Annotated in this window: 52 protein-coding genes, 5 pseudogenes and 2 riboswitches (1 of these 59 running past the window's edge); of the genes and pseudogenes, 29 read left to right on the top strand and 28 right to left on the bottom strand. The window is 40.3% G+C overall.

Annotation, left to right across the window (positions count from 1 at the left end; translation table 11 throughout):
- The 11 genes from radC to PGU50_RS13400 form a co-directional block, all read left to right on the top strand.
- A protein-coding gene (radC, locus tag PGU50_RS13450) for a RadC family protein (protein WP_008370231.1) crosses the window boundary here: on the top strand, nt 1-350 show its final stretch. The gene continues 361 nt to the left of window position 1, outside the view; 350 of the gene's 711 nt are visible here — the last part of the coding sequence; its start codon lies off the left edge, out of view; the stop codon is at nt 348-350.
- Nucleotides 351-371: 21 nt separating this feature from the next.
- Complete coding sequence (locus PGU50_RS13445; RefSeq protein ID WP_118198279.1) at nt 372-1,394, top strand: rod shape-determining protein; 1,023 nt, start codon at nt 372-374, stop codon at nt 1,392-1,394.
- Nucleotides 1,395-2,282, top strand: a complete 888-nt coding sequence (gene mreC / locus PGU50_RS13440; RefSeq protein ID WP_117823648.1) for a rod shape-determining protein MreC — start codon at nt 1,395-1,397, stop codon at nt 2,280-2,282. It begins immediately after the preceding gene.
- Between the two features lie 2 nt (nt 2,283-2,284).
- A complete protein-coding gene (gene mreD / locus PGU50_RS13435) occupies nt 2,285-2,812 on the top strand; it encodes a rod shape-determining protein MreD (protein ID WP_173826051.1) in 528 nt (175 codons plus the stop codon).
- 61 nt (nt 2,813-2,873) lie between these two features.
- Nucleotides 2,874-5,714, top strand: a complete 2,841-nt coding sequence (locus tag PGU50_RS13430) for a penicillin-binding transpeptidase domain-containing protein (RefSeq protein ID WP_416810409.1) — start codon at nt 2,874-2,876, stop codon at nt 5,712-5,714.
- 19 nt (nt 5,715-5,733) lie between these two features.
- Nucleotides 5,734-6,378, top strand: coding sequence for a septum site-determining protein MinC (locus PGU50_RS13425; RefSeq protein ID WP_270247181.1), 645 nt, complete (start codon nt 5,734-5,736; stop codon nt 6,376-6,378).
- Nucleotides 6,379-6,391: 13 nt separating this feature from the next.
- The gene (minD, locus tag PGU50_RS13420; protein WP_008370246.1) at nt 6,392-7,183 is read left to right on the top strand and encodes a septum site-determining protein MinD; all 792 of its coding nucleotides are present in this window, start codon (nt 6,392-6,394) and stop codon (nt 7,181-7,183) included.
- An 11-nt stretch (nt 7,184-7,194) separates the two neighbouring features.
- Nucleotides 7,195-7,425, top strand: a complete 231-nt coding sequence (locus PGU50_RS13415; protein WP_022221008.1) for a cell division topological specificity factor MinE — start codon at nt 7,195-7,197, stop codon at nt 7,423-7,425.
- Nucleotides 7,422-8,546: an FtsW/RodA/SpoVE family cell cycle protein gene (locus PGU50_RS13410; RefSeq protein WP_270247180.1), complete on the top strand. Its 1,125-nt coding sequence runs from the start codon at nt 7,422-7,424 to the stop codon at nt 8,544-8,546. Before PGU50_RS13415 ends, PGU50_RS13410 begins: the two co-directional genes overlap by 4 nt.
- A 14-nt stretch (nt 8,547-8,560) precedes the next feature.
- Entirely contained in the window at nt 8,561-8,956 is a 396-nt protein-coding gene (locus PGU50_RS13405) for a methylglyoxal synthase (RefSeq protein WP_008370250.1), read from the top strand.
- On the top strand, nt 8,940-9,926 hold the full coding sequence (locus PGU50_RS13400) for a D-alanyl-D-alanine carboxypeptidase family protein (RefSeq protein WP_270247179.1): 987 nt from the start codon (nt 8,940-8,942) through the stop codon (nt 9,924-9,926). The genes PGU50_RS13405 and PGU50_RS13400 overlap by 17 nt, the downstream gene beginning before the upstream one ends.
- Nucleotides 9,927-10,048: 122 nt before the next feature.
- Here PGU50_RS13400 and PGU50_RS13395 read toward each other — a convergent pair whose 3' ends face one another.
- Entirely contained in the window at nt 10,049-10,255 is a 207-nt protein-coding gene (locus PGU50_RS13395) for a DUF378 domain-containing protein (protein ID WP_022221010.1), read from the bottom strand.
- Between the two features lie 79 nt (nt 10,256-10,334).
- On the opposite strand from PGU50_RS13395, the gene PGU50_RS13390 reads away from it, so the two are divergent.
- From PGU50_RS13390 to pepV, 10 genes are all read left to right on the top strand, one after another.
- Entirely contained in the window at nt 10,335-11,279 is a 945-nt protein-coding gene (locus PGU50_RS13390) for a TIGR01212 family radical SAM protein (RefSeq protein WP_270247178.1), read from the top strand.
- Nucleotides 11,280-11,296: 17 nt separating this feature from the next.
- On the top strand, nt 11,297-12,712 hold the full coding sequence (locus tag PGU50_RS13385; RefSeq protein WP_195502632.1) for an HlyD family efflux transporter periplasmic adaptor subunit: 1,416 nt from the start codon (nt 11,297-11,299) through the stop codon (nt 12,710-12,712).
- A gap of 17 nt (nt 12,713-12,729) precedes the next feature.
- Entirely contained in the window at nt 12,730-13,428 is a 699-nt protein-coding gene (locus PGU50_RS13380; RefSeq protein WP_008370261.1) for a YggS family pyridoxal phosphate-dependent enzyme, read from the top strand.
- A gap of 28 nt (nt 13,429-13,456) precedes the next feature.
- On the top strand, nt 13,457-14,002 hold the full coding sequence (locus PGU50_RS13375; RefSeq protein WP_008370263.1) for a cell division protein SepF: 546 nt from the start codon (nt 13,457-13,459) through the stop codon (nt 14,000-14,002).
- 17 nt (nt 14,003-14,019) lie between these two features.
- Complete coding sequence (locus tag PGU50_RS13370; protein WP_008370265.1) at nt 14,020-14,796, top strand: YlmH/Sll1252 family protein; 777 nt, start codon at nt 14,020-14,022, stop codon at nt 14,794-14,796.
- Between the two features lie 25 nt (nt 14,797-14,821).
- On the top strand, nt 14,822-15,349 hold the full coding sequence (gene lspA / locus PGU50_RS13365; protein WP_118198275.1) for a signal peptidase II: 528 nt from the start codon (nt 14,822-14,824) through the stop codon (nt 15,347-15,349).
- Complete coding sequence (locus PGU50_RS13360; protein ID WP_022221013.1) at nt 15,339-16,256, top strand: RluA family pseudouridine synthase; 918 nt, start codon at nt 15,339-15,341, stop codon at nt 16,254-16,256. The genes lspA and PGU50_RS13360 overlap by 11 nt, the downstream gene beginning before the upstream one ends.
- 83 nt (nt 16,257-16,339) lie before the next feature.
- Nucleotides 16,340-16,975: a cytidylate kinase-like family protein gene (locus tag PGU50_RS13355; protein WP_117558349.1), complete on the top strand. Its 636-nt coding sequence runs from the start codon at nt 16,340-16,342 to the stop codon at nt 16,973-16,975.
- A 143-nt stretch (nt 16,976-17,118) separates the two neighbouring features.
- The gene (dtd, locus tag PGU50_RS13350; RefSeq protein ID WP_055260960.1) at nt 17,119-17,568 is read left to right on the top strand and encodes a D-aminoacyl-tRNA deacylase; all 450 of its coding nucleotides are present in this window, start codon (nt 17,119-17,121) and stop codon (nt 17,566-17,568) included.
- Nucleotides 17,569-17,646: 78 nt separating this feature from the next.
- Nucleotides 17,647-19,014 (top strand): dipeptidase PepV, encoded by a 1,368-nt coding sequence (gene pepV / locus PGU50_RS13345; protein ID WP_195250632.1) that lies wholly within the window; start codon nt 17,647-17,649, stop codon nt 19,012-19,014.
- A 272-nt stretch (nt 19,015-19,286) separates the two neighbouring features.
- On the opposite strand, the gene lexA is transcribed toward pepV, so the two are convergent.
- Nucleotides 19,287-19,907, bottom strand: a complete 621-nt coding sequence (lexA, locus tag PGU50_RS13340; RefSeq protein ID WP_270247177.1) for a transcriptional repressor LexA — start codon at nt 19,905-19,907, stop codon at nt 19,287-19,289.
- Between the two features lie 235 nt (nt 19,908-20,142).
- Between lexA and PGU50_RS13335 the strand changes: the two genes are divergently transcribed.
- From PGU50_RS13335 to PGU50_RS13320, 4 genes and pseudogenes are all read left to right on the top strand, one after another.
- The gene (locus PGU50_RS13335; RefSeq protein WP_055157086.1) at nt 20,143-20,562 is read left to right on the top strand and encodes a LysM peptidoglycan-binding domain-containing protein; all 420 of its coding nucleotides are present in this window, start codon (nt 20,143-20,145) and stop codon (nt 20,560-20,562) included.
- 278 nt (nt 20,563-20,840) lie between these two features.
- Nucleotides 20,841-22,211, top strand: a pseudogene (locus tag PGU50_RS13330) (sodium-dependent transporter).
- A 27-nt stretch (nt 22,212-22,238) separates the two neighbouring features.
- Nucleotides 22,239-23,237, top strand: a pseudogene (locus PGU50_RS18190) (Gfo/Idh/MocA family protein); the annotation flags it as partial.
- Nucleotides 23,238-23,412: 175 nt separating this feature from the next.
- Complete coding sequence (locus tag PGU50_RS13320; RefSeq protein ID WP_055157081.1) at nt 23,413-24,489, top strand: tyrosine-type recombinase/integrase; 1,077 nt, start codon at nt 23,413-23,415, stop codon at nt 24,487-24,489.
- 21 nt (nt 24,490-24,510) lie between these two features.
- On the opposite strand, the gene PGU50_RS13315 is transcribed toward PGU50_RS13320, so the two are convergent.
- The gene (locus PGU50_RS13315; protein ID WP_270247175.1) at nt 24,511-25,215 is read right to left on the bottom strand and encodes a DNA alkylation repair protein; all 705 of its coding nucleotides are present in this window, start codon (nt 25,213-25,215) and stop codon (nt 24,511-24,513) included.
- An 80-nt stretch (nt 25,216-25,295) separates the two neighbouring features.
- Entirely contained in the window at nt 25,296-26,690 is a 1,395-nt protein-coding gene (locus PGU50_RS13310) for an MATE family efflux transporter (RefSeq protein ID WP_195502626.1), read from the bottom strand.
- Between the two features lie 143 nt (nt 26,691-26,833).
- Between PGU50_RS13310 and PGU50_RS13305 the strand changes: the two genes are divergently transcribed.
- Nucleotides 26,834-26,977 carry a hypothetical protein gene (locus PGU50_RS13305; protein WP_270247173.1) on the top strand — a complete coding sequence of 48 codons (144 nt, stop codon included), beginning with the start codon at nt 26,834-26,836 and terminating at the stop codon, nt 26,975-26,977.
- Nucleotides 26,978-26,983: 6 nt separating this feature from the next.
- Here PGU50_RS13305 and PGU50_RS13300 read toward each other — a convergent pair whose 3' ends face one another.
- Together PGU50_RS13300 and PGU50_RS13295 are read right to left on the bottom strand one after the other, a co-directional pair.
- Complete coding sequence (locus tag PGU50_RS13300) at nt 26,984-28,516, bottom strand: hypothetical protein (RefSeq protein WP_270247172.1); 1,533 nt, start codon at nt 28,514-28,516, stop codon at nt 26,984-26,986.
- Between the two features lie 114 nt (nt 28,517-28,630).
- Nucleotides 28,631-29,524: a NifB/NifX family molybdenum-iron cluster-binding protein gene (locus PGU50_RS13295; RefSeq protein ID WP_008370312.1), complete on the bottom strand. Its 894-nt coding sequence runs from the start codon at nt 29,522-29,524 to the stop codon at nt 28,631-28,633.
- 125 nt (nt 29,525-29,649) lie between these two features.
- Here PGU50_RS13295 and PGU50_RS13290 point away from each other — a divergent pair, with 125 nt between their 5' ends.
- Nucleotides 29,650-31,536, top strand: coding sequence for an ATP-binding response regulator (locus tag PGU50_RS13290; RefSeq protein WP_270247171.1), 1,887 nt, complete (start codon nt 29,650-29,652; stop codon nt 31,534-31,536).
- A gap of 64 nt (nt 31,537-31,600) precedes the next feature.
- On the opposite strand, the gene PGU50_RS13285 is transcribed toward PGU50_RS13290, so the two are convergent.
- The 5 genes and pseudogenes from PGU50_RS13285 to PGU50_RS13265 form a co-directional block, all read right to left on the bottom strand.
- Nucleotides 31,601-32,263 (bottom strand): vWA domain-containing protein, encoded by a 663-nt coding sequence (locus PGU50_RS13285; RefSeq protein WP_270247170.1) that lies wholly within the window; start codon nt 32,261-32,263, stop codon nt 31,601-31,603.
- A gap of 162 nt (nt 32,264-32,425) precedes the next feature.
- Entirely contained in the window at nt 32,426-33,436 is a 1,011-nt protein-coding gene (locus tag PGU50_RS13280; protein ID WP_270247169.1) for an O-acetyl-ADP-ribose deacetylase, read from the bottom strand.
- Between the two features lie 2 nt (nt 33,437-33,438).
- Nucleotides 33,439-34,299, bottom strand: a pseudogene (locus PGU50_RS13275) (NUDIX domain-containing protein); the annotation flags it as partial.
- Between the two features lie 68 nt (nt 34,300-34,367).
- The gene (locus tag PGU50_RS13270) at nt 34,368-35,924 is read right to left on the bottom strand and encodes a hypothetical protein (RefSeq protein WP_270247168.1); all 1,557 of its coding nucleotides are present in this window, start codon (nt 35,922-35,924) and stop codon (nt 34,368-34,370) included.
- A gap of 1 nt (nt 35,925) precedes the next feature.
- Entirely contained in the window at nt 35,926-36,945 is a 1,020-nt protein-coding gene (locus PGU50_RS13265) for a WYL domain-containing protein (RefSeq protein WP_270247167.1), read from the bottom strand.
- Nucleotides 36,946-37,132: 187 nt separating this feature from the next.
- Between PGU50_RS13265 and PGU50_RS13260 the strand changes: the two genes are divergently transcribed.
- Nucleotides 37,133-37,339: a hypothetical protein gene (locus tag PGU50_RS13260; protein WP_270247166.1), complete on the top strand. Its 207-nt coding sequence runs from the start codon at nt 37,133-37,135 to the stop codon at nt 37,337-37,339.
- Between the two features lie 50 nt (nt 37,340-37,389).
- On the opposite strand, the gene PGU50_RS13255 is transcribed toward PGU50_RS13260, so the two are convergent.
- Both PGU50_RS13255 and PGU50_RS13250 read right to left on the bottom strand, forming a co-directional pair.
- Nucleotides 37,390-37,617 carry a hypothetical protein gene (locus tag PGU50_RS13255; RefSeq protein ID WP_270247164.1) on the bottom strand — a complete coding sequence of 76 codons (228 nt, stop codon included), beginning with the start codon at nt 37,615-37,617 and terminating at the stop codon, nt 37,390-37,392.
- A gap of 82 nt (nt 37,618-37,699) precedes the next feature.
- Complete coding sequence (locus tag PGU50_RS13250) at nt 37,700-37,843, bottom strand: hypothetical protein (RefSeq protein ID WP_270247163.1); 144 nt, start codon at nt 37,841-37,843, stop codon at nt 37,700-37,702.
- A gap of 58 nt (nt 37,844-37,901) precedes the next feature.
- On the opposite strand from PGU50_RS13250, the gene PGU50_RS13245 reads away from it, so the two are divergent.
- Entirely contained in the window at nt 37,902-38,126 is a 225-nt protein-coding gene (locus PGU50_RS13245; protein ID WP_270247162.1) for a hypothetical protein, read from the top strand.
- 71 nt (nt 38,127-38,197) lie between these two features.
- Here PGU50_RS13245 and PGU50_RS13240 read toward each other — a convergent pair whose 3' ends face one another.
- The 15 genes and pseudogenes from PGU50_RS13240 to PGU50_RS13170 form a co-directional block, all read right to left on the bottom strand.
- Complete coding sequence (locus PGU50_RS13240; RefSeq protein ID WP_270247161.1) at nt 38,198-40,120, bottom strand: hybrid sensor histidine kinase/response regulator; 1,923 nt, start codon at nt 40,118-40,120, stop codon at nt 38,198-38,200.
- A 306-nt stretch (nt 40,121-40,426) separates the two neighbouring features.
- Nucleotides 40,427-43,632: pseudogene (locus PGU50_RS13235) on the bottom strand (response regulator).
- 233 nt (nt 43,633-43,865) lie between these two features.
- Nucleotides 43,866-43,956, bottom strand: a riboswitch (cyclic di-GMP riboswitch).
- A gap of 146 nt (nt 43,957-44,102) precedes the next feature.
- A complete protein-coding gene (locus tag PGU50_RS13230) occupies nt 44,103-46,961 on the bottom strand; it encodes a response regulator (protein WP_270247160.1) in 2,859 nt (952 codons plus the stop codon).
- 225 nt (nt 46,962-47,186) lie between these two features.
- Entirely contained in the window at nt 47,187-48,677 is a 1,491-nt protein-coding gene (locus PGU50_RS13225) for an HD-GYP domain-containing protein (RefSeq protein ID WP_118217832.1), read from the bottom strand.
- Between the two features lie 97 nt (nt 48,678-48,774).
- The gene (locus tag PGU50_RS13220; RefSeq protein ID WP_270247159.1) at nt 48,775-49,824 is read right to left on the bottom strand and encodes a GGDEF domain-containing protein; all 1,050 of its coding nucleotides are present in this window, start codon (nt 49,822-49,824) and stop codon (nt 48,775-48,777) included.
- Between the two features lie 72 nt (nt 49,825-49,896).
- On the bottom strand, nt 49,897-50,154 hold the full coding sequence (locus PGU50_RS13215; protein ID WP_270247158.1) for a hypothetical protein: 258 nt from the start codon (nt 50,152-50,154) through the stop codon (nt 49,897-49,899).
- A riboswitch (cyclic di-GMP riboswitch) is annotated at nt 50,136-50,211 on the bottom strand. It overlaps the preceding gene by 19 nt.
- 162 nt (nt 50,212-50,373) lie before the next feature.
- Nucleotides 50,374-51,138: a TIGR03915 family putative DNA repair protein gene (locus PGU50_RS13210; protein ID WP_270247157.1), complete on the bottom strand. Its 765-nt coding sequence runs from the start codon at nt 51,136-51,138 to the stop codon at nt 50,374-50,376.
- Nucleotides 51,139-51,191: 53 nt separating this feature from the next.
- A complete protein-coding gene (locus PGU50_RS13205; protein ID WP_270247187.1) occupies nt 51,192-52,712 on the bottom strand; it encodes a putative DNA modification/repair radical SAM protein in 1,521 nt (506 codons plus the stop codon).
- Between the two features lie 150 nt (nt 52,713-52,862).
- Entirely contained in the window at nt 52,863-53,000 is a 138-nt protein-coding gene (locus tag PGU50_RS13200) for an HAD hydrolase-like protein (RefSeq protein ID WP_270247156.1), read from the bottom strand.
- 4 nt (nt 53,001-53,004) lie between these two features.
- Entirely contained in the window at nt 53,005-53,745 is a 741-nt protein-coding gene (locus PGU50_RS13195; RefSeq protein ID WP_270247155.1) for a glycerophosphodiester phosphodiesterase, read from the bottom strand.
- An 86-nt stretch (nt 53,746-53,831) separates the two neighbouring features.
- Nucleotides 53,832-53,966, bottom strand: a pseudogene (locus PGU50_RS18185) (extracellular solute-binding protein); the annotation flags it as partial.
- Nucleotides 53,967-54,006: 40 nt separating this feature from the next.
- Nucleotides 54,007-55,419 carry a glycoside-pentoside-hexuronide (GPH):cation symporter gene (locus PGU50_RS13185; protein ID WP_270247154.1) on the bottom strand — a complete coding sequence of 471 codons (1,413 nt, stop codon included), beginning with the start codon at nt 55,417-55,419 and terminating at the stop codon, nt 54,007-54,009.
- A 16-nt stretch (nt 55,420-55,435) separates the two neighbouring features.
- A complete protein-coding gene (locus PGU50_RS13180; protein WP_270247153.1) occupies nt 55,436-56,002 on the bottom strand; it encodes a TetR/AcrR family transcriptional regulator in 567 nt (188 codons plus the stop codon).
- A 437-nt stretch (nt 56,003-56,439) separates the two neighbouring features.
- Complete coding sequence (locus PGU50_RS13175) at nt 56,440-56,955, bottom strand: hypothetical protein (RefSeq protein ID WP_195502597.1); 516 nt, start codon at nt 56,953-56,955, stop codon at nt 56,440-56,442.
- 212 nt (nt 56,956-57,167) lie between these two features.
- Nucleotides 57,168-57,509 carry a helix-turn-helix domain-containing protein gene (locus PGU50_RS13170; protein ID WP_270247152.1) on the bottom strand — a complete coding sequence of 114 codons (342 nt, stop codon included), beginning with the start codon at nt 57,507-57,509 and terminating at the stop codon, nt 57,168-57,170.
- Nucleotides 57,510-57,671: the final 162 nt, after the last annotated feature.

The raw sequence follows: 57,671 nt of genomic DNA, 5'->3' as shown, positions 1-57,671 counted from the left end.
ATTATATGGAAGATATGCGCTATTACAGGCAGGAGCATTTGAAACTGCTGATGCTGAATACGCGTTCCAGACTGATCGGAGAAAGCGAAATTTCGAGAGGGACAGTAAACATGTCCGTAATTTCCCCGAGAGAGCTTTTTATAGAGGCATTGCAAAAGAACGCAGTCTATATTATATTGTTGCACAATCATCCAAGTGGTGATCCGATGCCGAGCAGGGAAGATATTCTTGTGACACAGCGCATCCGGGAGGGCGGAAGCCTTCTTGGAATTGAACTTCTGGATCATATCATTATTGGTGATAACTGCTATGTATCACTCGCAGAGCAGAAGCTGCTTAAGGAAAAGTAGTATGGAAAGGAACTTTAGATTATGGCGCGAAATATTTACGGTCTTGATCTCGGAACTTATGAGATCAAGGTGTATGATAAAAAGCAGGACAGTACGTGGAAAGAGAAGAATGTAATTGCTATTGTGGACGGAAAAGAGATCTTGGCTGTCGGCGATGAAGCATATGCGATGTTCGAGAGAACACCGGGAAATATTGAAGTGGTGTTTCCGATGAAAGAAGGTGTAATCAGCAGATTTACGGATATGCAGTATCTTCTTCAGAATCTGCTGAAGAAAGAGCGCCGTTTTACAAGAGGATCAGAATATCTGATCGCAGTACCTACGGATGTCACAGAAGTTGAAAAACGGGCGTTTTTTGATCTGGTTGTTCATTCAACGGCGAAAGCAAAAGAAGTGAGTATTGTAGAACGCGGTGTTGCGCAGTGTATCGGAATGGGAATTGATGTCCGGAAGACAAAAGGGATGCTGATCGTTGATTTTGGTGCGGCTACAACCGAATTATCTGTAGTAGGTTCAGGTGGCATGGTACTTAATAAAATGCTTAAGATTGGTGGTATGACATTTGATGTGGCAGTTCAGAATATGGTCCGCCGGAATTATGATTTTCTGATCGGAAGACAGACAGCCGAGGCTCTCAGAAAACGTTTTGGAGTGCTTGGCGGAAACGGAAAAGCTTCCATGGTGGTTGCCGGACGTAATCTGGTTGTTGGTGTACCAAGATACCAGGAAATCCCAAGCAGTGCGGTACGGGCTGCGATGAAAGAATCTCTGGAAACCTGTACTTCGCAGATTGGTCAGTTGATTGAACGGACCCCACCGGAGGTAGCCCGTTCAATCAAAAAGAATGGAATCTGTCTGACGGGTGGTGTTTCCAGGCTACCGGGGCTTGACCGGTACATAGAAGCTGTGACTGGATATCCGGTGCATGTGGCTGCTAAGCCGGATCTGTGTGCAGTAGAAGGGCTGCGACGGATGATCAATTCAAAAGAACTTAAAAAAATTTCGTACTCAATGTTGGATGAAAATTATAGGTGGATAAGATAGATGAAAAGAAAGAATCAATTTTCGACATCAAATAAATACTGGTTGCTGATCCTTGCTATCATATGTATTGTATTGATGGGACTTTCCGGATTTGCAGAGTCCGGGAAAGGACCGCTTTCCTGGGCAGCAGGTTACACGATCGTGCCGATGCAGAAAGGAATCAACCGTGTCGGGATGTGGATCGGCGATGTTTCAGAGAATTTTGCAACACTTCAGGAAATAAAAAAAGAAAACAAAGAACTGAAATCCCGCCTGGAAGAGATGACGACTGAGAATAACCGGTTGCAGCAGAATTCAGCAACGCTGGAAAGATATAAAGAACTATATAAGATGGATCAGAATACAGCGGATTATCCGAAAGTTGCTGCAAATGTAATCGCCAGCGAGAATAGCAACTGGTTTTCGAAATTTACGATTGATAAGGGAAGCAATGATGGGATCAGGAAAGATATGAATGTCCTATCTGGAACCGGACTGGTTGGAATCGTCACAGAAGTCGGACCGAACTGGGCAACAGTAAGTTCGATTATCGATGATAAAAATGTAAGTGCCATGATCCTGACAACCTTTGACAAATGTATTGTAAGCGGAGATCTGCAGACGGTGCAGGACGGACTTTTAAAATTTGAACAGCTTGCCAATAATGAAAATGAAGTGGCGGTTGGAGAACAGGTTGTAACATCGAATATCAGCAGCAAATATCTGCAGGGACTTCTGGTTGGATATATTTCAGAGGTAAATGTAGATTCCAATAACCTGACAAGATCCGGATATATCATTCCTGCTACGGATTTTAAGGAATTACAGGAAGTTCTTGTTATTACAACAACAAAGCAGGATCTGATCGATGGAAAAGGTGAAAGTGGAAGCGATAACGGAGGCGAATAGACATGAAAAAGATTAAAAGGATCCTGATCTGTGCTGTGTTGATCACTGTCTGTTTTCTTCTGGAGACAACGGTGTTTCAAAAGCTGGCGTTTGCCTCGATTATTCCGAATCTCCTGATTATCGTGACGTCCTCATTTGGATTTATGAGGGGACAAAAAGAAGGGATGATCATCGGCTTTTTCTGTGGACTTTTAAAAGATATACTAGGTGGAAATCTGCTTGGATTTTATGCGCTGATCTATATGCTGATCGGATATGGCAACGGATTTTTCCAGAGAGTATTTTATGACGAAGACATTAAACTCCCGTTGGCACTTATTGCCGGCAGTGAGTTTCTATATGGTATGGTGATTTATGTCCTTTTATTCATGTTAAAAAGTGATTTCCATTTTTTGAATTATCTGAGACATGTGATCATGCCGGAACTGGTTTACACGATTCTGGTTACACTGGTTCTGTATCAGATCATTCTGCATATTAACCGAAGACTTGAAGAAGAAGAAAAAAGGAGTGCTAGCAGATTTGTTTGATTTATTGGATCGTCTGAAAAGATGGTTTATCGACTTGGTAAAATCTAGAGTGTTTGTGCTGATGCTTGTGTTTATTGTGCTTTCTGCAATTTTGATACAGCGTGTGTTTGCTTTACAGATCGTAAACGGACAGGCATATCTGGATGACTATAAGCTTCAGATCCAGAAAACAAAAGAGGTACAGGGAACCAGAGGTCGTATCCTGGACCGGAACGGAGTGGTTCTGGCAGATAACAAGCTCGCATATTCCGTCACGATTGAAGACAACGGTGACTATGATACGGTTAAAGAGAAAAATAAAATCATCAATGCAACAATTGAGAAAGTGATCAGTATTGTTGAATCGAATGGAGATTCTATTGTCAATGATTTCAAAATTATTCTCAATGATAATGGAGAATATGCTTATTCCATGACAAGCGAGGTGCAGCGTCTGCGGTTCCTTGCGGATGTGTTTGGAAAAGCAACCATTGATAAGCTCAGTAACAAGCAGAAGGCATACAGTGCGGCAGATCTGATGCATTATCTCTGTACAGATGAGACCTACGGTTATGGGCTGGACGAACAGAAACTGTCCAAAGAAGAAATCCTGAAGCTGGTAACAATCCGGTATTCCATGGGACTGAATCGCTATCAGAAGTATGTGGCTACAACGATTGCAAGTGATGTCAGTGAAAGTACAACAGCTGCTATTATGGAAAACCTGGATACTCTTCAGGGAGTTAATATTGAAGAGGATTCAATCCGTTATTACCCGGACAGCAAATATTTTGCGTCTATTCTTGGTTATACGGGCGTAATTTCACAAGATGAATATGATGCGTTGGATGAAAAGGAGTCGGACTCGTATTCTCTTACGGATGTGGTTGGAAAAGCAGGGTTGGAGCAGACACTGGATAAAACACTTCAAGGTGAAAAAGGTGAAATCAAACTTTATGTTAACAGTGTGGGAAAGGTCATTGAGTCCAAGCAGGGGAAAAAGGCAAAAGCAGGAAATGATGTCTATCTTTCTATTGATGCCAATCTGCAAAAGGCAGCTTATGATCTCCTGGAAGAAAAGCTTGCCGGAATCATCCTTTCCAATCTGACTACGTCTCTGACCTATGACCGTACACAGGCAGAAGAGGGAAGTGATGTGAAGATACCGATTGGTGATGTTTACAATGCATTTATTTCCAATGAGGTTCTGAATGTGGGACATTTTGAGGCTGCGGATGCCGGGGAGACTGAGAAAAGTGTGTATGCGTCATTTTCCTCCAAAAAGGAGGCAGTGCTTGCAGATGTGATGGCACAGCTGAGTGATTCAGGTGCGCCGGCATATAAAGACTGTGATGAGGATATGCAGGCATATCTCAGTTATATTATCAGTACTGTACTTACCCAGAATGCAGCAATCATTCAGAAAGATTCGATTGATACCAATGATTCTACATATATTGCGTGGGAAAATGATGAGAGCATCAGTCTCTATACTTATCTGAATTATGCGATCTCCAAGAACTGGATCGATACATCAAAACTGACTGATTATATGAACAGTGACAGTGAGTATTCGGATCAGAATGAAGTATATCAGGGGATTCTGGCGTATATCAGTGCAAATCTTCCTAAGGATTCCGGATTTGACAAACTGATCTACAAGTATATGATACGCAATGAAGAAATCACAGGAAGCCAGATTGGTATGATGCTTTATGAGCAGGGAATTCTGAATTATGATGCAGATGTTTATAATAAGCTTGCGGATGGTACAATGACCGCCTATGATTTCATGTATTCCAAGATTGAAGATCTGGAAATCACACCGGGACAGCTTGGACTGGAACCATCTACCGGATCGGTCGTAGTAACTGACACGAAGACCGGACAGCTTCTTGCCTGTGTATCCTACCCGGGATATGATAATAACCGGCTTGCAAATACCATGGATTCAGGCTATTATACAAAGCTTTTAAATGATCAGTCAGCACCGTTATATAATAATGCGACGCAGGAGAAGACGGCACCGGGATCTACTTACAAACCACTGGTTGCTGTTGCCGGACTGACAGAAGATGTCATTGATACCAGTACGTATATCAGCTGCGGCGGACTCTATGAAAAAATTTCACCGAGTCCACGATGCTGGATTTATCCGGGGTCGCATGGAAGTCTGAATGTGACGAGTGCGATCCAGCATTCCTGCAATATGTTCTTCTATGAAGTTGGATACCGTCTGGGACTTACAAACCAGATGCTCAGTAATGCAAAGAGCAGCGAGTCGGGATATTCTTCTGACCAGGGATGTGAGACGCTTCTGAAATATGCGACTATGTTTGGACTGAACCAGACAACAGGAATCGAAATTCCGGAATCGTCACCTCAGGTATCTGATCAGGACTCTGTACGTTCTGCAATCGGTCAGGGTACTAATAACTATACGACAACTCAGCTTGCAAGATATGTTACAGCAATTGCAAACAGAGGAACTGTTTATAATCTTTCCCTTCTGGATCATGTGGAAAATAAGGATGGTAAGGTAACAAAAACTTACGAACCGGATGTGCTGAACCAGATAGAGGGTGTTTCCGGAAATACATGGGATGCTGTTCAGTCGGGAATGCGGGCAGTTGTTACCAGCAACAGTACATATTCTTCGCTGGGAAATATTACAATGTCAGGTAAAACCGGTACGGCACAGCAGAGTACTACACATCCGGATCACGGTCTGTTTGTTGGCTATGCGCCAAGTGACGATCCGGAAGTCGCATTTGCGATCCGTATCAAAAATGGTTATGAATCTTTATATCCGTCAGAGATTGGAAGAGACCTGATGCGCTATTATTATGGAGAGACAAGCCGTGATGAGCTGATCACAGGGCATGCATCGGCAGCAGGTTCATCATCGACACATGGAGACTAGATTGAGGGGGATCACAGGTATGAAACAGAAAGTCATCATTAAAAGTAATAAATACGGTCTGATTGTTCATATGGATCCTGATGCAGAGTATACAGAGATTCTGAAGGAATTGAGAGAAAAATTTACCGAATCTGCCCGCTTTTTCAAAGATGCGACCATGGCGGTTACGTTTGAAGGGCGGATTCTTACAAAACCACAGGAAGAAGAGGTCATTGGTCTGATCACTGATGTCGCTCATATCCATATTGTCTGTATTTTTGATACTAATGAAAATACAGAAAGATTATACAAAAAAGTAGTAGAAGACTCTCTTAACAGTTTAACCAGAAAAGAAGGTCAGTTCTACAAAGGTACACTCAGACAAAGGCAGGTACTGGAGACAGAGCAGAGTATTATTATACTTGGCAATGTAGAGTTTGGTGCAACCGTAGTATCCAAGGGCAATATTGTTGTGCTGGGTGCGGTAAGGGGAACGGTACATGCCGGGGCAACAGGAGATCGGAATGCGTTTATTACGGCGTTGTCGATGAGACCGCATGTGATGAAGATTGCAGATATTGTATCAACACATACATATCTTCAGGACGAAACCGTAAGACCAAGTATCGCCCGTCTTGACGGCAAGCGCATTTATATCGATCCACTGGAGAATTTAGAGTGGTAGGAGGATCTGAAAAATGGGTGAAATTATTGTAGTGACATCGGGAAAAGGCGGTGTCGGAAAAACAACAACGACAGCAAATATAGGTGCCGGACTTTCAAGGCTCGGGAAAAAGGTACTGGTGATCGATACGGATCTGGGTCTTCGGAATCTGGATGTTGTCATGGGACTTGAAAACCGGATCGTATATAATCTGGTCGACGTGATCGAAGGTGGCTGCCGTTTGAAGCAGGCGATGATTAGTGATAAGCGTCATGAAAATCTGTATCTGCTGCCATCGGCACAGACAAAGGATAAGTCAGCGATCACACCGGAGCAGATGATCAAGCTTACAAATGAGCTTCGAGATGAATTTGATTACGTTTTACTGGATTGTCCGGCAGGAATTGAGCAGGGATTCCAGAATGCGATTGCCGGAGCTGACAGAGCATTTGTTGTGACAACGCCAGAAGTATCCTCCATTCGTGATGCTGACCGCATCATTGGGCTGCTGGAGCAGAATCACATGAAAAAACTGAATCTTATTATTAACCGTATCAGGATGGATATGGTGAAAAGAGGAGAGATGATGTCAGTAGAAGATGTGACAGAGATTCTTCCTATCGATCTGATCGGAGCAATTCCGGATGATGAACAGGTCGTGATCGGAACGAACCAGGGAGAGGCGGTTGTAGATATGGATTCGCTGGCAGGAAAAGCATATACCAATATCTGCCGGCGTATAACCGGTGAAGAAGTGCCATTTCTCGATCTGGATAAACAGGAAAGTTTGTTTTACAAACTTTCCCATATGTTTAAAAGAAATTAGGAGGATGTATCATGCATGTATTTGAAAGAGGTATGCACCACTCATCTGTCCGCATTGCAAAAGAACGTTTGAAAAGCCTTCTTGTTTCGGACCGGGTGCAGTGTCAGCCAGATACTTATGAACTTTTGTGCGGAGAATTATACCACACAATCGGAAAATACATGAAGATAACCGAAGATAATTTTAAAGTGGAAATAACACGTTCACAGATTAGAATCAACTTGACAGGAGAAAAATCGTGAGATTACCAAAAAAGACAAAACCTTATCATTTAAAAGATGTAAAATTCGGTCTGGTCATTTCTGTTATTGCTATATCGATTATCGGAGTTATGGTAATCGGAAGTGCAAAGCAGGCAGTACAGGGAAGACAGATCATAGGACTTGTCGCCGGAGTGATCCTGATGATCATTCTTTCGATGATAGACTATGTATGGCTTCTGAACTTTTACTGGATTTTATACGGGATCAATATCATTGCTCTGGTATGTGTAAAGCTGTTTGGAACCAATGTAAATGGTGCACAGCGGTGGATCGATATCGGAGTGACGAATTTTCAGCCATCAGAGCTCAGCAAAATACTGGTTGTCGTATTCTTTGCAAAATTTCTGATGAATCATGAGGATGATCTGAACAGTGCTGCAACCATCCTGAAAGCAGTAGGACTGATTGCACCAACACTGATCCTGATCGTTCTTCAGCCAGACCTTTCAACAACCTTATCCATAGCGCTTGTCTTTTGTGCTATGATGTATCTGGCGGGACTGAGTTATCGATTTATCGGAACCCTGATTGCGATTCTGGTTCCGGTTACGATTATTTTTATCAGTATTGTTGTACAGCCAAATCAGCCATTTCTGCACGATTATCAGCAAAAGCGTATTCTGGCATGGCTGGAACCGCAGAAATATGCAAGTGATGAAGCTTACCAGCAGAATAATGCAATTATGGCGATTGGTTCCGGACAGCTTACCGGTAAAGGACTGAATAATAATACAACCACATCCGTGAAGAATGGAAATTTTATTTCTGAGCCACAGACAGACTTTATTTTTGCAATTGTAGGTGAAGAATTAGGTTTTGTGGGTTGCTGTATCGTGATTGGTCTGTTATTATTGATTGTAGTACAATGCATATTGATAGGACTCAGGGCACAAGATCTGGCGGGGCGGATTATTTGCTGCGGTGTAGCCGCGCAGATAGGATTTCAGTCGTTTATCAATATCGGCGTGGCAACAGGGATCTTCCCAAATACAGGAATTCCCCTTCCGTTTGTTAGTTACGGACTGACTTCGCTTATCAGCTTGTATATGGGAATTGGCATTGTATTAAATATAGGGCTTCAGCCTAAAAAATATCAGTAAAAGGAGCTGAGAAAATGAATATCGGACTTATTGCGCATGACTCTAAGAAAACACTGATGCAGAATTTCTGTATTGCATATCGTGGGATTTTGAGTAAGCATGAGTTGTATGCGACCGGTACAACCGGCCGGCTGATCGAAGAAGTTACTAATCTTTCTATTCACAAATATCTTGCGGGACCGCTGGGCGGCAAACAACAGCTCGGTGCGCAGATTGCACAGAATGGAATTGATGCTCTGATCTTTCTTCGGGATCCACAGAATCCAAAGCCACATGAACCGGATGTAAATGATGTCATTCGTCTTTGTGACATGCACAACATCCCGATGGCTACCAATCTTGCAACGGCAGAAATCATTATACTTGCATTAGACAGAGGAGACTTGGATTGGCGTGAGATGTATAAGTAGAGCAAAAAGTGTCGCACTGGTATGTGTGGCATCGATAAGTCTGTTTACAGGTGGTTGCATCGGAGGAAAAGGAGCAACACCTGTGACAGCATATGAACTTAAAAATTATAATCAGGATTTATACCAGGGAAAGCTTTATGCAGAGGAGCTGTGTGTAGCACAAAATGATGTGGCGTTAGAGGGATATACAGAAGATACTGAATTGCACAGTGCTGCATTATTTGATCTTACAGGAGAACGTGTATTATATTCTTATAAAGCGCATGAACGACTGTATCCTGCCAGTACAACCAAGATCATGACGGCACTTCTCGCTATTGAGAATGCAAATTTGGATGACCAGGTGACGATCAGTGGAAACGCAGATGCATCCAGTTTTTCGGCGGATGCACAGGTGTGCGGCCTTGTGAAAGGAGAAGTCTGGACACTCAGGGATCTTTTGGGAGCTCTTCTTTTGTATTCTGGAAATGATGCAGCAACAGCAATCGCGGAATATGTAGGTGGATCAGAAGAAGCGTTTGTTAATATGATGAACCGCAGAGCCCAGGAATTGATGGCGAACGGGACTCATTTTATGAATCCGCACGGACTGCATGATGACAATCATTATACAACAGCGTATGACCTTTATCTGATATTTAATGAGTGCATAAAGCATGAAGATTTTGTAAATATCATACAGAGTGAAGCATATACCGCATATTATACAGATGTGGACGGTAACAGCCAGGAGGCGTTGTTTACACCGACCAATCTCTATGCGCAGGGAGAGGTGGATGTGCCGGAGAATGTTACGATCGTAGGCGGGAAGACCGGGACAACGGATGAAGCAGGATATTGTCTGATTCTGATGGAAAAAGATTCCAGTGACAATCCATACATATCGATTGTTATGGGAGCCTCAGAAAAACCGGTTCTGTATGAGGATATGACATCATTGATCGAGGCAATCCCGTCTGGTCAGCAGTAAATGTGGTGTGTGAATCTTATCGTATACACAAAAAGGGGCATCTCTTGTCTGGGAGCCCCTTTCTTTTTTTCAAGCATGTAGAAAATACACCGAGATGGTATCAGGTACATTACCTGGGCGTATTAAGATTCAGACATGGATCCGATTCTACCAAAAAGACTGATCAGGTAGAGTCCACACAGTCCGACGATCGTGTAGACGATACGTGAGAGCCATGACATGTTTCCAAAAAGCCAGGCAATAAGATCCAGACGGAATATACCGATCAGAAGCCAGTTCACAGCACCGATGATCACGACGGTGAGTGCTGTATTATCAAACCATTTCATGTAAATATCCTCCTTATACGATTCTATACGGTTAGTATGTGTTAAAATATTGTAATTATTCATAAATGAGAGGAAAAATATGTTATATTATAAATATTCGGATTACCTGAAAAACAAATATGGTGAAAAAGTATACAAGCTTCCGGTGAACCTTCCGGTCACATGTCCAAACCGTCTTGATGGAGATGGATGTGCATTCTGTGCCGGTGCAGGAACCGGATTTGAGGCAATGGCGGCTACAGTTTCTGTCACAGATCAGTTGACACGGACCAGACAGATGATCACGAGAAAATACCATGCCAACAAATATATTGCATATTTTCAGAATTATACCAATACCTTTCTTCCTCCGGACAGATTTCGCAGTTATCTGATGGAGGCTACTAGGATTCCGGGTGTCGTGGAGATATCTGTTTCCACAAGACCGGATTGTGTTTCGGCTGAGTATCTTGATATTATGAGAGATATCCGCGCGATGACCGGAATTCAGATGAATGTAGAACTTGGATTACAGACAGCAAATTATCATACACTGCAGATGATCGACAGGGGACATGGCCTTGCAGAATTTATCGATGCAGTACTGCGGATTAAAAGATATACTGGTATTTCAATCTGTACCCATGTGATTCTTAATCTTCCGGGAGATACGGCAGCGGATGCAAAAGAGACTGCAAGAATCCTCACTGCGCTTGGTGTGGATATTGTGAAACTGCATTCGCTTTATATTGCCAGAAATACACGGTTGTGCGATTGGTATGAAAATGGTAAAATAACGGTATGTTCAAAGGAAGAATATTTTGAAAGAGTGATTACGTTTCTTGAACAGATTCCGGAAACCGTGGCAGTAGAACGAATGTTTTCAAGAATTCCTGAGAAAGATGCGGTGTTCTGTAACTGGGGATGCAGCTGGTGGAGGCTGAGGGACGAACTGCTGCAGAAGATGGAAGAGGAAGGCAGGTATCAGGGCAGGTGCTGTGATTATCTGAATGGTGCGGCACTGTGTCTGTTAAAATCCGAATAGATTTGGAGGCTTGATTTTTGGCTGGGAAAAAGAAGAATACGGAGGTCGTCAGCCTCCAGAAATATAAACGAAAAGGACATTTAAATATTGGTACGATTCTGTTTGGAATTATTTTTTTGTATCTTGTTTTTACCGTTCTGATCTATTTTACAAAAGACAGAGTGAGTGTATATGAGGTACGGGAAGGAAGCATTTTAAAAGACAGGAATCTTACCGGAATGGTTCTCAGAAAAGAAACGGTGGTGAATGCTGAAAAAAGCGGATATGTCAATTATTTTGTAGACGATGCACAGAAGGTTGCACTTGGAACCAATATTTACACCATTACGTCTTCCAAGCTCGAGACACAGACGGATCAGGACAGCAATGAAGAAGTTTCCCTGAATGCAGATGAATGGAACAGTATTCTGCTGAAGGCACAGGGATTTAATGAATCCTATTCACCGGAGGAGTTTAAGACGGCATCAAATCTGAAAAGTGAAGTAACAGCGATCTTACAGAACAATACGACACAGAGCAGGGTTGCACAGCTGAATTCTATTCTGCAGTCCGGAAATGTAGATGCATTTCAAAGCCCGGATGACGGAATCGTGGAGCTTTCGGTAGATGGCTATGAAAATCTGACGACAGATAATATCACGGATGAGATGTTTGATAAGGCAAATTACAGTGTCACAGAGCTTTCAGGCAACCAGAAGATTGATGCAGGGCAGCCGGTATATCGCCTGGTCACAGATGAAGAGTGGACGGTAACGGTACGCCTGACCTCTGATCTGGCACAAACCTTCCAGAAAAAAATGAACGGGGAAGATTCCCTTTCTGTTGAGGTCAGATTCCTGAAGGATAATAAGGACCTGTGGGGAACTATGCGACTTACGGAAAAGAAAAATGATATTTATGCCAATATTACTTTTAAGGATTCCATGATCCGGTATGCAGATGAACGGTTCGTGAATATTGAACTGATCCTGGAAGACGAGTCCGGGCTTAAGATTCCGAAAACCTCGGTAACGGAGAAAGACTGTTATGCTGTTCCGATAGATTATATCACGAGCGGCGGGGCTTCTCAGAACGAAGGTGTCTACAGGCAGACGACCAAAAAAGGAAAGACGACAACGGAATTTATTCCGGTGACGATCATTAACGAGGATACGGAATCGGGTATTGCATATCTGGATACAGAGAATCTGAAAAAAGGAGATACTCTTTTGTTGCCGGAATCTTCCGATACGATGGATCTTTTGAAAACCGAAAGCATCAAAGGAGTTTATAATGTCAATAAAGGCTATGCTGTATTCAAGCAGGTTCAGATCCTGAGTGAGAGTGATGAATACTATATTATTGCAGAAGGAAACAGCTACAGTCTATCCAATTATGATCATATTGCCCTGAACGGAGATTCTGTTCGGGATAATCAGATAGTAAGTCAATAAGAAATGGAGTGAAAGAAATGATCACAGAAAACTTAAAAGATGTGGAAGCACGTGTATGCGCTGCATGCGAACGCTCCGGCAGAAAACGGGAGGATGTAACACTGATTGCTGTCAGCAAGACCAAACCGGTAGAAATGCTGGAAGAAGCGTATGCTTACGGTTGCCGTTATTTTGGTGAAAATAAAGTGCAGGAACTGGATGAAAAATATGACATAATGCCAAAGGATATTCACTGGCAGATGATTGGTCATCTGCAGCGCAACAAAGTAAAATATATCATCGATAAGGCAGAGCTGATCCATTCTGTTGATTCTATTCGTCTTGCGGAAACAATTGATAAAGAAGCAGCGAAAAAAGGTATTGTTGTAAATGTGCTTCTCGAAGTAAACATGGCAAAAGAAGATACAAAATTCGGTCTGATGCCAGAGGAAGTTATGGATTTTATTCATGAAATTGTCAGATTTCAACACATAAAAGTACAAGGATTGATGACAATTGCTCCGTTTGTAGAAAACCCGGAAGAAAATCGTATACATTTTGCAAACTTACGAAAATTATCTGTTGACATTGCAAAGGAAAAAGTTGATAATGTTAACATGAGTATTCTTTCAATGGGGATGACCAATGATTTTGAAGTTGCTATAGAAGAGGGAGCCACCATGGTTCGGATAGGGACAGCAATTTTTGGCGAGCGAAATTATGCTCATCAGATTTAGATACCACAGATAGGAGTGTATAAGAAAAATGGGAGTATTAGATAAGTTTTTAGACGTTATGAAATTAAACGGCGACGATGATGAGTATGATGATGATTTCTACGATGAAGATGACGATTTTGAAGATGAGTCATATGAAGAAGAGAAGCCAAAAAAGAATATTTTTGGAAAGAAAGATAAACCGGCTGCTTACGAAGAAGAAGAGGAAGATTATCAGCTTAAAAAATCAGGTCGTTCAAATAAAGTCACCCCGATGCGCCAGCCTTCTACACGCAGAAATGCTCCTGCAATGGAAGTTTGTGTAATCAAACCAAACGCAATGGATGATACACGTGAGATTACAGAGACTCTTCTCGCGGGAAGAACTGTTATTTTGAATCTGGAAGGTATGGATCTTGAGATCGCGCAGAGAATTATTGATTTCACATCAGGATCTGCTTTTGCAATTGATGGTAATCTTCAGAAAATTTCAAGTTATATTTTTCTGGTAACACCGGCAAATGTTGATATTTCCGGCGATATGCAGGATCTTCTGAATACTTCGTTCGATGTGCCGATCCAGAACCGTTACTAGAAGAAAGAAGACAGGGTATGGAAAAAGAAGAGACTTTACTTCGTAAACGTCTGATTGAGCTGTCTAACAATGCTTATCAGAGAGGAATCATTATGTATTCCGATTTCCTGAACCTGAATGAACTGAATATATTACATACTACGCCGAAGGATTCTTTCCCTGTTCCATACAGGACCTTTGGCGGGTATGATCCGTCAGAGCGTCAGATGGCAGCATTTCTACCTGATGCTTTTTATATGTATATGGATGAGGAAAGTATCCGCAGTACATATCCGATCCGCATTCTGAAGATCAGTCCGCTACAGCCGAAATTTGCTGAGGAATTATCACACAGAGATTATCTGGGCGCACTTCTGAACCTTGGGATCACACGGGCAAAGACGGGAGATATTCTGATTCACGATAAGGAAGCTTATGTTTTTGTACATCAGGAACTGACGGAGTTTCTTGTAAAAGAACTGACCAGGGTACGTCATACAACCGTTCGTGCCGTAGAAGTAGAAAATGCAGATTTTAAATGGGAGCCAAAGTACGAAGAGATTAAGGGGACTGTTGCGTCAGTACGCCTGGATTCCCTTCTTTCACTGGCTTTTTCTTCGTCCAGAAGTAAACTTACTGCATTGATTGAGGCTGGGCGTGTATATGTAAACGGAAAGCTGATTACCAGTAATGGATATCATGTAAAGGACAATGATATCATTTCCGTAAGACAGATGGGACGTTTTCAGTACGAAGGAGTTCTTTCCGAGACAAAAAAGGGACGTTATTATGTTACAATCCGAAAGTATATCTAATGGCATTAGCAGTAAAGGAGAGCATATGAAGAACAGACCAGGGTTAAAACAATATATTTTTGCAGCACTTGGAATCGTAATCCTGGTGCTTCTGGATCAGTATACAAAGCTTCTGGCAATTGCACATTTGAAGGATCAGTCTGCATTTGTGTTGTGGAATAATGTTTTTGAATTGCATTATCTTGAAAACAGAGGAGCTGCATTTGGGATTTTTCAGAACCAGCGATGGTTCTTTGTCATCATGACCGTTGTGATCCTTGTTATTGTGAGCTGGTTTTATGGCAGAACTCCGGTAGAAAAAAGATATCTGCCACTCAGAATCTGTATGATCGTTCTGACAGCTGGAGCAATCGGGAATTTTATTGACCGTCTGACCAGAGGATATGTGGTTGACTTTTTTTATTTTTCACTGATTGATTTTCCGATTTTCAATGTGGCGGATATTTATGTGACTGTGACGTTTATCGTTCTGGTTCTGCTGATCTTTTTTTATTATAAGGACGAAGATTTTTCTATTTATTCGCGCAGACAGGAGCAGAAACATGCAGATTAAAGAATTTCAGAGTGAAGAAAATGCAGGGGAGAGAATCGACAAATTTCTCACAGAGAAAGTGCCGGAGCTTTCCCGTTCTTATATTCAAAAACTGATAAAAGAAAAAAATGTAAAGGTAAATTCCACAGTAATCAAATCTAACTATAAGGTTGCAAAAGGAGATCAAATTCAGATTACGATACCGGATTTGACGGAACCGGATATCCTGCCGGAAAATATACCATTGGATATTCTCTATGAGGATGATGATATCCTGGTGGTTAATAAGCCGAAAGGTATGGTAGTGCACCCGGCAGCAGGTCATTATACCGGAACTCTGGTCAATGCGATCATGTATCATTGCAAAGACCGGCTTTCAGGAATCAACGGTGTAATGCGTCCGGGAATCGTACACCGGATCGATATGGATACTACCGGTTCTCTTCTGGTATGTAAAAATGATACCGCACACCAGATCCTTGCAGAGCAGTTAAAAGAGCACAGCATTAAGCGGATTTATCATGCGATTGTACACGGTAATATCAAAGAGGATTCCGGTACTGTGAATGCGCCGATCGGACGCCATCCGATTGACCGGAAGAAAATGAGTATCAATGAAAAAAATGGCAGAAATGCAGTGACACACTACCGGGTCCTGGAGCGGTTTGGCGATTATACTTATATTGCCTGTGAGCTTGAAACCGGTCGCACACATCAGATCCGTGTGCATATGGCAAGTATCCATCATCCGTTGCTTGGAGATTGTGTATATGGTCCGGCAAAATGTCCGTGGACACTACAGGGGCAGACACTTCATGCGAAAATTCTTGGAATTATCCATCCGAGAACCGGAAAATATATGGAATTTGATGCCCCACTTCCGGAATATTTTGAAAATTTATTGAAAAAACTACGCAAAATGTCATGAAAATCTATACATTTATTATGAATTGTTATATAATATGTATAGGATAATCATGGAATAATGACCTGCAAAGGAGCGTGACGTTTATGAGTAAAACACATACAATTATAACAATAGGTCGTCAGTTTGGAAGCGGAGGACGCGAAATTGGAAAACGTCTGGCAGATGAACTGGGAATTGAGTTTTATGATAAAGAATTGTTGTCACGGGCAGCAAAGGACAGTAAGATATGCAAAGAGCTTTTTGAGACACATGATGAAAAACCGACGAACAGTTTTCTCTATTCATTGGTAATGGATACATATTCTATGGGATTTGCATCCGGTTCTGTCAATGAAATGCCACTAAATCACAAGATTTTCCTTGCGCAGTTTGATGCGATCAAAAAGATTGCGGAGGAAGGACCGTGTGTACTGGTAGGAAGATGTGCGGATTATGCACTGGAAGAGCGGGATGATGTACTAAGTGTATTCATTCATGCAGATCTGGAAGACAGGATTAAAAATGTAGCAAAGCTGAATGAACTGACAGATAACAAAGCAAAAGATCTGATACATAAGACAGATAAACGCAGGGCAAGCTATTACAATTATTATACCAACAAAAAATGGGGCGATGCCGAAAGTTATGATATTTGTATAAACAGTTCCAAGTTTGGTGTTGACGGATGTGTGAAAGCTATCAAAGATTTTCTTGAATTAAAGGCAAGCTTGGAAGAGTAAGAACAGAGATTATAATGTTATAAGACGGGGGAAATAAAAATCCCCCGTTTTTTAGACCTGTAGCAAAATACTTATGTTCTGATAATTTCGGAACACAGGCATTATAGTGTCAAATAAAGAGAAGAAAGAGGAGACAAGAAAACATGAAATTTGTAATTCAGAGAGTAACACATGCCGAGGTTGCGGTAGAAGGAGAAGTGATCGGAAAGATTGGAAAAGGATTTATGGTGCTGATCGGAGTGGCACAGGATGATACCAGAGTGATTGCAGACAAAATGGTAAAGAAGTTGACAGGACTTCGCATTTTTGAAGATGAGAACGGAAAGACCAATCTTGCCCTGAAGGATGTGGATGGAGAACTTCTTCTGATTTCCCAGTTTACCTTATATGCAAACTGTAAAAAAGGATTCCGCCCAAGTTTTATTGAGGCAGGTGCACCGGATATGGCAAATGAACTGTATGAATATATTATTGAAGAATGTAAGAAAGTGATCCCGGTTGTGGAAAGAGGAAACTTTGGCGCGGATATGAAGGTATCTCTTTTAAATGACGGTCCATTTACGATCGTGCTGGATTCGGAGCAGATTTGTTAAATTATTATTTGGTTTCTAAAGATGTATCGTGTATAATAGAATACAGATGGAATACACAAGAAAGTGGGGAATGTAATAATGAGTTATGAAGCATTAAACAGCAGGATTATGGAGATGAAGGATGAAATTCTTGCTGGAATCCAACAGAACATGAGAATTGAAAGCGTGCGTGGTGAGGCACAGCCAGACGCACCATATGGTCCGGGACCGAAGGCTGCTCTGGAAGATGCCCTTGAACTTGGCCGCAAGCTTGGCTTCAAGGTTGGGCAGGCAGACAATCGTATAGGCTGGGTAGAATATGGAGAAGGAAAAGAGATGGTAGGCGTTCTTGGTCATGTAGACGTTGTACCGGCTGGCGATACCGGTTGGACTTATCCTGCCTATGGTGCCGAGATCCATGATGGAATTCTTTGGGGAAGAGGATGTCTGGATGATAAGGGACCGATCATTGGATCAATTTACGCATTGAAGGCGATCCGTGACCTGAATCTTCCAATTGACCGTAGAATCCGTGTTATTTTTGGATCTGATGAGGAATGTGGCTCTTCATGTGCAGCGTATTACGTAGAGAACGGATATGAGATGCCGACGATCGGATTTACTCCGGATGCAGATTTTCCGGTTATTTTCTGTGAAAAAGGAACGACCGGCATCAAAGGCGGTTCTAAGGTTTATGACAAAGGTCATATCGAAGTGGAATATTTTGGTGGTGGAATTGCTGACAATGTCGTGATTCCAACTTGTAAACTGATCGTAAAAGGAGACATTAAGGTAGCAGAGACAGAAGGAATCACTGTGACGCATGAAAACGGAAAAACAATCGTTGAAGCGGTGGGAAGAAGTGCACATGGAAGTACCCCGCATCTTGGTGTAAATGCAGCAATTCTTCTTTTGAATGCAGTGAAAGAGAATGAATTTGGTGGAGAATTCCAGCAACTGATGGAATTTCTTCTGAACGAGATCGGAGCGGAGACAAATGGAGAATCACTGGGAGTACATTATGTGGATGAAGAAACTGGTGAGACAACCGTAAACCTTGGTATTGTTTATTATGATGGAGAAGAGACCTATTTTACATTAGATGTCCGTTATCCAAAAAATGCAGATCCGAAAGTTGTTGATGATACACTGATCAATCATATCAACAGTTACACATTCGATGTGCTCCGGAAAAATAACCACAAAATTCTCTATGTACCAAAAGACTCTGAACTGGTGACAAAGCTCGTTCATGTATATGAAGAAGAGACTGGCGAGCACTTGGAACCACTTGCAATCGGTGGTGGAACTTACGCAAAGAAATTCCAGAACATGGTTGCATTCGGACCGGTATTTCCAGGTGAAGCAGACGTGATCCATCAGCCAGATGAACATGTGGAAGTAGAAAAGCTTCTCCGTGCACTGCAGATTACGGCAGCAGCGATGTACGAACTTGCAAAAAAATAGTAGAAAACAGTACGGACTGAATCATCTGGATATGTCATATATAGATACGAGCATCGAAGGGTGAGTTGTTCAATGGAAACAAAAGCCGGATAAGATGACAGGTTGAGAATATCTGTACATCTTATCCGGCTTTTTTGATGCATTTGAAAAAATATTTATGATAGTAAGAAAAAAGGGATATGGAGAAGAACATATATAAAAAACAGGTGATTACTTGCAAAAAGCACTTCTATCTGAGATGCTTCTGCAAGTAATCACCTGTTTTTTAAAAATTAACGGAAGAAGCGCATAACAGCAACAACTTTCCCTAAAATCGTAACATCTTCAAGGATAAATGGTTCCATTGCATCATTCTCCGGCTGAAGACGAATCACACCTTCTTCTCGGTAAAACGTCTTTACCGTTGCACCGTCATCAATCAGAGCAACAACCATGTCACCGTTCTCTGCAGTTGCCTGCTTTTCCACAATGACATAATCTCCATCCAGTATACCGGCATTTATCATACTTTCACCCTGAACTTTCAGCATAAAGAGTTCTTTATTTGATGAAATATATTCAGTAGGAACAGGATAGTAATCTTCAATATTCTCCTGTGCAAGAACCGGTTCTCCTGCAGCTACATGGCCTACGATCGGAATCTGAACCATCTCACGTCTTGTGAGATTAAATGAATCATCCAGAATCTCGATTGCACGTGGTTTGGTTGGGTCACGTCGTATGTATCCGTTCTTCTCAAGAGTCTCAAGATGAGAGTGTACAGAAGAAGTTGACTTCAGATTCACAGCATCACAGATCTCACGTACAGCCGGTGGAAAACCACGTTGCAGGATCTGGGACTTAATATATTCAAGTATCTCTTCCTGTTTCTTGCTAATATTACCTTTACTCATAAAAGACCTCCTAAATCTGTATCTATATCAATTTGAAGTATTATCTGAACTATTAAAATTATCATATCATACAGAAGAAAAAATAGCAAACAAATGTTTAGAAAATACGTTCGATTTGCATATTGACAAACGTATGTTCTTGCTGTATATTGATAATAGAACAGTTGTTCGGGAACATATTTTCTGGTATATAGGAGAACTGAAAAGATTACAGAAGAAAAGGGAGGAATTTATCATGCGATCAGAGAAAAGAAAAGATATGTATGCGGATCGATATCATGCAGGAGCAAAAGGACAGAAGCACTGTCATTATGCAAAGCACCGTAAGACGAATTCTATCAGACGGTTTGTGACAGGGATTGCGGCTCTGGTGATGGTTATGTCACTGAGTTTTGGATTTGGAAGCTTTTTCTCCAGTGCTCACGATAGCAAAGCTGAAGAACCTTCCGGAGAGAGATATTATAAAAGTGTCCAGCTTGAAAAAGGGGATTCACTCTGGAGCATTGCGCAAAGATACAGACGAACAGAAGATTCCATATATGAATATATGGATGAGCTGGCAGAAGCAAATCATTTAAGTTTAAAAGACAGGAATAATCTCCAGGAAGGAGACTATCTGGTTGTTTCGTATTATGGAGATGATTCTGTTTATTAAAGACCATCTGTGCTGTCAGGTAGCAGCGAATAATCTGCCTGACAGCACATTATATACACTCTATTTTTTATAAAAGTCTAAAAGACTAAGACATTCTTAAGGTCTCTAACCAAGATCCCATCGCTCACCCCGTCTTAGTCTTTTCGGACTTTTTAATTTTATACTAAGAAATTTTATATTTTTAAGGCTATACTTGATTTTACTAGTGACTTTAAAGGATTATCATGATAAAATCAAACAGGTGTATTTAATTTTAGAATAAAAGAGGAGATTTTGTTATGGATAATCATAAAAAAAGGAGTACATTTTCCGGTAAATTAGGATATGTACTGTCAGCAGCAGGAGCTTCTGTAGGTCTTGGAAATATCTGGAGGTTTCCTTATCTTGCGGCAAAATATGGCGGAGGAATTTTTCTGCTTATCTATATTCTGTTAGCTCTTACTTTCGGTTATACGATGATAATTGCTGAATCAGCAATTGGCCGTATGACAAGAAAAAGTCCGGTAGGTGCGTTCAAATCTTTCGGAAAGTCAAAATGGATTTCTTTTGGTGGATGGATTAATGCGATTATTCCGGTTCTGATTGTACCATATTATTCTGTAATTGGAGGATAGGTTATCAAGTACCTTTTGGAATATGTAAAAGGGAACAGCAGTAGTCTGGCTCAAGATGGATATTTTTCAGAGTTTATTTCAAATGGATTTTCTACAGAAATCTGTTTTATCATATTCTGTCTGATTACATTGATTATTATTTATGCAGGTGTTCGGAATGGAATTGAGCGTGTTTCAAAGTTTATGATGCCGATTTTGATCGTGCTTTCGCTGATCATTACCATTTACTCAGTAACACGACCAGGTGCAATGGAAGGCGTGAAGTATTTTCTGGTGCCAAATCTAAAGAATTTCTCATGGATGTCTGTGGTAGCTGCTATGGGACAGATGTTTTATTCCCTATCGATCGCTATGGGAATTTTGGTCACATTTGGTTCTTATATGAAGAAAGATATTTCGATTGAAGATTCTACAAGAAATGTAGAAGTATTTGATACAGCGATTGCAATTATGGCAGGACTTATGATCATCCCAGCCGTATTTGCGTTTTCAGGTGGAAATCCGGATACGTTACAGGCAGGGCCGGCACTGATGTTTATTACAATACCAAAGGTGTTTGAGAATATGGGATTGGGAACAGCAATTGGAATTCTGTTCTTTCTGCTTGTTCTTTTTGCTGCGCTGACAAGCTCAATCGCATTGACAGAGAGTGCAGTATCTACATTTGAAGATGAAATCGGCTGGAGTCGTAAAAAGTCTACTGTGCTTGTTGGTGTGATCATGATAGTATTAGGAAGTTTATCTTCACTTGGATATGGACCACTTGCATTTGTGAAAATTATTGGTATGCAGTTCCTGGATTTCTTTGATTTCCTGACTAATTCGGTAATGATGCCGATCGCGGCACTGATGACAAGTCTTTTGGTAGCTAGAGTTGTTGGGGTAAAGAAGATAGAAGAAGAGATTATTCATGGAGAAAGTGCATTCCGCAGAAAGAAGATTTTTGCTGTTATGATTAAATATCTGTGTCCAATCTTTGTTCTGATTATTTTGATCAGTTCTGTGGCGAATGCATTTGGATGGATTTCCATGTAGAATAATATGTGAAAAAAGGAGTGTAAAGAAATGGAACAGATGAAAGTTGGAATTATCGGTGCTGGGCGAATTGCAGCAAATATGGCGAAAACACTGGACGGTATGGACGATGCGGCTGCATATGCCATTGCTGCAAGAAATCTTGACAGAGCGCAGAAATTTGCCAAAGAATGGGGATTTGAAAAGGCATATGGCTCATACGAAGAACTGGTAAGTGATCCGGAAGTAGAGTTGATTTATATCGCGACACCACATCCGTTTCATATAGAACATGCCAAACTTTGTATCAATCATGGAAAACCGGTACTTTGTGAAAAACCATTTACTGTAAATGCTGTTGGAGCAAAAGAAGTATTTGCTCTCGCAAAGGAAAAAGAAGTCTTTATTACGGAGGCAATTTGGACAAGATACCTTCCATCCCGTAAAATAATCGATGATATTATTGCAAGTGGTGAAATCGGAGAAATAAAGGGGATTTCAGCAAATCTCGGATATGATATGCATACAAAAGAACGTCTGATCGATCCGAAGCTTGCCGGTGGAGCGCTATTAGATGTAGGTATTTACCCACTGAATTTTGCAAGCATGGTTTTAGGCGATGATGTTGAAGAAACGCTTTCTTCCTGCGTAAAATTTGACAGTGGAGTGGATGCACAGAATTCCATTATTTTGAAATACAAAAATGGATCGATGGCTTCTATACAAAGCAGTGCACTTACCGGTACAGAACAATATGGTATGATATATGGGACCAAGGGGTATCTGATTGCGGAAAATATTAATGATATTACGGCGGTAAAAGTATATACACCGGATCGGGAATTTGTAAGGGAAATTACAATGCCAGAACAGATCACTGGGTTTGAATATGAAGTACGCGCTTCTATGAAGGCTATCCGTGAAGGAAAACTTGAATGTACGGAAATGCCGCATGAAGAAAGTATTCGCATCATGGAACAGATGGATGGACTTAGAAAAGACTGGGGGGTTGAATATCCATTTGAAAAAGGAAACAGACCGTGCTAGTAATTATAATCAGCTGTCCCTGGCAAAAAGTTGTCTTGGGACAGCAGTATTTTGAATAACAAATCTATACGACAAATACCGATTTTTCCAAAAGATATAGACAAATCTTCCGAAACCATGCTATAATCATACCTATATCGGGGAAATTTATGGAATTTAGGAGGTTCTTAGGATCATGCCATCTGATACAAAAACATACCAGGAAGAAACTTATATTGATAATACTATTCGTCTTCGTGGTGTTTTAAACACCATGCCTGACTTTGCACGTGATTATTTTCGTGCCATTGAACCAACCACATCACCAAAGACACGAATATCGTATGCATATGACATCCGTTTGTTCTTTCAGTTTTTAATTGAAGAAAATCCTGTTTATAAACATCACTCAATTAAGGACTTTCAGGTACAGGATCTGGAAGCTATTCAGCCGGTTGATATTGAGGAATATCTGGAATATCTGAAGGTCTATGATACTACAGATGTTCATACCAAAGAAACCAAACAGGTCACAAACTCTGAACGCGGCTTATTCCGCAAAATGTCTGCATTACGCAGCTTTTATAATTATTTCTTTAAAAGACAGATAATTCAGAAAAATCCGACCTTATTTGTAGATATGCCGAAGTTACATGACAAGGCGATCATACGTTTGGATACCGATGAGGTTGCAAAGCTTTTGGATTATGTGGAATCCTGTGGTTCCAAATTAACCGGTCAGGCACTCTCCTATTATAATAAGACGAAAGAACGTGATATTGCGATCATTACTCTTCTACTTGGAACAGGTATTCGAGTATCGGAGTTAGTTGGACTGGACCTGTCAGATGTGGATTTCAACAATAATGGGGTCATGGTGACACGAAAAGGTGGAAGCCAGATGGTTGTTTATTTTGGTGAAGAGGTGGAAAAAGCACTTCGCAATTATCTGGAGACATACCGTAAAGCGGTAACGCCCCTTGCTGGCTATGAAAATGCTCTGTTTTTATCAACCCAAAGACGCCGGATCGGTGTGCAGGCGGTTGAAAATATGGTTAAAAAGTATGCCAGTCAGATTACAAATAAAAGAATCACGCCACATAAGCTCAGAAGTACCTATGGTACTGCCCTTTATAAGGAAACGGGGGATATTTACCTGGTAGCGGATGTTCTGGGGCACAAAGATGTCAATACAACGAAAAAGCACTACGCTGCAATCGATGAAGACAGACGACGTAGTGCTGCAAATGTGGTAAAATTGCGGGAACCGTAAATTGTCAAAGCTCGGTAAAACTTATTGTTTCTTTACTCTTAATGTCCTTAAATAGATCTTCTGTTCCGGCGTGATCCGGTAGCTTTCAATTGCTTTCTGAATCGTCTTATTATGTGTCCAGGTGTCCAGCCTTTTCTCTTCCAGATAAGGAATGATCTGGTCATACTGCTTTGCAAGAGCGGTAGCAAAATACCAGGCACGCATCATGTTTACATAATATTCGTCCGATTTAACTTCGGCTACCTTTTTGGGATATTCCGGTTTAAACTGTTCATCCAGATAATACCGCATCAGCATTCCAATTCCAAAACGGACGATATACGGGTGATCCGATGCTATCCAGCGGCAGACTTCCTGGATAAATATGTCCAGATGTTTTTTTACTGTCCGGAGCGCGATCATATCACAGGTCGCCCAGTTATCTATATACGGGAGAAAACGGTCCAGTGCGGCAATACAGGATGGGTACGCTTTAATCTGTTCAATCAGTAGTCCATGAAGGTTGTTTTCTTCATAATATTTATGTGGAAGCACTTCAAGAAATGCAGAAACATTGTCTGTTTTACCGAACTTTTTTGCGTATGCGCGCAAAGAAGGAGTCCGCACACCGATGACGGTTTCCTTATTGACTGTCGGCATCAGTTTTGCCTGAAAATCCCGATAAGCAAGATCCTGTATTGCAAAGAGATCTGCTTGTACATTTTCTATTACTTCTCTACTGCTCATTTGTCATTTCCTCCTGAAATATTGTAGATTTATAATTCGGTATAACGAAATTTGCTACAGCTTGACAGCGGTTTAAGCATTTATAAGATCGTGCCTGTCTCATAGAGCGCATTCTTCCGCTCCATACGCTTTAATTCTGGCAATACGGTAAGTAACATGGTGATGAAGCATAATCCTCCACCAATGACGTTAGAAACCGGCTCAGCGAGAAATACGCCATCTGTTCCCATATGCAGGGCATACGGCATCAGATATGTCAGAGGCACGACGATAAATACCTTCCGAAGTAGTGAGAAAAAGATTGCATGCTTCTTCTTATTCAGGGATTTAAAGACCGTCTGGCCAATGTATTGCATATCCATGCAGATAAACGCTGCAAAATACTGCTTCAGGGCAGGAACTGCATCTTTCATCAATGTAGCATCCGAACTGAAAATTCCGATCAGGGTTTTCGGCGCGATGATGATGATACTCCACATCACAGCTGTGTATCCGAGAATCATAAGTGCCATCATGGCACCGGCTTTTCTTACACGGCATGGGCGTCTTGCACCATAATTGTAACTCAGGATTGGCGAAGTCCCTTCGTTGATTGCATAAATCGGAGTTTCTACAAGCTGTCTGACACTGGATACGATGGTCATAACAGAAATGTAGATATCTCCGCCTGTGACGGAAAGTACATTGTTGCAGACAATCGTTACCAGACTGTTTGTCAACTGCATGATAAATCCGGCAGTTCCCAGGCTTACAATGTTTTTTGCATAAGCTGTACAGCTGGCAAGTTCCTCTTTTTTGAGGAGCCTCACTTTCAGTTCTGCTTTCTTTGTAAGAAAGAAAAATACAAATGCAGCAGAAAGTGTCTGAGAAATGACCGTTGCAATTGCGGCACCGCGCACGCCAAGTCCGAACACAAAAATAAACAACGGGTCAAGCAGCAGGTTCGTTACTGCCCCTATGGTAACTGAAAGCATGCCGATGGTTGAATATCCCTGTGCATTGATAAACGGGTTCATACCGGTTGCAATCATAGAAGGCAGAGTTCCAATTAGGTAAAGCATCAGGTACGGATATGCATAGATCAGAGCGTCTTTTGAGGCCCCAAACAGTACCAGGATCGGGCGGGCAAATAAAAAGCCAATTACCATGAGTACAATGGCACAGATACAGACCATGGAAAAAGAAATATTCATAATTTTTTTCGCTTCCTGTGGCTCATTTTTGCCGCGCTCAATCGAAAATAATGGTGCACCGCCGCTTCCGAATAGATTGCTGAATGCGGTAATGATGACAATTACCGGGAAACAAAGACCGACTGCACCAAGTGCTGCAGTTCCGATGTGCGGGATACGTGCAATATAAATCCGGTCTACAATGTTATAAAGTAAACTTAAAATCTGGGCAACCAGCATCGGGAGCGATGCTCCAAGGATATTACTGGTTATCGTTCCATTTTCAAAATCGACTCGTTTCATTTGTAAATTCATTCCTTTTTATTTTTCTTGCTTTTTAATTCTAACATGATGTAATATATATGTAAATTATTGTTTTTATATGATAATTCAATAAAAATCATATGGATAATATATTTTCATTTTTAAATAATCAGGAGATGAAGATGCTGGAGGAAGAATTACAGGTATCACTCTTTTTGCGAGGCACAAAGAAAATTGCGCTTACAGATGCCGGAAAGACGCTTTATGAGCAGACCGGTAATCTTCGGATGCTTTTATCATTTGATAAGTATTTTTTAATAGGATAAATAGAATTACCAGCTTGATTTCTGCTCATCTATAACTTCCAAAGTCTCCGGATTTACCAGATAGAAATCAACCAGTTCTGTCTCATATCCACCATCCGGATATACCTTTTCCAGAACCAATTCTTCGAAAGTATTATTATTTTCATCTGTCTTAGAACCGTTATCATACAGACAGTAATTGACATTTACTGTTGTGCCATCCTTCTCTTCTGTTGTCTCAGAGAGGATCGCGTAATTTTCGCCCTTTGCATTTGCCGTGTAAGTGAAATTCATATCCGGAAGGGGATTCTGTTGCTGGATATATTGATACACAGCACGCATTTCGTCCTGAAGCGGTGAAGCCTTCTGGGATTCCTGTGCCGGAGAATTTTCGGTAGAATCAGTGGTACTACTATCTTGTGTTTCAGAATCATTCGGGTCGGAATCTGGTACAGAGGATTCTGTTAAAGTATCTGTATTCGGTAAAAACAAACCCGTTTTTTGCATATAAATCAGGTTATCAGTTCGGTATTGTGTAGCGATGCCATAATCAGGCTGTACGGAAAGATAAATATAATGCTGATCTTGACCGGTTACGGTTTCCGTTCCTTCTACGCCAAAGCTCACAATTAAAAAGCTGTAACCAATCAGAGAAAGTAAGAAAAGAGTCAGTGCGGCATAAGAAACGGCAATTATTCGTCTGGCTGCTTTCCTATTAAGAAGGCTTTTTTGCTTTTTATACAGACAGATCATGCCCCAGATCAGCAGGCAGGACAAGGTGACGGAAACGAAGATGACGGATATTTCAGCAAAATAATAGCGGATTGCATATCCTGCGCTTTTATTGATACCATACCATGCACCGTAGAAAAAGGTACTGTATGCCAGAACGATTGTAATCAGACAAGTACGCAGGATATGCTCTTTTCTTGTCGGAGTAAATTTTTTTAATGCAGAAATAAGTCTGTCCATTTCTTCTGCTTCAATCCAGGTGGTAAGTTCTGCTTCAGATGGATATTCACCGTTTGTGTCAGGAATTCCTGTATAACGGGTTAAAAACTGATTTTTTGTATCAGTATCTCCCACTTCTGCTGCCAGTAAGATCTGCATATAATACAACTGTTTTAACTGGACCGGTGTGCATTTTTCAACAGAAATCTGTGTAATTGTCTGTGTAGCATGATCGTATTTCCCAAGCTGGATTTCAAGGCTTGCAATCAGGAGCAGCATGCGGTTATTCGTAGCAAGATCGCGGACAGATTGTATATGATACATATAAAGCGCATACTCATAATGTTCGTCCAGTGGCATTCTACTCGATATCTTTCTGCTCCATCCGGCTTCTACAAACTGAAGTCCGAAAGCAAGTTCGATAACGGCAAGAAGCTGGCAAAGGAAAGCCGTAAGTCCCCAGACATTGGTAGTGAGTTTCTGATAGGTCAGAAAAAAGATTGCAGCGGCAGCCAGGATGACGATCAACCATCTCAGCATGAACACGCGGCGGGCTTTCTTTTTTACGGTTGGATTCCATGGATATGTTTTTAATTCTGAATCTAGCACGGGCAAATCTCCTTTCCGTTGTCTAATTATCGATTTCCAAAAATATAATCTTAGTATTTAAGCGCCTCCTTTATGACGAAATAAAAGGGGCGCTTAAATCACTTTTCATATTTACTATTTTACTTCTACCAGTTCGATCTGGAAGTTCAGTTCTTTTCCAGCCATCTCATGGTTGGCATCAAATGTGATGTTGGTTTCTGTCTTTTCGGTTACGGTTACCGGGAATGGCTGTCCGTACTGGTTGGTCAGATATGCACGTGCACCGACTTCCAGATCTTCTGATCCAGGAAGTTGTGCGATTTCCAGCGTGAAAATGGCGCGTGGATCCGGCATGCCGTAAGCTTCTTCAGGCATCAGATGGATGTTGATGGTCTGTCCTACTTCCATTGTTGCAACGGCTTTATCGTAACCATGGATCATCTGTCCGGCTCCGCATACAAATTCCAATGGCTCTCCGCGGTCATAGGAAGAATCAAACTGGGTACCATCATCAAAGGTACCTCTGTAATGGGTACGGCAGGTCTTTCCGACATTCGGACCTTCAAAATCCGGCACATGTGCGCCACCACATCCGCTGCATCCACTGCAGTGTCCGCCACAGGAATGTTCTTCTTCAGCAGAAGCTTCTTCTGTTGCTGTTTCTTCATGCTGTCCACAGCAGGAATGACCTTCTTCGTGGTGATGGTCACAATTTGTACCTGCAGATTCCAGTTCTCCTGCAAGATAGGCATTCACTGCCGCATCTACTTCTCCTGCTGCACCGGATATAACTTTGATACCGGCTTCTTTCAGCGCTTCTTGTGCACCTTCTCCGATACCGCCACAGATCAGAACATTTGCACTCTGCTCAGAAAGGAATCCTGCAAGCGCACTGTGTCCGGCGCCACCAGCATGAACAATCTGCATGGAAGTGATCTTTCCGTCTTCTACCTCATACATTTTAAAAGTTTCTGTCTTTCCGAAGTGCTGGAAAATAGATCCGCCTTCGTATGTTACTGCTATTTTCATTTGTAAAATCCTCCTTGAGATACCTTTACTCAATAGTATAACATATGGATTGCGAAACGCATAGAAAAAGTATACAATAATGAAAGAAATAATGAGACAAAACGAAAGAAAAAAGGGACTGGAAAATGAGTAGTATTTATTTGAGCAACACAATATTTATGATGATAATACTGACGATCATCTTTTTAAGGATCCGGTATTATATTACATGGAGCCCGAGTAAAAAATATACGATGATCTTTATTGGCATGGTAGAGCTTTATGTGTTAATGGATGCATTGTTTATGAAAGAACTCTTAGGTAAGTCAGGAAACTTTTTGCAGTTTAAGCTGGTTGTGTTTTTCTTTTATCTGGTTTATGTAATCATGCCATATGTGTGGCATTTGTTTATGCAGAGTTATATGGGGATTAACCGTTCAAAGAAGCAAAGATTTGCGGAAATGATTCCGTTCATTCTCCTGATTCTGATGGTGCTTCTTTCAGTTCCGACGGGAATTGTCTGGAGATTTTCACGGAACCGGACCTATATACGCGGTACATTTTTCGGAGTGTTTGCCGTACTCAATCTGTTTTATTACGTTTATACATTTGCACAGACATTCTTCATTTTATTCATGAACAATACAAAGGGTGTCAGATATCTCATAAAATCGGCACTGTTTTCAGCAGTTCCACTGATCGGAATTCTGGTAAATACCTATATCATTCCACTTTATGGGGCGTATCCGTTCCAACCGTACTGCCTGGTAATCGGAGCACTGCTCTCCTACCTGTTCATGGTGGAGCACCAGCAAAATCAGATGGAGTTTGAACACCGGAAAAGACTGTCCAATGCATTGGAACTGGAAAAAGAATCGACACGGAAAGCGAAAGTAGCCGGTGAGGTAAAGAATGCTTTCCTTGCAAATATGTCCCATGATATCCGTACCCCGATGAATGCGATCATTGGATTTTCTGATATTATTGCAGAACATCCGGATGATGAAGAAATTGTAAAAAATGCAATTTCCAAAATTCAGGCATCTGGTGAGATTCTTCTGAAGATCATCAATGATGTGTTGGATCTGTCTAAAATCGAAAGTGGAAAGGCAGAAATTGTGGAGATGGTAACTGACCTGAAGCAAATGGAAGAAAATCTGAAAATGATGCTCGAATACAGCATCCAAAAGGGAATGATTGATTTCAAAGTTGAGGATCAAATAGAAAATCCACTGGTATGGTGTGATGCGACAAAACTGCAGCAGGTTCTGGTAAATGTACTGAATAATGCAGTTAAATTTACCCCAGCGGGAGGAACGATCACATTTAGCTGCGTCCAGAGAATGATCGCACCTGGATTTGCCGAATACAAATTCACGATAAAGGATACCGGAATCGGTATGACTGAAGAATTTCAGAAACATGCGTTTGAGGCATTTGAAAGAGAGCGAACTTCTACCGAGAGCAAGACTGAAGGAACAGGGCTTGGACTTGCGATTGTGAAGAAACTGGTAGATCTGATGCATGGTGATGTGATAATCCAAAGTAATTCCGGTCAGGGAACCAAAATACAGATTTCACTTCCCCTTCGGATTGCAACGGAAAATCAGCTTCATCAATCAGATAAAGCAAAGGAATACAAAATAGGTCTTGACGGAATGCATGTACTTTTGGTGGAAGATAATGAATTAAATGCAGAAATTGCCATGGAAGTTTTGAAAAATAAAGGGATTCTTGTGAACTGGGTTCCGGATGGATGCGCCTGTGTGGAAGAAATTCAAGATAAGGAAGCAGGCACATATCAGTTTATCCTGATGGATGTACAGATGCCACGGATGAATGGATACGAAGCGACACAGAAAATCCGTCAGCTTGCAGATGTGAAGAAGGCACAGATTCCAATCATTGCCATGACTGCAAATGCATTTGAGGAAGACCGGAAACATGCGCTGGATGCCGGGATGGATGGGTTTATTATGAAACCGTTCCGGGTGGATGAGATGATGAAGGTGATCGGGGAAGTGATGGAATAAATGAATGTGGAAAGAGCAGGGAAAGAACTTTGGAAAGTTCATCCCCTGCTCTTTGTGTGTTTCATCAATCTACGCGGCTATGTTGTCCACGTTTTTGATAATCTTTATCAATTCGCTTCTTCCAACTAGAATCAAGCGCTGCATTGCACCTAACAGCAGAAATTGCGTCATTTAACACCTCGTAATTCAATGTAGTTCCTTCGCAGTCACATTGATAATTGGCAGCTTTATCTGCGTTAATTCCAAAATGATTGGCTGTTTCAATCGCATCAATATTTGCGCCAAGAAAGAGAAATTCCCATCCATATTTTTCTTTTTGTCGTTCGATCATCTGCTTTACTTTATCAATGCGATAAATGTGGCTTGCATTTTCCATACCATCTGTCATGATGATAAAAATGGTATTCTCTGGTACATCTTCCGTGCGCGCATATTTGTGGACATTTCCAATGTGATGGATAGCACCGCCGATCGCATCCAGGAGAGCCGTACAGCCGTACACAGAATAATCGTCTTCTGTCATAGAGGGAATCTTCTGCACCTCTACTCTGTCATAAAGGACTTTACTGTTATTGTTAAAAAGCACGGTAGAAATCAGCGCCTGCCCTGCCTCTCTTTTTTGCTTTTCAATCATAGAATTGAAGCCGCCTATGGTGTCCTTTTCCAGTCCGCTCATGGATCCGCTGCGATCTAAAATAAATACAACTTCTGTCAGATTTTTTCTCATACTAAATTTCCTCCTAAGTAATGGCTTATTTTGTTTGTAACTATAGGATACTGCCATTTTTTGGGGAAATGGTCGCATGAAAAGCGACACTTTTTTATGGATCAGAAAATTTCTACAGAATCATATCAGGCGAACAACGCTGTGTGCAAAATTATTTTCTTCTTAGCCTCCAATCAGGCTTTGGTCAAAGGCAAATAGTGCTTCATTGATTTCGTAAATATTATAATTTTGCTTTAAGATAAAATATTCAACGATTACGTCAAATTTGCTGGAATGAGACAGGGCAAATCCTGCTTTCATCAGCATATCCTGAATTTCCGGAAGCGGAAGCTCGAGTGCCAGCGCAAATGCAAGAACGGTCGGTTTGGATGGTTTGTAGTACTTGTCATTTTTAATCTTGGAAAATAATTTCCGGTCAATATTGGCTTTCTTATAACACTGAGAATCGGTCATTCCACTTTCATCAATCTTCCGAAGCAGCATTTCAGAAAAGCTTTCATCCATTTGCTGCAAGGCATCTTCCAAAGTTGCAGCCTTACTTATCGGTACATTTGATGGATCTGGTAAAGATATGCTTTCACAGAGATCCATTTCCCGGAACTGCTTCTGGCGCCTCATTGCTTCGGATGTTTTGTTAATGTGTGTTTCTACATAATGATCATCGATATAAGATGCAATATCAGAAAACAGTTTGCTGCTGATCCGATAAGCTGCTTTATCAAAAATGACGATGTATACCGTCATATCATTTTCCATAAGAAATGCGCTGATCGCGTCGATTGCAACCTTCAGCGCCTGAGCTTTCGGATAGCCGTAAATTCCGGAAGAAATCAGTGGAAATGCTATGGTTTCACAATGTTTTTCTTTTGCAAGTGCTAAGGAATTTTCATAGCAGGAAGTAAGCAGCTCCCGCTCATGAAACTGTCCGCCTCTCCATATAGGACCTACTGCGTGAATGACATAATTGCAAGGCAGATCATAGGCGTTTGTAATCTTTGCATCTCCGGTCTGACAGCCGCCTAATGTGCGGCATTCCTCTAAAAGCTTGGGCCCTGCTGCACGGTGAATGCAGCCATCCACTCCACCGCCGCCGAGCAGGGAGGAATTTGCGGCATTGACGATGGCGTCTACGGACATTTTGGTGATATCATTTCTGACGATTTGTAATGGCATAATTAAGCATGCTCCTCTAAATATTTTTCAATTTTTCCAATCAGCGCCTGATCTGCCGGAAGCCAGTCTACGCTGTAAAGAGTCTCTTTGGTGAGCCATTTGGCAGCTTCATGCTCTTTTAGGATCAGATCGCCGGATTTTACATTACAGATAAAACAATCCATTGATAGGTGGAATTTTGGATAGTCATATTCTACGGTGTCAAGTAGCTGAATGACTTCGATTTCCGTATCTAATTCCTCTTTAATTTCCCTTATGATGGCATGTTCTGGCGTTTCGTCTGGTTCGATCTTTCCACCGGGGAATTCCCAGCCGTCAGAAAATATATCAACAGAAATGATATAGTCTAATGCATTTTTGATGTCATCTCCCGTAAGGCGTTCAATTGCGTCTTCACGCACTGATTCTGAGTCGCTTCCGCTGAGAACAATTGTCCGCCACCCCTTTTCGTTGAATTTGACGGATAATTCTTTTGCTTCATCAATTCGGCTACAGAAAATAAGTCCTTTGACACGCTCTCCACTGTATCCGGAAAACTCAGCCTGCTTCATAACATTTAAGACTCTGGTATCTGAAGTTAAATACCGGAAATTCTCCATCTTCTCTTCCGATGATTTTCCACAGTCATTGATAATTTCCAGATCTTTAATTCCAAAATAGTGAAAAGGACAGAGTAAATCTTCTTCCATTGCATTTTGCAAACGGATTTCATAAGCAATCTGATGATTGAAAATCTCATAAATATTTCTTCCTTCCAGATTGTCATCTCGTTTGTCCGGTGTGGCAGTCATTCCAAGCCAGAGACGAGGGATAAAATAGTCCATGATGCGTTTGTAACTGGCAGCAGAACTGTGGTGAGCTTCGCCAGAGTATGTCAACATAGGTCTAAAGGGTTTTTCGGACATTTTTCCGGATGGCATATTCTATAACTCTATGCCCACCTTGATTCTATAATTTTCTTCAGATATGTTATCACCTCATTGCAAGTTTCCTCGTTGATTTCTGCGCTTTTTTTAAGACAAAGCTTTGCATGAACAAGATTTCTTTTATCTCTAATTTTATGAGCCTCTTCTGCTTCCTCCATCCATTCAGGCTTCTTAATATCCCTTATCTCATCTATATAATCAGCTAGATCTGCTCTAGTCTTATCCATATAAATGTAACAGCCGTTTTTATCTGTCTCATAGCACTTATTGATTTTGTCATATTTCCTTTTGCGCAGTGTTTCTTCGAAATAATTAATTCCTCTAATTTCTGAAAGCCAGTCAATCAATAATGCTTCCATAATTGATCCTGCAAGTATCAGTGTAGATTTATATGCCCTATTACTAAAACATATATTCAACTCATTAACATCCTCTTCTATTTGTTTTTTAACCAAAGTTTCACTGTTCAGTTTTATCTTTTCCATCAGCTCTACCGCAAGCGCCTGTTCGAGTGTTTCTACATCACTTTCTTCCTCAGGTATAACGTAGAATCTTTTGTCAGGAGCAGAAATTTTATGAAATTCCTCCTTATAAAACTGTTCCTCTTTCTCTGGCACAATAACGGGGAATTCTTCTAATGAACCTCCAAGGCTTGTAGATGAATAATCTTCTAATGGCACTCTATATGTATTTGTTATTCTCCTTGCCGTTCGACTATTAAGATATAAATATAGATATTCAGGACATACACTTCTTGCACGAATGACCTTAGTTCCCATTGGTGCATAAAGATCAAAGTCGCTTTCTTTATCCACCAAAAAAAATTGATGACCTAATTCAACAATATCTCCCTTATGCAGTTTTTGCGTAGATATAAAATGATCGATGCACTGCAATTCTGGTATATATGGATATGTAGGAGCTTTGTTTGGATCCAATGATTTTACTCTGGTAACATCATTACCTCCATTAACTGCCGTAGCCCAAACCACATCAGCAAGTTCTTTTAAGGGTACAATTTGAGCAGTTCTAAGTAATTCTCTAATCTCATTATTACTCTTACGATAAAATCTGGGATAAGGTTTAGAATTATCAAACTCTGAATATTTGATCAAGTTAAACTCATAGCTATGTTTTTCACCCGCTGGCATTTCATCGTTCTTTATCCATTTTTCAATCAACGCTATATATCTTTTATATCCATCCGTATATTTATCCGGTATACGAAGTGATCCATTGAAACTCTCATTATCCCTGTATGGATGCGCAAAATCATAAATCACAGCGGTCTTTACGAATTCAGGTTTTCTTTTTGAAATATGCCAATACATATACGGTTCGTTGAACGACCCCAAATAGCAATTGGACAATTCAAACAACTCAAGCATATGATATTTCTGGAACAGCCTTCCGATACTCCACCTGTCTATTACATCCTGATTTGGGACTAAGAGATAATATTCGTCTTTGTCCTCGTCAATATATTTATCGAATGTCTTGCCCAAATGAGACCAGGCGATATATTTTGATCCATCTGAAATCATTTTAAAAATATCCATCATTTTATTCTTCCTCATAATTCTTCAAAGTCTCTGAATGAAATTTCATCATTCTTTCTTTAAGTGATTCTGGATATATAATCTTTGCGGCTTTCCCCTCAAATCTCTTGAAATATAAAAACAATTGGTCCATTGAACATCTGAAATAATAGTAATTACAGCCTTCATGCTCCTCAATCCGTTCGTACTGTGGCCTTCCATAGTAGATACGATTGAAGGACTTCACCCCAGCTGCCGTTAGCTTGACGCAGGCTTCTTCATCACTGTTTATCATGTACTGTGGTCCATAATGAAGCATAAGTTTCATATGTTGCTTTACGGAATTATCAATTGCCCCCATGCTTTTACCATAATTTATTTTGTCTATTCTGTTTAGTCTATAAGTTCGCGCCTCCTGTACTCCCTTATCTTGATTGTATTCAGCACATAACAAATAATTAAACATTTCCTCCGGACCAGTCACAACTTTATAAGGAATAACCTCATGTATGTTTTTTTCATTCCATATTGTTCTAAACGTAATACTCCGTCTCGCACTACAAGCCATTTGTAGTGACTCATAGTTATCTTTGAAAATGATCTGTTCCCTTTTGCTGAACGGATTTTCACAGTAGCTCATAAACATTCTGCAAAAGTACTGTGATATATAATCTGATCCCTCAAGGTCCAGGAGAATCTGTTGAATCAAAGCCTCTGTATCCTTTGTTGGTTTCAAAGATAGCTTTGCAGGATTTTTTCCTTTCCGTAAAGGAACCGTTGGGAGAACAACATTTTTAAGGATACTATCGGCAATACGTTCCTTATCTCTGATACTCACCTTGTCAGTATCTATAGCTGATAATATTGCATCATAGGCAGCCTTTGCCTCTGTCACATAGTCGTTATAATAACCAATAATAAGCATTCCTAAAAATCTGTTCTTATTGATGGTTCTTCCATCTTTCTTATACACCTCGAACATCGTAGCATCACTTTCTATCATTGCTCCGATGTTTTCAGGCACGTATATATTTATTTTTTCCAAAGTTTTTCTCCCATAGCCCCTTTTAGGGGGCGTGTAATAATAGATTAATCACATGATATCACATATTTTCTCGCAAATAAAGGGGCTGAAAAAATATTACTTTTGCTTCTATCTATTAGAGAATGTTCGTACTAAAATAAGATCATGAAAACTACAAATCACAGCAAATCAAAAGGAGGACTCTAATATGGAAAACAAACTCATCCAAGCTGCAGACAGCATCCCTACACTTATCAAAAACACGCACCTCAATGTCACCCTGCAAGGTTGGCCTGCAGCCGTCACAGCCATTGCCCTTTTTGAATCAGGCGTGATAATTTACGCCTTGAAAGTCACACATCCAAATAGGGCTTATGCCATGAAGGATAGCTATGACGCAGTTAAGGCGGCTTAATAAAAAACTGACCAGCTACTGCTCAACAAGCAATAGTCGGTCTTTCCTACTCATTTTTCTATGAATTTTATTACTTCATCCGGAAGTTCCCACTGAATCTCAATATGCTTCGAATCATATATCAGAATTCTATCAATGAACACATCCGCTATCTCCTTGGTCAGTTTCTGCTCCCCAGAATACTTCTTCATCGTGGCAACTGCTTCACGCACGCCATCATCGGCAGCCGCTTCACTCTCATGAAGCTTTGCTGTAACCTCAGTTATCTGCTGATTCAAACTTTCCGTCTTCCGGGACAGTTCCTGCCGTACTCTCAGGTAATCATCCTTTTCCAATTCTCCGGCCATAAACCTGTCAACGTTAGCAAACCGCTCCCGTATCTTCTATTTTTCGTTTGATTTCATCCAGCTGTCCACTTATCTTTTCAGCTCTCTGCTTATACAAATCACGCCCCATACGACCATCTTTGTAATCATCATAGAGTTTCATCTTTTCCGAGGTCAACTGTCGGCTCTGTTTTTGCAATTCTGCAGTATTGATCTCTTTATATTCACATTGCCTTTTGGAAGATACCCAGCAGCATATTTCTGACGTTGATGCTTCTGCTAAAGCGGCTGATCAGCGGATTGAAAACCTTGAATCTAAACAGGCTGCTACTGTCCGGGAGAAACAAGAATTACTGAAAAAGCAAAAGACTTTAAATATCATTCGTCAAAATTTCACTGCTCTGCTTAGTGAACAAAGTTCACAGATTTACCCTTCTCAACGAGATAATGTACAACTATAAAATGTTTTTCTTTAGTCGACTGATATGTAAGAAGAACACTGACTGCAAAATCAGTGTCCTTCTTTCTTCCTTTACATATATTTCATAATAGTCGGCAATAATACATTCATATCTATTGGTTTTGCAACATGATCATTCATGCCACTTGCAAAAGCCATCTTCTTATCTTCTTCAAAAGCATTTGCTGTCATTGCAACAATTGGAATCTGCGATTTGTTACCGTCTTTCAGTTCTCGAATTCTCCTGGATGCTTCATATCCGTTCATAATCGGCATCTGAATATCCATCAGAATCAGACTGTAGTAATTTTGCTTTGCTTTGTTAAACATATCAATACATGCAACGCCGTTCTCCGCTCTTTCTATTATGATTCCCTCTTCCGTCAAAAGTTCCGTTGCAATTTCTACGTTCAAGTCATTATCTTCTACCAGAAGAACCCTTTTTCCTTCCAGTTTTTTGATATTCAACTGACCGTCTGCATGTTTCGGATTCCTTTTTTCCTCATTTGCTATTTTTAATGGAAGCGTGATTGTAAAAGTAGAACCTGCTCTCGGTTTGCTCTGAACTGTGATCTTGCCATTCATTAAATCCACCAGTTTCTTCACGATTCCCATGCCAAGTCCGCTACCTTCTATTCCGCTGTCTGACGAAGATCGTTCCTGTGAAAATGATTCAAAAATATGTTTTTGGAATTCTTCTGACATTCCGATTCCATTGTCTGCTATGATAAGCTCTAATACACTCCAACCTTCTTTTTCGCCGGGATATTGGTTCAATGTACAGCTTATGTTACCGCCTTCCCCCGTGTATTTCACAGCATTACTCAAAATGTTAATCGTAATTTCAGATGATCTTGCATCATCCATATACAGGTATGGATATCGAATGTTCTTATTGACTTTCAGTGTTTGATGTTTTTCTTCTATCGGTTTCCTAAACATATCAATACATAAATCAAAGTTTTTAGAAACATCTGTTATTGTTTCATCCAGCGTTGCGTGGTTGTTTTCGATTCGTGCTAATTCAAGAATGTTATCAATCAAATGCAGCATTTTCTTTCCGCACAATAATATTTTTTCAAAGTAATCCTCTAATATAGTTGGCTCCTTTAAATGTTTCTCTCCCAATTCTGCATATCCAATGATTGCATTCATAGGGGTACGAATATCATGAGACATATTAAACAGAAATGTTGATTTTGCTTTATTAGCTGAATCGGCCAGTCTTGCAGCTTCCTGCAACAGTTTTTGCTGTTTCTGCTCATTTTCTTTTTGCTTCTTATATACAGAATATCCACAGGTACATAATATTAACAAAATACACGCTGTAATGCATCCCAGTACAATACTTAACTTATTCGTCTTCTCAACCATTCCATACGCTTTCTGCATATCCATTTCTATGCAGAAAGCACCTATCACTTCATTAGATTCATCTTCCGCTGTCACAGGATAACAGGCTGTAAAAATAGGTCCCCATGTTGTATCAACAATATCCTGAGAATATACTGTTTTTCCAGAAAGTGCTTTTTCTATATAAGGAACCATCTCCTTTTCAATCGGATCTCCTGGATGTCTGACGTCACCAGCCGATGGATCCAGTCCGTCTACAACGTAAATCAATCTACCGTCTTCATTTCTGGTTGCTGTGTAAATATATCTCGTAGAATTCAGCGTTCTGATTTCATTCATATATGTCGATATATTCTTGAATAGTTCTGTATTCTCATCAGCTTTACTTTTTATTTCATTAAAATCTTTTCGTCCCAGTCTGTGATTTACCAGCTTATGAACCGCATCTGCACTGGAAATATCTCGTTCAATTTCTGTTTTCAGAGCAGTTTGGGTATATGCTTGTTGTAAAATAAAAGTATATGCAACAACAAACAAAATCACCATTGCCAGAAGGAATACCAACCGTCCCTCAAAAATTTTCCAATGATTTACCGGATTTTGATCTTTTCTTTTTTGTTTTATATAGTTATTTTTCATCATCGTATTTCACATGTCTTTTCCCTAATTTTAGTTTAATAAAAAAACGCCTCAACTCTTCACGTATTTTGCAAACATGGGTTACATTTCCAGACTCATCCCTTTTTTTTACAGTAAAAAGCATCCTGTGCCAACTGCCATCACACATACGGTATTCTGTGGAAATGCATTCTTCCGCCTTCTATCTTGCTGAAAGTCTAGAGACATCCAGAAATGGACGGATCAGCGAGCGGTATTCAGATGCAACATTGTATCACAAAACCCTCTCTATGTTTCCTAGCTGCTTTTCCCATGTATCCAGGAAGTCAATTACAGCCAGTTTTCCAGAACATCATTCAGCTTATTCATATCCAGCGGTTTCGCGATATGTCCATTCATGCCTGTATTTTTGGCCAGCTGTACATCTTCTGCAAAAGCATTGGCAGTCATGGCAACAATAGGCAGTTTTCCCTTTTCACCCGGAAGGCTCCTGATTGCTGCAGTTGCCTCATAACCATTCATGACAGGCATTTGGATATCCATAAAAACAAGATCATACAAGCCTTTCGGAGAAGCTTCCACTTTCTCAACTGCGATTTTTCCATTTTCTGCCGTTTCCACTTTTGCACCTGTCATCTGCAGAATTTCACCAGCAATTTCTCTGTTCAACTCATTATCCTCAACCAGCAGAATCCTTTTTCCTGTATAATCTGCTTCTGACAGTTTCTCCAGATAATTTCTCGCTGTATTTTCTTTTCTGCCTGAAGTAAACTGCCGCAGTGTAGCCGTCAGCCGGGAACGGAACAGCGGTTTTGCAATAAAAGCATCTATGCCCGCCGCCTTTGCTTCTTCTTCAATCTCGCTGAATTCATAAGATGTCAGTACAATGATGGTGATTTCTTTACCTATCCGCTTCCGGATCTGTCTGGCAGTTTCTATACCATCCATCTCCGGCATCTTCCAGTCTAAAATAACAGCAAAGTAATCATCTTTCAACTCATGTCGTGCATAACAGCGCTCAACCGCTTCCCTGCCAGAGAGAACCCATTCACCCATAATACCGATTTCCTTCAGTGTGGCAACTGTACTTTCACAGCATGTCTTATCATCATCCACTACCAGAACCGGCAGATTCATCAGATTTTTGTCCTGTTCTTTTTCTTGTTCCTGAAGCTCCAGATAAATTGTTACTGTGATTTTAGTTCCCTTATGTAAGGTACTGTCCACTTTAATAGTGCCATTCATCAGGTTCACAATATTTCTGCTGATTGCCATTCCAAGACCGGTTCCCTGAACTCTGGTTGTCCGTTGGTCATCTGCACGGCTGAAAGGATCAAACATGATTTTCTGGAATTCCGGTGACATACCGATTCCATTATCCTCAATCGTAAATTCATAGCATCCAAGTTCTGAAAATCCATTGGGTTTTTCCTCTATCGAAAAAGTAATATTTCCACCATCCGGTGTATACTTGATCGCATTACTCATCAGATTCACAAATACCTGCTGAATCCTCAAGCTGTCACCACAGACAGCCTCATGTTCAATATGATTGATGTGTATATCAAAATTATGTTTATGTTCATCAAGCACCGGTTTCGTAAGTGTAATAAGATTATCTACCAGCTCTGACAGATTGAAATCTTCCTGTGCCAGTGTCATTTTTCCACTTTCAATACGTGCCATATCCAATACTTCATTGATCAGCCCCAGCAGATGGCGGCTTGATTCTGTGATCTTGCTGAGGCATTCAATGACTCTGTCCTGGCTCTCAATATTTGCTCCTGCGATTGCCGTCAGACCTACAATCGCATTCATTGGTGTCCGGATATCATGGGACATATTGGAAAGGAATTCCGTTTTCGCACGATTTGCATTTTCTGCGGACCGGTAAGCTTCTTTCAGTGCCTGACGGGATTCAATCTCTGCTTTCTTTTCCTGTGTCACATCCATGGATGCCAGCAATACCTTTTCCAGCTTTCCATTCTTCCATTCCAAGGGAATATAAGAAGCGATTTTATAAGTCTTTTCATCCAGGCTGCAATACTCAAACTTATAAATATCATTTTCACTTTTCAGTTTTTTCCGAATATTATCCGGGGTTATCAGGATATCTATAGCTTCCAATGGTTCCAGTGTCTTATATTTTTCAAGAACCTGCATCTGAAAATCATGATAAAATCCCAGAGGTTTATATATCATCTGTCCATTCAGATTGTAGAATTCATATCTGTCATTTTCCAGATCACAGACAACAAAGCGGTCAACCAGACGCACAATACTCTGAATCAGCTGCTCCATGGAAGCATTATCCGCTGCCATCTGCAGATGCCGTGCGCTCTCTACCTTTGCCTCTGTGATATCACGCAGAAAGATCATGGCATATTCTGAATCCTCGATCTCGCCACGTATGACCACATTGCGGACCCATCGTTCTTTTCCATTCAGAGTGATACGGCACTCTAAAGCCAATTCGGTTTCCAGACCCTTCAGCCTTTCTGCAATATAACCACGGTCGTAAAAAGAGGATACCGCCTTCTTATCTGTCTCCACAACATAGGAATCCACAAAATGCCGGATCAATTCATCCCACGTATGACTCTGTTCAAAGACGGTCATCAGGGACGGTTCAACTTTAAAGGTATCAAAAGTATTCGTTTCCAGATTCACATAATACTCGCACAAATCTGCTTTCGTAAAAGCCCGGTGGAAAGCAGCAGATTTTTGTGCCTGCATGATTTCTTTTTTCTCCCCATCAATGTTAATAAAAATCCCGGCAATCCTGCTGGCAGAACCATCCAGACGGCGTATACTTCTGCCGATGCCCGAAACCACTGGTATTGATTATCCTTCATTCTCATACGATACTCTACCTGGTATTTTATCTGGTTCGTCTTATCCTTAATTGCCGCCTGAAGCTGCACCATTACTCTTTCTTTATCCTGTGGATGCAGAAGATCTGACCAGGATTCCAGTTTATTCGGAAAGTCCAGAGTGTCATGATAGCCAAGCATTTTTCGGAATTCATGACTCCAGTTTACATTCACAATCTCACTGTTTTCGTCACAGTCAAAATACCAGAAGCCGGAACAGATAGCCTCATTGAGCAGTGTCAAATTTACATGATCCCAGTTGACCTGTACGGACATAACCCAGATCTGTCTGCCCGCCTCATCTGTCGCATCCTCTTTACAAAGCCGTACATTTTTCACTGTACCGTCTGCTGCAAGGATCTGTGCTTCTCCTGTTCCGTGAAGCTGCAAAAAACGGTCTCGCTCCAGTCTATCTTCCTCGTCATAAAAGAAATTTCTCAATGAGCCTTTTGTCTGTTCCATGAAAGTATCGAATGTATATCCCGTACTATGCAACAGCAGATTATTCACAGACAAAATAGACAGGTTTTGGTCATAAGATCCTGTCATTATACCTACCCCGCCATTATTTTCCAGTGTTTTCTGTACGACCTGTGACATGACCTGTGTCTGCCCCGTTACAGTCTCACCTAAGGAATATATTTTGTCTTCATAATTTTTCATTTTATAAAAATCCTTTCTCCGTCTTATGCCTTCTTCATCTTGCTTTTATCTGTATACAGAAAACCTGTCCCTGCCAGTTTTGTTACCCATTTTTGCATGCAAAAAGGACACTTGCCAAAATCTGCCAGTGTCCCTACTATATTTCTCTAAAATGACACATCTATATAGTATAAAAGGTATCGGAATCTCTTCTGTTCAAACATCTTTTCCATATATTATGATGATATGGAAACAGTGGCAACCGGCTGACATGGTCAAGCTTTCTGACTTTAGTCCCTTCTGGCTTTGCGCTCCTGCCTTTCAACAGGTTTGCCTTTAAAATAATCTCTTTTTTTAGAAATAAAAATACCATAAAAATTTTTACACGTCAATAATGTTGGATAGAAAATCTGTGTATTTTGCGTATGCCAGCCTGCATTGTCATCTTTTAGCCCTCCTGTCAATTGTATTCCACTAATTCATGAACCCTGCTAATCATTATGAACATACCTTAAAATCGTTTTTATAACTTCCTCAATCACAATCGGCTTTGACAAATGTGCATTCATTCCTGCTTCCATACACTTTTCTGCATCTTCCCTAAACGCATTTGCAGTCATAGCAATGATAGGGATTGTTTTTGCATCCTGCCGTTCCAGGGATCTTATTGTTTTTGTGGCAGTAAGCCCATCCATCACCGGCATCATGACATCCATTAAAATAACATCGTATGTTCCTGATTCGCAGGCTTCAAAGTGCTGAACAGCTTCTAACCCATTTTTCACTGTTTCTACTTCAGCTCCATTTTCCATCAGCATAAATTCTGCTATTTCCGCATTCAGCTCATTATCTTCAGCCAATAATATCCGGACACCTGATAGATCTGCATTGAAATCTTCTTTTTCTTCCGGTCGTGCATTCGTATCAATTTCAAATGGAAGTATTACACTAAAACAGCTCCCTTCACCCAGCTTACTTTCAACTGTTATGGTTCCGCCCATCTTTTCTACAAGTTGTTTCACAATAGGCATTCCCAGACCTGTCCCATTATAATCAGAACGTGGGGAATTATCTGCCTGTACAAATGGAGTAAACAATTCATTTTTTATAAATTCTTCTGACATTCCAATTCCATTATCTTTTATTTTAAATTCACATGTCATGTGATCTTCTGATCTTTCAATCGTTCTCATACTCATGTAAATAGAACCATTCACCTTATTGTACTTCATACTGTTTGTAAACAGATTCATCAATACTTTTTTCAGATGAACTGCATTGCTCCAAACATATATACCACTGTAATCATCATGTTCTCCCATAACATGAAGTCCTTTTTCTTCTGCCTGAAAAGATAGTGACTCCGTGATTTCCTGACATACCTGATCCAGATTGATGGATTCATCACTAAAAACCACGGTATCCGATTCTAACTTTGCCATATCCAAAACATCATTTACCAATGATAATAGCAGTTTCGAAGACTCATTTATTTTATTCAGGCAATCTTTTGCCCGCTCACCATCATTTCCGCTTTTTTCAAGAATTGTAAGCATGCCCATAATGCCATTGATCGGTGTCCTGATGTCATGAGACATGTTATTTAAAAAGGAAGTCTTAGCCTTATTGGCACTCTGTGCTTCTACAAGTGCATTTTGTAATTCCTGCCGTTTTTCTTCAAGCTCCTGATTCAGCTTCAATGCCTGCTCAGCAGACTTCTTGGATTTTTCTTCCGCACGTTTTGATTTTTTCAAAGAATCAAGAATTATACACAGAACAACAAAAATAGAGATTCCAACTATGAGTGAGACAGCCAGTAAATTGTCCTGAATAAAATCCTTCGCTGTAACTTTTCGTGAAGAAGCATTATACGAAACTACTGCACCTGAAAATTGAGTTGTAGGCATAGATGTCAGTGTTTTATTCAGAATGGACAAAAGAACCGGTTCTCCCTGCTGAATAGCAAATGGAACATCAGCTTCTTTTGTCAGGAAAACACTATGAAGCTTATTATTTTTCAAATAGTCTGAAACAGTACCTGAATTGCTTACAATACAATCCGTCTCCCCTTTCTGCATTGCTTTTACTGCTGCATCTGATGTTTCATATTCCACAACCTTCCATTGCGGATAATTGTATGAAAGATATGCTTTCAATGCAAAATCATCTTTTTCAACGGCAACTGTATTCTCTTTATTTTCATCAAAAGAATCCTTTGCCGTAATTGCTGCCATATTGAGAGTCAACAGCGTATCCGACAAAGCAAATCCATTTGTTTCTGCAAAGTATGGATTCTGGTTTGCATGAAAAATCAGGTCTATTTTTCCATCCTGCAATGCCTGAAACAGTTCACTTCTTGTCTCATATCCATTTAATTCAAATTCCAGAGTCTGACCTTGCAGACAATTTTCTGCAAGATCCACATAATCTGTAATAATACCTGTCAGTTTACCTGTTGATGGATCTACACTGCTGATACCTCCATCCTGATTCAGATACCCTATCCGGATTGCACCATGCTGCCCGATCCACTCACTTTCTTCTTTTGAAAGAAACGAGCTGCTCTGTGCAGAAAGATAACGCCTGTAGAGATCATCTGTGTAAAATGGGTTGTCATCCTTGATTCTGCGCATAGCACTATCCAGTGCTTCTTTGATATCCGGACGTTCTGGATTTATAGCGAAATAGATTTCTGTCTCTCCAATACTTGTAAGCGGTGAAATATCCGATTCTTCCCAACGGGATTCTTCTACCGAAACGAAGCAGTCAATTTCATGTTTCGACAGTTTGTCCATAACTTCTGCGGTATTAGAAACATTGACATGCTGCGTATGCAGACCATACTTTAACTCCCATTCGTTAAGCACATCCTCCGTTATATTATCTTTAAACACACCAATATTTTTTCCCTCAAAAGAATCCAAATTTCCTGCTGTAAGATCCATATTGGATGCATCCGTATAGATGTAATATTTCTCTTCCCCCATAGGCATATCGGAAAAAAGCATTTTTTCAGCACGTTCGTCTGTATAGGAAATACCACCAAGAATGTCAATCTCTCCATTTTCCAACTGTGTAAAGCAGTTTTTCCAATCACTTGTTATGTATTTATATGTCCAACCTGCATAACCTGCAATATCTTGAAGATACTCATAACCATATCCGCTTCTTTCTCCCTTTTCATTGACTACATTATAAGTTTCCTCAAAAGATCCTACCCGGATAACATTGTCAGAGTTTTCTTTGGCAAATATAGGAACGGATAAAACAATAAAACATATAATTGTGCAAAATATAATGTAACAAAATTTGAAATTCATTATATTCTGTACTAATTTGCACTTCTTCATCTTTCTCCCACCCTCCAGGCTACAGTCGCTTGCTTGCTTCCAGATTTTAATTTTACATTCATTAATGTTCAATACCCCCACAACATTTTTATAAATATCTTTGCGATAGCCTCTTCTGTACTTTTACTATAATTATACTCTACAGCCAACTTGTGTCAATTTACTAACAGAGTAATTACATTATCCTTTTACTTATTTCGATATATCCAAAAATAATATCACCAATCAAGAGAGATATCCGACAATTCCTATATATCCATCTTTCTTTAAAGAAGACCATAAGGTATGCAGTTTCAGATCATACATCTGCCTTTTATTTTCCACCTTTGCCATTAACTGCAATGAGATTTCTGTATTCTGTATTGATGTTTGGTCCAGTAACGCTCTGATATGTTGAATATCTTCACTGCTTACTTCGAACAGTTTGAATATATCAAACTTCGGATCATCTCTCTGACACAGTATCTGCCGGTTTCCGTTAATTATAATCAGCCGACCTGAAATTGCATTATACTCAATGGAAATTTTGCCACTGTCCATTTTAAAAAACTCTATCTTTTCCTGCATGAGCTTAATGACATGCTGCGAATAATTTTTACGGGGTAAAGACTTTTCCTTTAGTATTTCGTCAGAGAGCCTCTGTGCTTCATAATACTGTTTATTATCATTCGTTTCATTCGTATACATCTTGGAAAACTGAAGGCTTAGTTCTTTCAGGCACTTAAGAAGAACCGGATTGAACTGCCCGCATTGCCCGTCCAGAATCATCTTGATTGCGGTATCATGCTCAAATGCTTTCTTATAACATCGTTCACTGGTAAGAGCATCATAAACATCCACAATAGACACCACCTGTGCAGAAATTGGTATTTCTTCACCTTTCAGACCATCCGGGTAACCCTTTCCATCCCATCTTTCATGATGCCATCTGCAGATTTCCCATGCGGTATGTACCAGTGGATGATCTTGTAAAAAATGCATATCCCAGATCATGGATGCTCCAATCTCACTATGAGTTTTCATAATTTTAAATTCTTCATCGGTTAGTCTTCCGGGTTTATTCAGTATTTCTTCCGGAATGCGTATTTTACCAATATCATGAAGCGAAGAAGCGGTTGTGATTATAGCAATATCGGTCTCCGTCAGATGATAAGCATCCGTTGTTTTTAACAGTTGTCTCAGCATCATTTTCGTCGCAGTACGGATATGTAAAATATGTTCACTGCTCTCACTGTTGCGTGACCCTAATACATTGCTCAGAATCCTGAGCATAATATCATTGTTTTCTTCTTTTTCATAAACCTGATCAACAACCACATTGATCAGACGCTTTTGGTTCGCATAAAGTTCTAGGGTATTCTGGACTCTTTTCTTTACAATAACAGAATCAAAAGGTCGTGTAATATAATCTGTAATTCCCATTTCATATGCTTTACGCATAACATCAACAGATTCTTCAGCAGAGATCATAATAACTGGAGTTTCATCAATACACTGGCTTCTTTTCATTATTTCCAAGACTTCAAAACCATTCATCTGTGGCATATTGATATCTAAAAGCATCAGATCAATTCCAATATTTTCTCCTATCATCTGGATTACCTGATTTCCATTTTCAGCTTCCAGATAATCATAGGTTTCTCCAAGAAATTCTTTCAATATATCCCTGTTAAACTTTGCATCATCAGCAATCAGTATTTTTTGTCTTTTATTCATATTTTCTATTTCCTTTATTCTTGTGGTCTTTAGAAATCCTATAAATTAAAAAAGGCACTCCCTATCGATAGTTTTTTAATCACTTTCCTTAAGAATGCTAATTATATTTCTTGCATAACTGTTTATCTTTATACATATTAGCATCTGCATCATCCAATAACATCTGCATTGTACACGACATATTATCGGAGGATAATGCCCATCCGCATGCATAGTCGATTGGTATTTGATTTTCATAACTATTTAATCTATCTTTTTCTCTGTACAAACCTTTTAATATTTCCTTAATTTCCGCCTCATTTGTATGATAAATGACTGCTATAAACTCATCTCCGCCATATCTTCCAACAAAATCCTTTTCTGGAATAACACTTCGCAAAAACTTTGAGAAATTCAATATTAACTGATCTCCTGCGGAATGTCCCATTGTATCATTTACAGTTTTTAGATTATTTAAATCAAACATTATGCATGCTGTAGAACCTGTAATTATATCTTTTTTATTAAGAAGCTCATTACAGGCATTTTTATTTGGCAGCCCAGTATGGGCATCTACGAATGCTTTCTGTTCCAGCAATCTGTTTTGCATTGCCATCTGCATTGCCTTTAGAGTCTGCATAATAACCAATATCACCAGAATCAACATATCAAGTGCCGACAAAAGCTCTATAGTACGAATCTTTATAGCGATCTTTTCTGAATAGCTTTCTGCGGCAGAGACAGTTTCATCTGCCATCGTAAAATATATTTCACTCATATTAACAATGTCTGTATTTTCGTATCCCTTGTTTCTTACTGCTTCAATTTCTGTTTTCAATTTATCCCAGTAATCACTCTGGATTTTCAATTTCCCCTGATATTCTTCGTCATTGAGTTTTACCAGATTATAATGTCCATCCTGATATCTCAATCCAAGAAGAATGTCATCCAAATATTTAATTAATTCATCATTTTGGTTTCCTGTAATTTCTAATTTTACTTCGCGCTGTGTAGCTCCACGTACCAGACCTGCATAATTTATTACGCGTGCTGTCCCCTGCAGCCTGCTAATCTGAATCATCATAAAAATAATAAGAACCACTAATATCAATATAAGGAAACTCTGTATAATACCTATTATATTTTTATTTTTCTTGCTTGTCTTCATTTCACCATTTATCCCGAATCTCAAATAATATTCATTTTAATAACTATGCTATTCATTTACTTTCTCCCTATATTAGGGACAAATATCTTTGATAGTATTTTTCATCTTTTCAATATTCAGAGGTTTTGCCAAATTTGTAATATCAATTCCTCTCACGATATCAGCCTTCATATGATCTGCATACGTTACTGTGTTTAATTCGGCTCTTGACCTTGTCAAATCCCTTTGACTGCTACCTGCACGAATGCCTATATTCACCAGAACAACCAAACCGAAAAAGAGCATTGTCATTGCAGACAATGCATCTTTAACGTGGCAACTGGCTACCATTTTACAGGCCCTATAGCTTTGCGTCGCAGACTTTGATCTGTTTTGCCGTTTTTCTTATTATAGCTTTTAAACATATGAAAAAAACTGAGTTTATTATACTCTAATGCTCGACTATGTACAAGAAAAACATTACCGTTTTTACGCCTAAAAGCAAAAAAAGAGTTTCCTGTTCATGATTTTTAACCGGAGGTATTTTTTGCTGCTTTTTAATTTCTGCGATTATTTTTTAAATTCCACAGCATGCTTCCTCTTCCAGATCGGAAAAAGATTCCTCTGACAGACATAATTCTCCCGCTCTTTGATCCCGATCGTATGGAAAAATATCTTCCACATCCCAGTGTATTCATCTTCGTACTCTTCTGTTTTCCGAAGTGCCTCAAACTCTCCGTCCGTCAGATAACGAAGATAATTTTCTCCGTCTTTTGGATGGACACAGACGGTCTTTCGGTTATCGTCAACGATCATCCAGTATTCCGATGGCATACGGTCTGCGAAATGTCTTCCAACCAGCATGATCACATCACTTTTGGGTTCCAGATGGCTGACATAGACACGCCCGTCGAGACTTTGAAACCGGGCGAATTCACGGAAATGATGGCTTTCATTTCCGACACTACGGTACAGTTCTATTATCCGCATTACATGTGGATTGGTATAATTTTCGAGTACACCCGCTCCCATGGCAAATCCAACTCGTAAAAAATTATAGATTGTCTGCAGTGCGTCTTCTTCTGCTGAAAGGGATGCGTAATACACATACAGATATGCTCTGGAAGAAATATCTCTGCGGATAGACCGGGTGACTTTTTCTGCTTTGAAGCTGTCCCCATCTACATGGATATATTCGTCCAATAATGTTGTCTGGAAAATCGGTTCTTTTTTCAACTGTATCTGATCATGACCGATTAGCAAAGCATCTGCCCATGCATCATAGATGCATGTCATGATGTCTTCTAACCGGTCCTTGCAAGTATATATCTTCATAAATTTCCTGCTTTCTCATATTGCTATAAGTATTTTCTGCCCTAATGATGTAACTATCCAATTCCGAAATCAGCAAGTGTCATCTGTGAAAATCCTTCATTTGCATGAGCCATTTCCCAGGATTCCTTCCGGTCTACGCTGACCAGCTGTCTTGTGATATAAGTCTCTTCAAGTGGTGTGTGATACATCTGTTTTCCGCCACAGGTGATGAAATAGTGCGCTCTTTTCAGCACAACTCCCATTTTCTTCAGACTTGTGAAATCCATTCTGCCATATCTTCGTGCATTTACAATACGGCTGGCTGATTTCGGTCCGACTCCGGGTACGCGGAGGAGTTCTGCATAGCTTGCCGTTTCTACTTCAACGGGAAATAATTCCAGATGGCGTAATGCCCAATCACACTTCGGATCCAGAAGTTCGTTAAAATTCGGTTTCTCTATGGTTAAAAGTTCATCTGCCTGAAATCCGTAAAACCGGAGCAGCCAGTCTGCCTGATAAAGCCTGTGTTCACGCAAAAGCGGCGGTGGAGTTCCAATCTCAGGCAGAACAGGATCTTCATTCAGCGGGATATATGCCGAATAAAAGACACGTTTCAGATCAAATCCCTGATAAAGCTGCTGTGTGGTCTGTAATAAGGTATAATCGCTTTCACCTGTCGCTCCGATGATCATCTGGGTGCTTTGTCCTGCCGGTGCAAAGCTGCGTTTTAATCTGTACATATCATGTGGTGCAAGTTGATATGCCTGATTCCAGGTGAAGGAAGAATCCAATAGAGCAGGATTTGACTGTGCAGTAATTGAGGATACATCTGCTGCTTTTTGCAGCGCTGCCCTGCTATCCAGTTTCCTTTGGAACTGTTGTTTGGAAGTATCAGAAAAAATTCCGTTATGCAGGAACTGATTTCCACGACTTCTTTCCATATATGATGATTTTCCGATTGCCATGCGATGTGCGGCAATGGTATTCTGCACCTTTCCCATCGGACTTAGGATTGTCTGCATAGTCTTGTTCGGTGCCAGCTTACGAAGTCCCTCAGAAGTTGGCAGTTCCAGATTCACGCTGACACGGTCTGCCAGATAACCGGCAGCTGCAAGTAATTCATCCGAAGCCCCCGGAATCGTCTTCACATGAATGTATCCATTAAAATGATATTTGGTGCGGAGAAGTAATAATGTCTCGCATATCTTTTCCATCGTATAGGTTGGATTTTTCAAAATACCGGAACTTAGGAAAAGTCCTTCTATATAATTCCGTTTATAAAATTCGACTGTAAGATTACAGATCTCTTCCGGAGTAAATGTAGCTCTTTTTACATCATTGCTCGCACGGTTAATGCAGTATTTGCAATCGTAGACACAATGATTGGTCATTAAGATCTTAAGTAAAGAAATACATCTTCCGTCTGCCGCAAAGCTGTGACAAATTCCACATGAAACGGCATTACCGAGTTCTCCTTTCTGTCCCCGGCGGCTTGAGCCGCTTGATGTACATGCGACATCATACTTTGCAGCATCAGCAAGAATATGTAATTTTTCCTGTATTGTATAATGCTCATTTGTCATTTCTATATTCATATTTCTATTATACAAACATACGTTCGGCTATGCAAGTGTTTTTTACAGTTAAAACAGAGGCAATCAAGAATTGACCTGAATATACAGACAGGTTATGTACAGCTTCATTTGTCATATATACCCTGTCTTAGTAAACATATTTTCTTTTATTTAAGAAATACTTTTGATCCATGCTTCATGCAACTCATCAACGGATGACATTATATAATCCGGTTGATGTTCGTATGCTTTTGCTTCTTCTTTTGTTGCCTCACCGGATAATACAAGTACCCGTCTCAACACCGGCATGATCTTATGCTTCTGCTTCTTTTTTGATCTGCACTGCCATGTCTGGATAATTGGTGATAATCGCAGTTACTCCTGCATCGATCAACCATTTCATATCCGCTTTTTCATTGACTGTCCAGACACGGACATTCAGATTGCTGCCCAGATATTCTTTCAGGAAATCTGCCATTTTTACATGATATACTGCCGGATGCAGTCCGTCTACTTTTGTATTCTTCGCATACTCTGCAACATTCAGGATCACATCACTGTACAGATAAGCGGTTTCTGCTTCCGGCACAATTTTCTTCATCTGCTGGATGCTGTAATGGTTAAAGGAAGAATAAATCACCCGCTCTTCCATTCCGGCTTTTTTTACAAGATCCGCAACCTTCTGCTCGATTTCCGGATACCAGTAAATTCCTGTTTTCAGCTCAATATTGACCTGGATACCGGATGCTTTTACCGCATCCAGTACTTCTTCCAGGGTTGGGATCTTTGCTGCGGAATACTCCGGGAATTTGTTTTTCAGTACTGTAAGCTTTTTTAACTCTTTTAAGGTATAATCCTTGACCCATCCCTTTTTTTCTGTAACTCTGTCGATGGTTTCATCATGGATCACAACCGGGATTCCATCCTTTGTAAGCTGTACGTCAAGCTCGATTCCGTCAGCACCCTGTGTGATTGCCAGTGCAAATGCTTCCAACGTGTTTTCCGGTGCATATCCGCTTGCACCTCTGTGTGCAAATATTTTTGTTTTGCTCAATGTTTACTACCTCGATTCTTTTTAATTATTTACAGTATTGTAGTCAGTGATCGCTTTGTTGATCGAATCTGACATTTTCTGTACTGTTCATCGTGTGCTTTTGTGGTAACCGGGAAATATCCTGTCTGTGCATTCCAGTATGCCTGTGATTCCGGAGAGATCAGGAATTTTACGAATTCCCATGTTGCACAGAGTTTCTTTGGATCTTCAGTCCGCAAACTGTCCCACTAAAATTTCGTTATAAAATTATAGATATAAATATTATGCTCTCTTCCGTTCTTCCAGTGTTCTGGATATTTCTTTTGTCTTTTCATCTGTTAATATGTAATGTTTTCGGAACACAAGTAATCCGATCAGCAATACAAGAATCGGAATGATCGTCATACACATCCGAAGTCCCAGCCTGGAAGCCGGTGCGATTACCGTCAGTACTTCTGCCGTTTCATCCTTCTTGATCTGGAAGATCTGAATAACGATCGAAGCCGCAAGTGCAGCCACGCCAGATGCCAGCTTTACCACAAAGGTCTGCATCGAAAAAATTACCGATTCGTCACGCCGGTTATTTTTCAATTCCCCGTAATCTACCGTATTTGCAAGAAAAATCGTCACAATGACATTCAGCATACCCATCGCTGACATAATAAGGAATGCCGGAACCAGAAGCAGATAGACACTGGTACTTTCGGAGAATGCAATCACAAGAAGGAGCAGATATCCTGCAAATGCCATAGAAAAGCTGACATAAAAAAGATTTATCGTATTCATAAATTTCCGGAACAGCGGAAACAAAATCATCATCGCAAGAATCTGGAATGCACCGCCAAAGGTATTAAAAAGCGTATAATTGCTCTGCCATGCTTCCGGACTGAAATCATATTTGAAAAAGTAAATGACCAGATTCGATGTAATATATAGTGCGGTATTGATCATAACAATTGCCACAACCATGGTCAGTGCCTGGTCATTGCGAAACAATGCCCGGAACATTTCTTTTACCGTTGCTGTTTCCATATTTACCGAAGATTTTTCTTTAATAGAAAGGCAGGTAATCGTGATAAAAATGAAAAACAAAACTGCGATAATCAGCGCAAAATAGCGGTATCCAAGCCGTTCAATTTCCGATGCACCTTCCCCGCCTGCCAGCTTGCCAAGCGTGGATACAGAAAGCACAGTAATGATCGTGACGATGGCAGAACCAACGCCGGCACAGGAACGTGCCATTGCAGAAAGATTTTCGCGCTCTTTTCCACTTTCGGTAAAAGCAGGAATCATGGACCAGTATGGAATGTCCATCATCGTATAAGTTACGCCCCAGAGTATGTAGGTTACAGCCGCATAAGCAACCAGTCCTCTGCCTGAAAGAGAGGGCGGTGCAGCAAACATCAGATACAAGACAATGGCATTTGTCAGTGTACCGATAAAGAGCCACGGTCGGAACTTGCCCCATCTGGTTTTCGTCTTTGCTACGATGATTCCCATGATTGGATCATTAAATGCATCAAAAATTCGGGCGATAAACAGGATCACCCCCATTGCCACAGCACTGACACCCATGATGTCCTGGTAATAATAAAGGACATAGGACGCTGACAGCATATAGACCATATCTTTCCCTACAGCCCCGATTCCGTAGGCAAACTTTTCTTTTCCTTTTAGTTTCTGTACTTCTCCCATAACAAATTCCCCCTTGTCAGATTGTAATGCCATCGATCAGAATGGATACGACTTCATCTAATGCCTCATGATAAGAAATTCCATTCTGGACCAGCACGTCTCTCTGAAAAAACTGTTCTAATGTGGCTTCCATCATGGTTTTTAAAATTGGAATCTGGATATTTCGAATTTTTCCTTCTGTGATGCCCTGTTCCAGTAATGAAATCGTACTCTCCCACCCGGTTTCCAGACGGGATTTTACTTTTTCATAAACTTCGGGATACCTCTCCTTTAGCTGATAAAGCTGTCTGAGATCAAGCTCCCGATACCCTTCCGGTAACACACCAAGAATTGCTCTGATTTTACCAACCGTATCCAGACTCAGATCTTGAAGAACTTTTTGTTCACTTTCTTTGATCGAGGAAAAACAATAATCAACCATCTCCAGAACCAATGAATTTTTGTCAGGGAAAACAGTATAGATTGTTTTTTTGCTGATTCCCAGAAGAGATGCAAGATCATCCATTGTAAATTTTAACCCTTTTTTCTGAAATGCCTTGATGGTTGCTTCGAGAATATCGCCTTTTAAATTTTGATTCGGCACAAGATCATCTCCTTTTGGAAACTATTTCTCTTGTAATAGTTTCCTTGATTGTAGCATCTTTGCGCACAAAAAAACAAGCAACTAAATTCACAAAAATAGTTTCTTGTTTTTGGTAACTTTTTAATATTGAATGACATCTCTTTTTCTGCGGATACATTTTGATTTAAAACTCTCTTGGTTGCAATTTTTTTTACTATAAAAACAGCTGCGGAATTGCTTCCACAGCTGTTGCGTGCTTGAAACCGTACCTCTACACTGTGAACTGACACAGGTTTTTTACAGGGGGATTTAAAAATTTAAATTGTATACTTTTCCAAAATGTTTCTATGAACAAGAACACATAACCTGATAACAAATAACCAATAAACGATGACATTGAACCATAACCAACCGTCTATAAGCTTTGTTGAAGATATACCCTGTACGGAAATTCCTACTTAGATATCCACATCAAACAATACTGTCTGATTGTAGCGATCCAGTGCAATCTGCATTTCCATAATTGTATTGGAAATACGGTCGTATTCCTGACGGATTACTTCCAGATCATAGTTGATATATTTATATTCCGGTACCGATCCGGATGAACTGAAGGAATTACTATACACACGCATTTTCGGAAGCCGCTTGCGCATATCGTCAAGAACAGCTTTTCTTTTGTTAAGCTGCGCCATTCGGATCAGAATGCTGTCAATGCTCATCTCCTGATTGCCGACCTGCACTTTTGCGGTGGCATTTGTCAGGTTCAATGTATGTTTGATAGTAACAATCTTCCTGTCAATCTCGTCAATTGTATTTGCAATGGTCATATAATCATATTCCGGAATGACCGGCTCCTCATTGACCGCTGCCACATAGGTATTGGATGCTGCCTCCTTGTTTACCCAGAATGCTTTATCTTCCTCAAGGCTTCTCAACATCTTGTTTGCATAAGCTGATGTAATTTTCTTCATGATTTTTGCCTCCCATACTGTTCTCTTGCTTACAATATAAATGATGTAACCGGATTGCTCCATTGCTATGCAATTCCCGCAATTCTCGAACACCATATAAATAATATCTGTTCCTCAACTTCTGATTTAATTATAATTATATGATAGCAGTTTGTCATTCAACCAACAGTTTAAAACTCCACAGAAAGAACAAAGAATGTGCGAAGCACATTCTAGCGCCTGTGGCGGTCGCTTGCGACATCTTCATTATACGCCGCAGTGCGCATCCTGCCGGAGGCTTTTATTACATAGAAAATGAAATTTTCTATGTAATGAGAAATATCCCCGTCAATGACGAGGATATCTTCAATCGTAGTATGTAATAATTTACTTAAAATAATAAAATTGTCTATACTGGGTAACGATTTGCCGGAAAGCCATTTATAAATGGCCTGCGGATTTTCAAATCCAAAAGCTCCCTGGATTTCCCGAATTGTATATCCTTGTTCCAAGAGTAGCTTTCTTATGCGTTCTCCAGTCTTTTTCGGCTGGATTGACAAATACATGGGTTCCATACTTTGTGCCTCCATGATTCAGAATCAAGTTCCCTGATAACTTATATATTATAACACAGAAAGCATCGGATCACCAGTATCAGTCTCCAAAACATCAGAAAATTATCCTTTCGCAAACATGATTTTTCTGTTTTTCGTAAAAATCGTTATCCTCTGTTTTAA

This window comes from Coprococcus sp. AM11-30B (assembly GCF_027674365.1).
GTDB lineage: Bacteria > Bacillota > Clostridia > Lachnospirales > Lachnospiraceae > Allocoprococcus > Allocoprococcus comes.
The sequence above is the reverse complement of the archived record's forward strand: the minus strand, read 5'-3'. Positions and strand labels throughout refer to the sequence as shown.

What these genes read in the sequence shown, in the direction of transcription:
- PGU50_RS13445 (WP_118198279.1), top strand. Translation starts at nt 372, where the DNA reads ATGGCGCGAAATATTTACGGTCTTGATCTCGGAACTTATGAGATCAAG.
- mreC (WP_117823648.1), top strand. Translation starts at nt 1,395, where the DNA reads ATGAAAAGAAAGAATCAATTTTCGACATCAAATAAATACTGGTTGCTG.
- mreD (WP_173826051.1), top strand. Translation starts at nt 2,285, where the DNA reads ATGAAAAAGATTAAAAGGATCCTGATCTGTGCTGTGTTGATCACTGTC.
- PGU50_RS13430 (WP_416810409.1), top strand. Translation starts at nt 2,874, where the DNA reads ATGCTTGTGTTTATTGTGCTTTCTGCAATTTTGATACAGCGTGTGTTT.
- PGU50_RS13425 (WP_270247181.1), top strand. Translation starts at nt 5,734, where the DNA reads ATGAAACAGAAAGTCATCATTAAAAGTAATAAATACGGTCTGATTGTT.
- minD (WP_008370246.1), top strand. Translation starts at nt 6,392, where the DNA reads ATGGGTGAAATTATTGTAGTGACATCGGGAAAAGGCGGTGTCGGAAAA.
- PGU50_RS13415 (WP_022221008.1), top strand. Translation starts at nt 7,195, where the DNA reads ATGCATGTATTTGAAAGAGGTATGCACCACTCATCTGTCCGCATTGCA.
- PGU50_RS13405 (WP_008370250.1), top strand. Translation starts at nt 8,561, where the DNA reads ATGAATATCGGACTTATTGCGCATGACTCTAAGAAAACACTGATGCAG.
- PGU50_RS13395 (WP_022221010.1), bottom strand. Translation starts at nt 10,255, where the DNA reads ATGAAATGGTTTGATAATACAGCACTCACCGTCGTGATCATCGGTGCT.
- PGU50_RS13390 (WP_270247178.1), top strand. Translation starts at nt 10,335, where the DNA reads ATGTTATATTATAAATATTCGGATTACCTGAAAAACAAATATGGTGAA.
- PGU50_RS13380 (WP_008370261.1), top strand. Translation starts at nt 12,730, where the DNA reads ATGATCACAGAAAACTTAAAAGATGTGGAAGCACGTGTATGCGCTGCA.
- PGU50_RS13375 (WP_008370263.1), top strand. Translation starts at nt 13,457, where the DNA reads ATGGGAGTATTAGATAAGTTTTTAGACGTTATGAAATTAAACGGCGAC.
- PGU50_RS13370 (WP_008370265.1), top strand. Translation starts at nt 14,020, where the DNA reads ATGGAAAAAGAAGAGACTTTACTTCGTAAACGTCTGATTGAGCTGTCT.
- lspA (WP_118198275.1), top strand. Translation starts at nt 14,822, where the DNA reads ATGAAGAACAGACCAGGGTTAAAACAATATATTTTTGCAGCACTTGGA.
- PGU50_RS13360 (WP_022221013.1), top strand. Translation starts at nt 15,339, where the DNA reads ATGCAGATTAAAGAATTTCAGAGTGAAGAAAATGCAGGGGAGAGAATC.
- PGU50_RS13355 (WP_117558349.1), top strand. Translation starts at nt 16,340, where the DNA reads ATGAGTAAAACACATACAATTATAACAATAGGTCGTCAGTTTGGAAGC.
- dtd (WP_055260960.1), top strand. Translation starts at nt 17,119, where the DNA reads ATGAAATTTGTAATTCAGAGAGTAACACATGCCGAGGTTGCGGTAGAA.
- pepV (WP_195250632.1), top strand. Translation starts at nt 17,647, where the DNA reads ATGAGTTATGAAGCATTAAACAGCAGGATTATGGAGATGAAGGATGAA.
- lexA (WP_270247177.1), bottom strand. Translation starts at nt 19,907, where the DNA reads ATGAGTAAAGGTAATATTAGCAAGAAACAGGAAGAGATACTTGAATAT.
- PGU50_RS13335 (WP_055157086.1), top strand. Translation starts at nt 20,143, where the DNA reads ATGCGATCAGAGAAAAGAAAAGATATGTATGCGGATCGATATCATGCA.
- PGU50_RS13320 (WP_055157081.1), top strand. Translation starts at nt 23,413, where the DNA reads ATGCCATCTGATACAAAAACATACCAGGAAGAAACTTATATTGATAAT.
- PGU50_RS13315 (WP_270247175.1), bottom strand. Translation starts at nt 25,215, where the DNA reads ATGAGCAGTAGAGAAGTAATAGAAAATGTACAAGCAGATCTCTTTGCA.
- PGU50_RS13310 (WP_195502626.1), bottom strand. Translation starts at nt 26,690, where the DNA reads ATGAAACGAGTCGATTTTGAAAATGGAACGATAACCAGTAATATCCTT.
- PGU50_RS13305 (WP_270247173.1), top strand. Translation starts at nt 26,834, where the DNA reads ATGCTGGAGGAAGAATTACAGGTATCACTCTTTTTGCGAGGCACAAAG.
- PGU50_RS13295 (WP_008370312.1), bottom strand. Translation starts at nt 29,524, where the DNA reads ATGAAAATAGCAGTAACATACGAAGGCGGATCTATTTTCCAGCACTTC.
- PGU50_RS13290 (WP_270247171.1), top strand. Translation starts at nt 29,650, where the DNA reads ATGAGTAGTATTTATTTGAGCAACACAATATTTATGATGATAATACTG.
- PGU50_RS13285 (WP_270247170.1), bottom strand. Translation starts at nt 32,263, where the DNA reads ATGAGAAAAAATCTGACAGAAGTTGTATTTATTTTAGATCGCAGCGGA.
- PGU50_RS13280 (WP_270247169.1), bottom strand. Translation starts at nt 33,436, where the DNA reads ATGCCATTACAAATCGTCAGAAATGATATCACCAAAATGTCCGTAGAC.
- PGU50_RS13270 (WP_270247168.1), bottom strand. Translation starts at nt 35,924, where the DNA reads ATGATGGATATTTTTAAAATGATTTCAGATGGATCAAAATATATCGCC.
- PGU50_RS13260 (WP_270247166.1), top strand. Translation starts at nt 37,133, where the DNA reads ATGGAAAACAAACTCATCCAAGCTGCAGACAGCATCCCTACACTTATC.
- PGU50_RS13240 (WP_270247161.1), bottom strand. Translation starts at nt 40,120, where the DNA reads ATGATGAAAAATAACTATATAAAACAAAAAAGAAAAGATCAAAATCCG.
- PGU50_RS13230 (WP_270247160.1), bottom strand. Translation starts at nt 46,961, where the DNA reads ATGAAGAAGTGCAAATTAGTACAGAATATAATGAATTTCAAATTTTGT.
- PGU50_RS13225 (WP_118217832.1), bottom strand. Translation starts at nt 48,677, where the DNA reads ATGAATAAAAGACAAAAAATACTGATTGCTGATGATGCAAAGTTTAAC.
- PGU50_RS13220 (WP_270247159.1), bottom strand. Translation starts at nt 49,824, where the DNA reads ATGAAGACAAGCAAGAAAAATAAAAATATAATAGGTATTATACAGAGT.
- PGU50_RS13215 (WP_270247158.1), bottom strand. Translation starts at nt 50,154, where the DNA reads ATGGTAGCCAGTTGCCACGTTAAAGATGCATTGTCTGCAATGACAATG.
- PGU50_RS13210 (WP_270247157.1), bottom strand. Translation starts at nt 51,138, where the DNA reads ATGAAGATATATACTTGCAAGGACCGGTTAGAAGACATCATGACATGC.
- PGU50_RS13205 (WP_270247187.1), bottom strand. Translation starts at nt 52,712, where the DNA reads ATGAATATAGAAATGACAAATGAGCATTATACAATACAGGAAAAATTA.
- PGU50_RS13200 (WP_270247156.1), bottom strand. Translation starts at nt 53,000, where the DNA reads ATGCCGGTGTTGAGACGGGTACTTGTATTATCCGGTGAGGCAACAAAA.
- PGU50_RS13185 (WP_270247154.1), bottom strand. Translation starts at nt 55,419, where the DNA reads ATGGGAGAAGTACAGAAACTAAAAGGAAAAGAAAAGTTTGCCTACGGA.
- PGU50_RS13175 (WP_195502597.1), bottom strand. Translation starts at nt 56,955, where the DNA reads ATGAAGAAAATTACATCAGCTTATGCAAACAAGATGTTGAGAAGCCTT.
- PGU50_RS13170 (WP_270247152.1), bottom strand. Translation starts at nt 57,509, where the DNA reads ATGGAACCCATGTATTTGTCAATCCAGCCGAAAAAGACTGGAGAACGC.